Source organism: Pseudomarimonas salicorniae (assembly GCF_023156535.1).
Taxonomy (GTDB): domain Bacteria; phylum Pseudomonadota; class Gammaproteobacteria; order Xanthomonadales; family Xanthomonadaceae; genus Pseudomarimonas; species Pseudomarimonas salicorniae.
Window position 1 is genome coordinate 228,116 of sequence record NZ_JALNMH010000006.1, and the last position, 45,105, is coordinate 273,220.

42 protein-coding genes (1 of these 42 running past the window's edge) are annotated in these 45,105 nt (G+C 68.8%); 34 read left to right on the top strand and 8 right to left on the bottom strand.

Annotated elements, in window-relative coordinates; translation table 11 throughout:
- Together M0G41_RS08850 and M0G41_RS08855 are read left to right on the top strand one after the other, a co-directional pair.
- Positions 1–333, top strand: partial view of a hypothetical protein gene (locus M0G41_RS08850; protein WP_248208105.1) — the 3' end only. It extends 351 nt beyond the left edge of the window; only the last 333 of its 684 coding nucleotides appear in the window; the start codon falls outside the window, past its left edge; it ends in the stop codon at positions 331–333.
- Positions 330–2,729: a glycosyltransferase family 4 protein gene (locus tag M0G41_RS08855; protein ID WP_248208106.1), complete on the top strand. Its 2,400-nt coding sequence runs from the start codon at positions 330–332 to the stop codon at positions 2,727–2,729. The genes M0G41_RS08850 and M0G41_RS08855 overlap by 4 nt, the downstream gene beginning before the upstream one ends.
- Here the strand turns inward: M0G41_RS08855 and M0G41_RS08860 are convergent.
- Positions 2,726–3,673 (bottom strand): GAF domain-containing protein, encoded by a 948-nt coding sequence (locus tag M0G41_RS08860; RefSeq protein WP_248208109.1) that lies wholly within the window; start codon positions 3,671–3,673, stop codon positions 2,726–2,728. The two genes, M0G41_RS08855 and M0G41_RS08860, sit on opposite strands and share 4 nt — an antisense overlap.
- 860 nt (positions 3,674–4,533) lie before the next feature.
- Between M0G41_RS08860 and M0G41_RS08865 the strand changes: the two genes are divergently transcribed.
- Genes M0G41_RS08865 through M0G41_RS08940 form a run of 16 tightly spaced genes read left to right on the top strand, consistent with a single transcriptional unit; the run spans position 4,534 to position 21,919 of the window.
- Positions 4,534–5,334, top strand: a complete 801-nt coding sequence (locus tag M0G41_RS08865) for a type II secretion system protein (protein ID WP_248208112.1) — start codon at positions 4,534–4,536, stop codon at positions 5,332–5,334.
- Between the two features lie 23 nt (positions 5,335–5,357).
- Complete coding sequence (locus tag M0G41_RS08870) at positions 5,358–6,209, top strand: type II secretion system protein (protein WP_248208116.1); 852 nt, start codon at positions 5,358–5,360, stop codon at positions 6,207–6,209.
- On the top strand, positions 6,206–6,733 hold the full coding sequence (locus M0G41_RS08875) for a hypothetical protein (protein ID WP_248208119.1): 528 nt from the start codon (positions 6,206–6,208) through the stop codon (positions 6,731–6,733). Before M0G41_RS08870 ends, M0G41_RS08875 begins: the two co-directional genes overlap by 4 nt.
- Positions 6,734–8,038 carry a hypothetical protein gene (locus M0G41_RS08880; RefSeq protein WP_248208128.1) on the top strand — a complete coding sequence of 435 codons (1,305 nt, stop codon included), beginning with the start codon at positions 6,734–6,736 and terminating at the stop codon, positions 8,036–8,038.
- Entirely contained in the window at positions 8,035–8,535 is a 501-nt protein-coding gene (locus M0G41_RS08885) for a hypothetical protein (protein ID WP_248208131.1), read from the top strand. Before M0G41_RS08880 ends, M0G41_RS08885 begins: the two co-directional genes overlap by 4 nt.
- Entirely contained in the window at positions 8,532–9,116 is a 585-nt protein-coding gene (locus M0G41_RS08890) for a hypothetical protein (protein ID WP_248208133.1), read from the top strand. The genes M0G41_RS08885 and M0G41_RS08890 overlap by 4 nt, the downstream gene beginning before the upstream one ends.
- Before the next feature lie 14 nt (positions 9,117–9,130).
- A complete protein-coding gene (locus tag M0G41_RS08895) occupies positions 9,131–9,859 on the top strand; it encodes a type II secretion system protein (protein ID WP_248208134.1) in 729 nt (242 codons plus the stop codon).
- Between the two features lie 38 nt (positions 9,860–9,897).
- The gene (mshL, locus tag M0G41_RS08900) at positions 9,898–11,625 is read left to right on the top strand and encodes a pilus (MSHA type) biogenesis protein MshL (RefSeq protein ID WP_248208137.1); all 1,728 of its coding nucleotides are present in this window, start codon (positions 9,898–9,900) and stop codon (positions 11,623–11,625) included.
- Positions 11,622–12,605 carry a hypothetical protein gene (locus tag M0G41_RS08905; RefSeq protein ID WP_248208139.1) on the top strand — a complete coding sequence of 328 codons (984 nt, stop codon included), beginning with the start codon at positions 11,622–11,624 and terminating at the stop codon, positions 12,603–12,605. Before mshL ends, M0G41_RS08905 begins: the two co-directional genes overlap by 4 nt.
- Positions 12,605–14,089 carry an ExeA family protein gene (locus tag M0G41_RS08910; protein WP_248208141.1) on the top strand — a complete coding sequence of 495 codons (1,485 nt, stop codon included), beginning with the start codon at positions 12,605–12,607 and terminating at the stop codon, positions 14,087–14,089. Before M0G41_RS08905 ends, M0G41_RS08910 begins: the two co-directional genes overlap by 1 nt.
- 1 nt (position 14,090) lies before the next feature.
- Complete coding sequence (locus tag M0G41_RS08915) at positions 14,091–15,800, top strand: GspE/PulE family protein (RefSeq protein WP_248208144.1); 1,710 nt, start codon at positions 14,091–14,093, stop codon at positions 15,798–15,800.
- A complete protein-coding gene (locus M0G41_RS08920; protein WP_248208147.1) occupies positions 15,797–17,053 on the top strand; it encodes a type II secretion system F family protein in 1,257 nt (418 codons plus the stop codon). The genes M0G41_RS08915 and M0G41_RS08920 overlap by 4 nt, the downstream gene beginning before the upstream one ends.
- Positions 17,054–17,066: 13 nt before the next feature.
- A complete protein-coding gene (locus M0G41_RS08925; RefSeq protein WP_248208151.1) occupies positions 17,067–18,905 on the top strand; it encodes a hypothetical protein in 1,839 nt (612 codons plus the stop codon).
- Positions 18,902–20,047 (top strand): type II secretion system protein, encoded by a 1,146-nt coding sequence (locus M0G41_RS08930; RefSeq protein WP_248208152.1) that lies wholly within the window; start codon positions 18,902–18,904, stop codon positions 20,045–20,047. The genes M0G41_RS08925 and M0G41_RS08930 overlap by 4 nt, the downstream gene beginning before the upstream one ends.
- The gene (locus M0G41_RS08935) at positions 20,044–21,207 is read left to right on the top strand and encodes a prepilin-type N-terminal cleavage/methylation domain-containing protein (RefSeq protein ID WP_248208154.1); all 1,164 of its coding nucleotides are present in this window, start codon (positions 20,044–20,046) and stop codon (positions 21,205–21,207) included. Before M0G41_RS08930 ends, M0G41_RS08935 begins: the two co-directional genes overlap by 4 nt.
- The gene (locus tag M0G41_RS08940) at positions 21,173–21,919 is read left to right on the top strand and encodes a prepilin-type N-terminal cleavage/methylation domain-containing protein (RefSeq protein WP_248208156.1); all 747 of its coding nucleotides are present in this window, start codon (positions 21,173–21,175) and stop codon (positions 21,917–21,919) included. The genes M0G41_RS08935 and M0G41_RS08940 overlap by 35 nt, the downstream gene beginning before the upstream one ends.
- 90 nt (positions 21,920–22,009) lie before the next feature.
- Here the strand turns inward: M0G41_RS08940 and parE are convergent, their stop codons facing one another.
- The gene (parE, locus tag M0G41_RS08945; RefSeq protein ID WP_248208158.1) at positions 22,010–23,899 is read right to left on the bottom strand and encodes a DNA topoisomerase IV subunit B; all 1,890 of its coding nucleotides are present in this window, start codon (positions 23,897–23,899) and stop codon (positions 22,010–22,012) included.
- 181 nt (positions 23,900–24,080) lie between these two features.
- Between parE and pyrG the strand changes: the two genes are divergently transcribed.
- The 9 genes from pyrG to M0G41_RS08990 all read left to right on the top strand — a co-directional run bounded on the left by pyrG (position 24,081) and on the right by M0G41_RS08990 (position 32,050).
- Positions 24,081–25,736 (top strand): CTP synthase, encoded by a 1,656-nt coding sequence (pyrG, locus tag M0G41_RS08950; protein WP_248208161.1) that lies wholly within the window; start codon positions 24,081–24,083, stop codon positions 25,734–25,736.
- Entirely contained in the window at positions 25,733–26,569 is an 837-nt protein-coding gene (gene kdsA / locus M0G41_RS08955) for a 3-deoxy-8-phosphooctulonate synthase (RefSeq protein WP_248208164.1), read from the top strand. The genes pyrG and kdsA overlap by 4 nt, the downstream gene beginning before the upstream one ends.
- 36 nt (positions 26,570–26,605) lie before the next feature.
- The gene (locus M0G41_RS08960; RefSeq protein ID WP_248208167.1) at positions 26,606–27,127 is read left to right on the top strand and encodes a DUF2314 domain-containing protein; all 522 of its coding nucleotides are present in this window, start codon (positions 26,606–26,608) and stop codon (positions 27,125–27,127) included.
- Positions 27,124–28,407, top strand: a complete 1,284-nt coding sequence (gene eno / locus M0G41_RS08965) for a phosphopyruvate hydratase (RefSeq protein WP_248208169.1) — start codon at positions 27,124–27,126, stop codon at positions 28,405–28,407. Before M0G41_RS08960 ends, eno begins: the two co-directional genes overlap by 4 nt.
- Before the next feature lie 13 nt (positions 28,408–28,420).
- On the top strand, positions 28,421–28,717 hold the full coding sequence (gene ftsB, locus M0G41_RS08970) for a cell division protein FtsB (protein WP_248208172.1): 297 nt from the start codon (positions 28,421–28,423) through the stop codon (positions 28,715–28,717).
- Positions 28,714–29,409, top strand: a complete 696-nt coding sequence (gene ispD, locus M0G41_RS08975; protein WP_248208186.1) for a 2-C-methyl-D-erythritol 4-phosphate cytidylyltransferase — start codon at positions 28,714–28,716, stop codon at positions 29,407–29,409. The genes ftsB and ispD overlap by 4 nt, the downstream gene beginning before the upstream one ends.
- 213 nt (positions 29,410–29,622) lie before the next feature.
- Positions 29,623–30,117, top strand: coding sequence for a 2-C-methyl-D-erythritol 2,4-cyclodiphosphate synthase (ispF, locus tag M0G41_RS08980; protein ID WP_248208196.1), 495 nt, complete (start codon positions 29,623–29,625; stop codon positions 30,115–30,117).
- Entirely contained in the window at positions 30,114–31,139 is a 1,026-nt protein-coding gene (truD, locus tag M0G41_RS08985; RefSeq protein ID WP_248208198.1) for a tRNA pseudouridine(13) synthase TruD, read from the top strand. The genes ispF and truD overlap by 4 nt, the downstream gene beginning before the upstream one ends.
- Before the next feature lie 704 nt (positions 31,140–31,843).
- Positions 31,844–32,050, top strand: a complete 207-nt coding sequence (locus M0G41_RS08990; protein WP_248208200.1) for a hypothetical protein — start codon at positions 31,844–31,846, stop codon at positions 32,048–32,050.
- A 9-nt stretch (positions 32,051–32,059) separates the two neighbouring features.
- Here M0G41_RS08990 and M0G41_RS08995 read toward each other — a convergent pair whose 3' ends face one another.
- The 6 genes from M0G41_RS08995 to epmB form a co-directional block, all read right to left on the bottom strand.
- The gene (locus tag M0G41_RS08995) at positions 32,060–32,620 is read right to left on the bottom strand and encodes a Smr/MutS family protein (protein ID WP_248208203.1); all 561 of its coding nucleotides are present in this window, start codon (positions 32,618–32,620) and stop codon (positions 32,060–32,062) included.
- Between the two features lie 23 nt (positions 32,621–32,643).
- Entirely contained in the window at positions 32,644–33,387 is a 744-nt protein-coding gene (gene phbB, locus M0G41_RS09000; RefSeq protein ID WP_248208204.1) for an acetoacetyl-CoA reductase, read from the bottom strand.
- Between the two features lie 51 nt (positions 33,388–33,438).
- Positions 33,439–34,332 carry a tRNA glutamyl-Q(34) synthetase GluQRS gene (gluQRS, locus tag M0G41_RS09005; RefSeq protein ID WP_248208207.1) on the bottom strand — a complete coding sequence of 298 codons (894 nt, stop codon included), beginning with the start codon at positions 34,330–34,332 and terminating at the stop codon, positions 33,439–33,441.
- Entirely contained in the window at positions 34,329–35,078 is a 750-nt protein-coding gene (gene cysZ, locus M0G41_RS09010) for a sulfate transporter CysZ (protein WP_282452818.1), read from the bottom strand. The genes gluQRS and cysZ overlap by 4 nt, the downstream gene beginning before the upstream one ends.
- Before the next feature lie 7 nt (positions 35,079–35,085).
- Entirely contained in the window at positions 35,086–37,161 is a 2,076-nt protein-coding gene (locus tag M0G41_RS09015; protein ID WP_248208211.1) for an EAL domain-containing response regulator, read from the bottom strand.
- Between the two features lie 89 nt (positions 37,162–37,250).
- The gene (gene epmB / locus M0G41_RS09020) at positions 37,251–38,252 is read right to left on the bottom strand and encodes an EF-P beta-lysylation protein EpmB (protein WP_248208214.1); all 1,002 of its coding nucleotides are present in this window, start codon (positions 38,250–38,252) and stop codon (positions 37,251–37,253) included.
- A gap of 115 nt (positions 38,253–38,367) precedes the next feature.
- Here epmB and efp point away from each other — a divergent pair, with 115 nt between their 5' ends.
- From efp to M0G41_RS09055, 7 genes are all read left to right on the top strand, one after another.
- Entirely contained in the window at positions 38,368–38,934 is a 567-nt protein-coding gene (gene efp / locus M0G41_RS09025; protein WP_248208217.1) for an elongation factor P, read from the top strand.
- A gap of 76 nt (positions 38,935–39,010) precedes the next feature.
- Positions 39,011–40,357 (top strand): TRZ/ATZ family hydrolase, encoded by a 1,347-nt coding sequence (locus M0G41_RS09030; RefSeq protein WP_248208226.1) that lies wholly within the window; start codon positions 39,011–39,013, stop codon positions 40,355–40,357.
- Entirely contained in the window at positions 40,354–41,055 is a 702-nt protein-coding gene (gene ubiG, locus M0G41_RS09035; RefSeq protein WP_248208229.1) for a bifunctional 2-polyprenyl-6-hydroxyphenol methylase/3-demethylubiquinol 3-O-methyltransferase UbiG, read from the top strand. The genes M0G41_RS09030 and ubiG overlap by 4 nt, the downstream gene beginning before the upstream one ends.
- Positions 41,052–41,741: a phosphoglycolate phosphatase gene (gph, locus tag M0G41_RS09040; protein WP_248208235.1), complete on the top strand. Its 690-nt coding sequence runs from the start codon at positions 41,052–41,054 to the stop codon at positions 41,739–41,741. Before ubiG ends, gph begins: the two co-directional genes overlap by 4 nt.
- Positions 41,738–42,508 carry a hypothetical protein gene (locus M0G41_RS09045; protein ID WP_248208237.1) on the top strand — a complete coding sequence of 257 codons (771 nt, stop codon included), beginning with the start codon at positions 41,738–41,740 and terminating at the stop codon, positions 42,506–42,508. Before gph ends, M0G41_RS09045 begins: the two co-directional genes overlap by 4 nt.
- A gap of 151 nt (positions 42,509–42,659) precedes the next feature.
- Positions 42,660–43,589, top strand: coding sequence for a GTP cyclohydrolase FolE2 (gene folE2, locus M0G41_RS09050; protein ID WP_248208277.1), 930 nt, complete (start codon positions 42,660–42,662; stop codon positions 43,587–43,589).
- A 549-nt stretch (positions 43,590–44,138) separates the two neighbouring features.
- Positions 44,139–44,582, top strand: a complete 444-nt coding sequence (locus M0G41_RS09055) for a PRC-barrel domain-containing protein (RefSeq protein ID WP_248208238.1) — start codon at positions 44,139–44,141, stop codon at positions 44,580–44,582.
- Positions 44,583–45,105 lie beyond the last annotated feature (523 nt).

Consider the following 45,105-nt stretch of genomic DNA (forward strand, 5'->3'; position numbering starts at 1 on the left):
GGCCTTGGCCGCGAGTTGCTGCGCTGCCTGGCGAGACCCACAACGTGCTCGCTACGACGCCTGCGCAATCGCGCAGCTGTGCGCGGCAGTTGCTTGTTCGACGAAGGGTGGTACCTCTGGGCGAATCCGGACGTACGTACTGCCGGACTCGATCCTGTGACCCACTATCTGTGCCATGGCGCCCGCGAGGGCAGGGAGCCGGGGCCGCTGTTCAGTGCAGCCGGCTACCTGTCGCGGCACCCCGATGTCGCCGCCAGCGGCCAGAACCCACTGTTGCACTATCTGCTCAGCGGTCGTGCGGAAGGTCGCGCAGTGCTGCTTCTGCTGCCATGACGGTCGATGCCTGGCTCAAGCGTCTGGAATCATCCGGCACTTGGGATCCAGACTGGTACCGACGCAGCAACCCTGACTGCGACCGCTCCGGACTGCCACCGGGCGAGCACTTCCTGCGCGTCGGCATGGTGTTGCAGCGCTCTCCCGCTGCCGATCTCGCTCCGCCCCAGATCCGCGCCGCGGCGACGTCGCTCGGCCTGCTCGATCCACCTCCCGCGCCCTGCCACCCCACTTTGCAACCGGCCCCGCAGGAAACCGGGCGCGCTTCGGGCTCCTTGCCCCGGACCGGGGTCTTTGAACGGGAGGGCCAACTCCCGTGGTTGGAAGCCAGGCAGACGCTGCTGGTCTGTTCCCATGCGGCGGGCAATGCCTTGTTCGGTGGCGAGCGCAGTTTTCTCGATGTGCTCGATGGTCTGCTGGCCAACCGCTACAACCTTGTCGTGACGGTTCCCGCGATCGGCAGCGCCGACTACCTTCAGGCTCTGGTCGAGCGGTGTTCGCGGCTTGCCTGCTTCCCCTATCCGTGGTGGCGTCAGGATCGCCCGCTCGACGAGGTCGCCGTTCGACGCTTCGAGGATCTGATCGAGCGCTGCGGGGCGGTGGCCGTCCATGCGAACACGATCGTGTTGCGGGAGCCGCTGGTCGCGGCGCGCAGGCGCGGCGTGGCGGCCGTCATCCACGCACGTGAGATCGTCAGCGGGGATGAGGTTCTGGCGCAGACCATCGGCGCGGCCCCGGCCAGCATCGTGGCCGAGGTGCTTTCGCTTGCCGACCGCGTGGTGGCCAACTCCGCTGCGACCGCCGCCTGCTTCGGGAACGCGGAACATATCGAGGTCGTGCCAAACCCCGTGGACCTGGCTGATCTCGACCTGGCCGCCGCGCCGGTGGGGCCGGTCGTCCGCTTTGCCCTCATCAGCAGCAACCTCGAGAAGAAGGGGGTCTACCAGCTGGTTGAACTCGCCCGTCTGCTTGAGCATCTGGACGATGCGCGGTTCGTCCTGGTGGGGCCGCCGAGCGAGGCAACACGCGACATCCTGCACGGCCGCCTTGATCGCTCGCTTCCGGCGAACCTCGAGTTCCGCGACTATGCACGCAGCCCTCGCGAGGCCCTCGGGGGCGTAGATGTCGTACTCAACCTGTCGAGCTGCCAGGAGTCCTTCGGGCGCACGTTGCTGGAAGCGATGGCCGCCAGCAAGCCGGTGATTGCCTACGACCACGGCGCTCTCGGGGAACTCGTCGAACACGGGCGAACCGGATTCCTGGAGCCACCCGGGGACGTGACCCGGGTGGCGTGGCGCGTGGAGCAGCTTTGCAAGGACCGCAGCCTGCTCGCTTCGATGGGGAGCGCCGGCCGCGACCGGGCGCAGCGCAGCTACTCGCTCCATGCGTTCGCCCGTCGGCTCGGAGCGGTCTACCGCGGACTCGTGGTGTACGGACCGGGGCAGGTGTCCACCGGCACACTCGCTGCCGGCGAGCGCCTCAAGCTCGTGCTGCCGCATTCCAACAACAGCCAGTTTCCGGATCCCTTCTTTGTCGGTGGAAGGCCACGCTTTGCCCGGTGTTCGAGCGTGAAGTTCGTCGGCGAGGACCTGCTCGTGGCGACCAGCCTGATCGGCCAGCGGATGTACCTTGCTCGGTTCGATATCGCCACGGGCCGCACGCGGATCGAAGGCTGCATCGTGACCCGCGACAGCCAGGGCGCGGTCTCCACGGATCTGATGGATTTCGACGGCGTGGACAGACTGGTCACCAGCAACTGCGAGCATCGTTCGATCTCGCTCTACCGCGTGACCGATCGCGGTATCGAATTCGAGAAGTCGATTCGGCTGGAGGACGCGCAGGCGGGCTACTGCCACGGCGTCAAGTTCGTGCCGGGCCGGACGGATCTGGTCGCGGTGGCCTGCAGTACCGGTGGCCATTGCGTGTTCCTGCTGTCCATCGAGACCGGGCAGACGGTCTTCCGGCACACGGAGGGCGAGTGGAAGCCCAAGGACGTCTGCTTCGCGGCGCCCGGCCGGATGCTGGTGGCATCGATGGCCGAGCATATCGATACCCGACCTGGCTGCGTGAACCGTTCGAGGCTGAGCCTGCTCGCATTCGAACCCGGGTCGGATGCCGGACAGGTGCTGGACAGCGTGGAGGTCGAGGACTGCCAGATGGACGGCTGCCTGCACCTGGCGGGCAGGGTCCTGGTAGCCAACCAGGCCAGAGACCAGATCTTGATCTTCGAGCTCGAAGGGGAGCGGCTGAAGGCGGCCGGAGAACTCGGCGGGTTCGAGTTCCCGCATGCCGTGGACGTCGACGCTTCGGGTCGGCTTCTTGCGGTCGCCAGCTATGGCGACAACTCCGTCACCCTGCTGAGGCTACCCGCTCAGGAAGCGCAGGCGCGCGCCTAGATCGACGGGGCGCGGTCTGCGAGCTGGTCCTTGAGCCGGCTGAGGGCCTGGTCTGCGCGCAGGAACACGCTGGGCGCGGATTCGCCGGCGGGGTCGGAGTCGGCCGAGGCGCAAAGCACGCGCAGGCCGCTGTCCTGCTCGAAGGCGGCGACTGCCTGTCGCATCGCTTCGATGCGTGGCAGGCAGTCGTCACCGTGCAGGACGGCAATGACCTCGGCGCCCCCCGACACCCGGCTGACACTGTCGCCGCGCGCGTGGCCCAATTCGGCATCGATCATCTGCTCAAGGCGGGCCAGAGCCCGCTCAAGGGTTCGTTCGCCGCGGGTATGCACGGCGCCTGCATAGTCCTGGACCTCGAAGATCACCACGCTGCAGGCGGTGTGTGCCTGCGGGCTGTCGACCGGGACGACTTCCGCGGCGGCCACCGTGGCGAGCAGCGCATTGCGTTCCAGCTCGCGTTCGCGATGGCGACCGTCCAGCAGGTTCATGGTGAGCCGGGCCAGCGCAGCCAGAGAGGCACGCTGCGCCTCATCGAGCTCTCGCGGCTGCTGGTCGAGCACGCAGACCGTGCCGATGGCCTCGCCGCCGGGGGTGACCAGGGGCATACCGGCGTAGAAGCGCACGCCCGTTTCGCCGGTGACCAGGGGATTCTCGCGAAAGCGCGGGTCGTCTGCCGTATCTTGGACCTCCATCAGCAGCCGGGGTTGGCGGATGGCGTGGTCGCAGAAGGCCACTTCCCTCGCGGTCTCCCGCAGCTCGGTCCCCAGCCTGGCCTTGAACCACTGCCGATCCCGATCGATCAGCGAGACCATCGCCACGGGCACGTTGCAGATCATCGAAGCCAGCTGGACGATGTCGTCATAGGCCGGTTCGGGCAGGCTGTCGACGATGCGATAGGTGTCCAGGGCTCGCTGGCGCGAGAACTCGTCGTTCGGTGGGCTCATCGTGGAAGGGTGTCCGGTAGGACCAGCAGTGTGGAACCGGAGCCGTGAAGGGACAATCGGTGAAGTCCCTCGCTCTTCTGCTTCGGGCCCGCCATGGCGCCGTGCGTGCTCGGGTGGCGTGCGCCAGTCCGACCGCCGCCGGCATCGCCGACGGCATGGTGCTCGGGGAGCCAGACGCCTGGTATCGGGTTGATCGGCAGCGGAGCGGTGGGCGTTGGCGCACATCGTCGACGCGTGGCGGCACTTTATGCCAGGAATGGACAGCTCCGCTTGCGGTGCGTGCTCGATGGCCCGATCGCGTTTCGCGCAAAGGGTCGGCTTTGCAGGCGCCGCCGCGCCGGGTTTCCTCGAGTGTGGAAAATCTACACGCCCGCCGACCCGATGCTGTCCGGGCGCCACACGAAAGTGCCGTCGGCGTCGGTCCCGGCATTCCCGCATGCACGGACTTGCATTCCGCGGCGTTTTGCTCTCCCACGCATTGCGCGGCGGATTGCGCCGGTTGAGCAGATGTCCGGAGGGGTCGACCACGGGTGAGCTGCCGTGGGGCTACAGGCAGCCACCCTGCTTAACCTGTCACTGCGTTGGACCGAGGTAGATTCCGGGGGTGGGGGTTTTTCCCTAATTGACCCACTTAGCCCGGGTTCATGACCCTGACCAAAGACAGGAACGGGGACTGTCCTGCGCCACCCGCGATGCGGCGGGCCGCATCGACACCGGACCACCCACACGCGTCGTCGCCTCCGGGCACCCAGCTGTGCGGTGGCACTCCCCAAACGCGTCGGGATGGCGCCCTGTTGGGCAGCAAGCAGCTTGCGCTGCATGACGCTAGGTCGAATTCAAAGCAGAGAGGCGCTTCAAAGATGAAACAGGCATCGGGCAGGGCCACACAGGCTGGCTTTACGCTGATCGAGATGGCGGTAGTGCTGGTCATCATCGGACTGATCCTTGGCGCAGTCATGATCGGCAAGGACGTCCAGCGCAACGCCGAGTACACCAAGGTCAAGCAGAAGTTCTTCGACCAGTGGGTGGTGGCCTACAACACCTACACCCAGCGCACCGGCGTGGTCGTGGGCGACAGCCAGACCCAGCCGCGGTTGATGGTCAACGGCGAGAACTACACGGCCGGCACCGGACAGCCGATCTCAGGCGGCAACATGACCGCCGTCACCGCGCCGGACGCCATCTGCCGCGGCAACGCCGGGCAGAACATGAACCGGGATCGCGAGGATGCGGCCAACTTCGACCTGCGTGACCTGATGCAGCGCGCCGGCGTGCGCATGCCGCCCGGTCGTGCCGAGGGCTCCGAGGACCGCTACGTCTACCTCGACAGCAACGGCAACCCGCAGGAACTCCAGGTCTGCTTCCAGTGGAACAACCCCGGCACGCCTTCCGGCTCGGGCAACGTGATGGTGCTGACCGGCTTGACCCCGGACCTGGCCCGCGCGCTGGACCAGATGATCGACGGCAAGCCGGACGCCCGCGAGGGCCTGTTCCGTCAGCAGGGCATCGGCAATGACACCAATGGTGTGCCGGGCGCGCAGTGGACGTCGAACAACACCCACGAGTTCACGTCGACCACCCAGGCATCGCAGACCGCAGGCGCCAATCTCGACGAGGACCAGGTCGCCATCGTGGTCGCGCACTACAAGATGAACCAGTAATGGACCAGGAGCGAGGAGTCGACATGAGCGTATTGGGCAAGCGGCAGGCGCAGGGCTTCACCCTGGTCGAGATGGCCGTGGTGCTGGTGATCATCGCCCTGATCCTGGGCGCGCTCTCGGTGGGCAAGGACATCGTCCGCAACGCCGAGTACCAGAAGATCTCCACCAAGTTCATCGGCAGCTGGAAAAAGGCCTACGACGAGTACTACCAGCGCACGGGCGTGGTGCTCGGCGACAGCCAGACCTCGCCGACCTACATGGTCAACGGCGAGGAGGCGCTGATCGCCGGCTCGACCATGAGCGATGGCGGCAACCTTGACGGCGCCCTGCCGGGCGTCCCGTCCAGCTTCACCAACACCGGCCTGCGCATCTGCCACGGCCAGGGTTACCAGGCCAACACCGTGGGTGCCGGCGATCCGTCGCTGGCGGCGGTCGACCTGCACGACCTGATGGACCGCATCGGTCTGCGCATGCCGCCGGGTCGTGGCGAGGGTCGCGAGGACCGTTTCCTCTACAGCGACAGCAATGGCAATCCGGTCGAGCTGCAGATCTGCTTCCAGTGGAACCCGGACTCCACCGTGAGCGGAGCCGGCAACGTGATGGTGATCCGTGGCCTGACCCCGGACCTGGCCCGCTTCATCGACCAGCAGGTCGACGGCAAGCCGGATGCGCTGGAAGGTCGCTTCCGCCAGCAGAATTCCGGTCTCAATGACTCCGCCGGCGCCGAGCCCTCGTCGCAGCGTCCCGGTGTCCAGTGGGCCTCGAACAACACGCATGAGTTCGGCGACGCCACCGACGACGCCTTCACCCGTGGCGACAACCGTGACGAGGACCGCGTGTCGCTGGTCACCGCACACTGGGTCATGGATCAATGAGTTCGGCTGCGGACGCACGGGTCCGCCTCGCGTCCGCGGACCGTCTTGGCCGGCGTCGCAAGCTCGCCGCCGGCGCCTTCGGGCTGGCCCTTGTGGGCCTTCTCGGGGCCGCTGCCTGGTACGTCTCCGCTGCGCGCGCCGAGCAGGCCAGTCGCGATGAGCTCGCCCGGGCCGAGATCCAGCTGGCCGAGGCGCGTGACCGACTGGCCTTGCGCGGGAAGCAGCGTGCGCTCGGCGACGCGCTGGGCGCACTGGCGCGGGAGGCGGAGTCGCGGGGCCTTGCTCCGCAGTTCTGGTCGGAGCGGCGGATCACCCTCAACGAGATGCGCTATGACCGGCCCACGGCGAACGATGTCGTGGTGTCCACCGCAAATGGCCGTGGTCGGGTCTTCGATACCGAGGCGTTCGAGCTCTCGGTGTTCGATCCGAATGAGTCGCTGTTCCAGCTTCCTGCAGGCGAGGGACAGCCGCTGCGCGTGACCCTTCGCGGCAACGCAATGTTCAGCACACGGGAAGTCGACTGAATGCATGCAGCACACGTCACCCATCTCGCCGGCCGCTGGTGGGCGATCGAGGGCGGGACACTCCGTTCGATGCCCGAGTACCCCGATATCGAGGGGCCGGTGGCGCTGCTCAGCGACCTCGACGGCGCGCACAACGCGGTGCTTGCGCTGCAGGGGAACGCCTCTGCGGCGGTGCCGCTGATAGAACAACGCCTGCGTCGTGACGGCGTGACCGATGGCGAGAGCCACGTGGAGATGGTCCGGCTCTCGGTGCTGGGGAACAGCTTCCAGGCCTTGTTCAGCGCCGTGCCGATGGCCGACTGGCAGCGGCTGGTGGGCTGGAGCGAGCAGGGCGGGGACCACCGTCTGCTGTTCCCCCTGCTCAAGGTCGTCGAGTCCCGCCTTGCGCCCGGCGAGGCGGCGGTGGTGCGCTATGAGCGTCGCGTGTTCTTCCTCTCGGTCGGCAACAAGGCCTGCGCCTATGTCGACGCGTTGGCGTTCGACGACGATGCCGATAGCGTCGCTGGAAGCCTCGGAGCGCTTGCCGACCGGGTCCGCGCCACGCTGGCTGCCGGCGAGCGGCCGCAGGTCCTGCACTGGTATGCGCTGGACACTCCGGAGGGGGTGGATGAGCAGTCGCTGGCTTCCTCGTTCGGCGAGGCGGTTGGCCTGGAGCCGCGCATGGCGGCGATGACGACGTTGCGCGGCAGTGATGGCGAGAGCTTTCGCTCGGCGCTGCCCGAGCTGTTCAAGGGCCTCCGCCCGTCGTGTTCGGCTAGCCCGAAGCTGTCGCTGGCCGCCTACGCCGGTGAGCGGATGCTTCCGTGGCTCGCCGCTGCGGCAGCCGTGGCTGCGCTGGTCATCGGCTATCTGGCCTTCGATCTGGATACCGCCAACGCTGCCCGTGACGAGGCGGCAGCCGAACATCGCGCGGAGGTCGAACAGATCGATGCGACGCTGCGTGCCGAGCCGGCGCCGAGCATCGGAAGTGAGCTCACCAATACCCGCGCCTTCGTCGAGCGGCTGGCCCGCGCGGAGCGCAATGGCGATCTGGTCGACGAGCTGGGCCGGGTTCGCCAGCTCTCGTCCGAGCTGGTGCGCATCCTTCGCGTGCGACTGGATCCGGCCACCGGCAAGATGGTGATCGAGGGCGTCATGCTGCCGGGCGAGGGGGCAGAGATGCGTCTCTCGCGCTTTGTCGACCGGCTGCGCGGGGCGGGGCTGTCTCCGGTCACCGTGCCGCCGCCGCAGGGCAACCAGATTGCCGGATTCTTCTCCTACGCGATCAGCCGCACCGCGCAGGTCCGGCCGGAGGCGGGCGCATGAAATACCTCGGTCTGATCGCGGCGGGTCTTCTTCTGATCGTGCTGTTGGCCACCTGGAAGCTGGCGGACACCCCGCGCAGCCTGCCGCCCGTCAGCGCCGACCGCGCCGGCCTGCAGTCCCAGCTGCGCGAAGCCGACGTCGAGGTGCAGCGGACGAGGGCACTCAAGTACCAGCTCGACGCACTGGCGCTGGGGGTCTATTCGGGTACCGAGAGCGAGACGGCGCTGGCCTTCGTCAGGCCGCGGCCGGCGATCGATCCCGACGCCCCGGTAGAGCCCCGGTTCCCCGAGCGTGAGGTCTCGATGATCTACATCGCCCACGGTTTCGAGCGCGCGATGATCGACGGCGTTTACGCCGGCGAGGGGGATCGCCTGCCTCACGGCGGCTGGGTGAAGTCGATCTCGCCGGACCGCGTCGTGATCGTCGAGCGCGAGGGCACCCGGACCATTGCGCTTGACCCGCGGGTCATCCCGGGTGCGCAGGAGGGCAGGCCATGAGCGGCTCCAAGCGCCTGACCCTGATCCTCGCACCGCTCGTGCTTGCGGCCGCAGCGTATTGGCTGTGGGTCGGGCCTTCGGCAGAAGTGCCCGACAGCGCCCCCCGGCCGGCAGCCCCGCCGCCTGCCGCTGCGCCCTTGGTCGAGCAGCCGTCAGCCGCCGAGCCGGTGGCCGTACCTGCACCCTGGATGCTGTCCCGGGACGTGCTGCAGGGCGAGCCCAGGGAGGATCCTGCGGCCGCCGCCCGCGCGGCCAAGGCCACGGCCTACCAGCAGGTGCAGGACGAGCTGGCGACGCTCACCGCAAACGGTCGCCAGCCGAGCATCGCCGAGGTCGACAAGGTGCTGCAGCGGATCACCGAGGTCGAGGGCCGCAGCCAGGTGGCCGGCGTCGATATCGCGGCGGTCCGCCGGCACATGGCGATCGCGGCCGAGATGCAGACCCTCGCTGTCGAACTGCAGACGCTCAGCGCGCAGGGCGCCGGGAGCGACACCGCGCGGGTTCAGGCCTTGATCAAGCGGATGGAAGCGCTGCGCGAGGACCTGGTCGCCAGCCCGGTGGTGGTAGCCCCGCAACCATGAGCGGCGCGCGGCCATTGCCCGCATCGGCCGCCCAGGCCCGCCTGCAGCGCGGCTATTCGTTCGTCGAGCTGGCGATCTCCGTGGTGGTGATCGGGATCATCGCCGGCGCCGCCTACACCGCCTACAACCGGCAGGGCGCCGGCCGCGAGAGCGTGGCCGCGCTGGCGCGCGGCGAGGTGCTCAACCAGTCGATTCGCGCATTCGCCCTGCACAACCACCGGTTGCCCTGTCCGGACACCGACGGCGACGGCCGCGAGGGCGATGCCGCCGGCAGCTGTCCGGCCAATGTCGAGCTTGGCTGGGTGCCCTACGAATCGCTGGGCCTCGAGAGACCGACGGTCTCGGCGCGAGAGGTGTATGCCGTGTTCCGCCGCGCCGCGGATGGGGCAGACCTCGTCGCCCCGGCTGCCAGCCCGAACCGCAACGACCTGATCCGCAGCCTGACCGCGGCCTCGGCGCTTGCGCCCAGCAATTCGAACGTGTTCCTCACCGGCGAGGGCAACCGCACCGGCGCCGAGGACTGCTCCGCCAATGTCGTGATGCATGCGGCGTTTGCGGTGGTGGTGCCCAACAGCGATGCCGACGGCGACGGCAGTTTCTTCGATGGTGTCCACGCCGGGCTTCCCGGCAGCGGCCGCTGCCTTGCCTCGCCGAACGGCGCCGCACGCAATGGCTATGACGACGCCGTTGCGATGACCGGCTTCTCCACCTTGATCGGTCTCGCTCTCGACGACGTTCTCTGACTCCTCTTTCCCTCTTGCTACGCACAAGGCTCAGACACATGGTCAACGACGCTCGCTCCCCTTCGCTCCCGCGCCCGCGCCTTGCCCGTCATGCGTTGGCCGTTGCCGTGGCAGCCATGGCGCTTGGCGGCTGCACCGGGGTACCGCGCAAGAGCACCCAGTCGCTGGCGCCGGTCGACGAGCACACGCTTGACCGCATGGCCGAGCACACCGTGGCCGAGTCGGCCAAGCTGGCCGAGGTGCAGCAGCGGCTGTTCGAGGAGCTGCAGCGGGTGCAGCAGGCGCAGCCGGCCCCGCCCGTCGTGCCGCAGTACGACCCGCTGGAGGACCAGCTGGTCAGCATCCGCATGTACGAGGCGGACGTCGGCCAGCTGCTCTGGGCGATGTCCGAGCAGCTCGGCATGAACCTGATGCTCGACCCGCGCGTGGTGCAGACCGGACGCAGGTCGAGCATCAACCTCAGCAACGTCACCGCGCGCGAGGTCTTCGATCACATCCTGCGCGCCTTCGACCTTCATGGTGAGGTGCAGGGCAAGACGCTGATCGTCAATCTGATGGAGGAAAAGGTCTATGACCTCGACTTCCTCAACACCGCGCTGTCGGTGGATATCTCCTCGGGCGGCAACGTGTTCGGCGCCAATCAGTCGACAGGTGGCGGCGGCGGCGGAGGCTCCAGCGGCGGTGGCTCGAACGCGCTGCGCAGCGATTTCGCGCTGTCGGGCGGGCTGGGCGAGCAGACCAGCGTGCACGCCGAGCTGGAGGAGGCGCTGGCCAGTCTGATCGGCGAGGGCGGCGGTGGCCGCCGTGCCCAGGATGGTGCCGAGGACGCCGATCCGGTGCCTGCCGGCATGTACAACCTCAACTCGGTGACCGGCACCCTGTTCGTCCGCGCCCGGCCTTCGCAGGTGCGCGCGGTGGAAAGCCTGATCAGCCGCTACAAGGCGGTACTCGGTCGCCAGGTGCAGATCGAGGCGCAGCTGATCGACGTCGAACTCAAGGATGGCTTCCAGTGGGGTGTCGACTGGAACGTGCTGCGCAACCACGTCGCCGGGGTCATCGGCCGTGCCCCCATCGCCGTCGATCCGGCGACCGCCCTACTGCCGCCGGGGCCGGGCGCCGAGCTGCCGGTGCGCACCCTGACCCTGCCGGCGCAGACCATCGGCTCGGCGGCCGGAAATGCCCTGGGCCTTGGCTACCAGCGGAACTCGTTCTCCGTGGCCATCGATGCCCTGCGCAACTTCGGCAACGTCAAGGTGCTGTCCAATCCGAGCATCCGCGCCCGCAATGGCTCGCCGGCGCTGCTTTCGGTCGGCACCAACATCCGCTACCTGTCCAGTTCCTCGGTGACGGTCACCAATCCCGGCGGCGGTGCGACCACCACCTCTTCCGATGCCCAGACCGACTCGTTGTTCTCCGGCATCGTGGTCGGCGTGGTGCCCTTCATCCGCGCCGACCGGCAGGTCGAGATCCTGATCCATCCGATGCAGACGGATGTCGATCCGAACAGCCTGCAGCTGGTCGATGCCGGCGGTGGCACCCGGGTGACCCTGCCGGTCATCAACTTCAAGGGCATGACCACTACGCTCGGCCTGCGAGATGGCGACACGGTACTCATCGGCGGCCTGATCGATCAGAAGCTGGGCCGCAGCAACAGCGGCGTGCCGGGGCTCTCCGACGTGCCCGGCGTGGGCAAGTTCTTTGATCGCACCGCCGACTCCCACGCCAGCCGCGAGCTGGTCATGGTGCTGAAGGTGCGCGTGCTGTGAGCCTGATGTACTCGGCCCTGAGCGCGATGGAAGGCGAGGGCACCCAGCCCGCGCCGGCCAGCGCCGATCGGCCGGGTACCCGGTTCAATGGGCGCGGGCAGCGCCTGGTGATGGCCGCCGTCCTGCTGCTGCTGCTCATCGCGGGCCTCGGAGTGGCGTGGATGCTGTTGCGCGGCGAGGCGACCCCGATGGCAGCCAACGGATCCGTCCAGGCGGCGCCTGCCCAGCCTGTCGCCGCTGTGCAGGCCCAACCGGCAAGTGCGCCCGCGGCGGCCCTCGTGGTCCCATCGCAGCGCCCCGGGATCGAGCCTCCGGTAGCGGTTGCAGAAGACGTACCCGCGCCCCCGGCCGCGCTCGTCGACGCGGGGCAGTCCCCGTCCGAGCCCGGATCGGTGGTGGACACGGGAGCCTTGTCGGTAGGGCGGGCGCCTGTCGTGGCCGAGACGGGCGCCGAGCCGGATCAGCAGGCCGTCGCCGGCGTAGCCGAGGCCGCGGACGAGGCGGCACCCGCGCCCGCCACGGCCGAGGGCGAATTGCATTTCGTGGTTCATCCGCGGGGCGAGACGGCGCAGCCGGCACCGTCGCCGGCCCGCCTGGCTGCCAGCGCGCCGGATCCGGCCGCGGTGCAGCGCTGGGTCAGCGAGCTTGAGTCGGCGATCGCCGTGGATGACCGCGAGGCCGGGCGCGCTGCGCTCGAGGCCCTTGAAGGCCTGCTTGCCAGCGAGAGCCTTACGCTGCAGCGCTACCAGGCCTGGTGGGCGATGTCCGGGGGGCAGGACACGCTTGCCTACCAGCGCTACCAACGCATTGCTGAGCGCCTGCCGGGCGACCAGAACGCGAATCTCAACCTGGCCCTGCTCGACTGGCGCGCCGGACGCCTCGACTCGGCGCGCGAGCGGATCGGCCTGCTGCGCCTTCGGCATGCGGACTCCGCCCTGGTCGAGCGCCATTGGCGGGCAATGAACGAGCAGGAGCGCTGATGTCCGGCCCGCTGCCTGCCCACTTGCTGCACCTCGGACTGCTGCGCAGCCCGTTCCCGAGTACGCCGGATGCCTGGCACTACTTCGATGGCAACGGCCTGCGCGAACGGCTGGCCGAGGTCCTGCATTGCGTCATCGCGCGCAAGGGATTCGTGCTGATCACCGGCGAGGTGGGGCTGGGCAAGAGCACCCTGCTGCGCCGGCTGGTCACCCGGCTGGGCGAGGAGCAATGTCGGGTCGCCCTGGTCATGAACACCCACCTGCGCGGAAACGAGCTGCTGCGTGCGGTGTTGCGCGATCTGGGGCTGACACCGGGGAACTCATTCGACGATGACCTCGCCGCCTTCAACAGCTATCTGATCGAGCGCCATCATGCTGGCGAGACGGTCGCCCTGGTCATCGACGACGCGCAGAACCTGTGCCCGGAGTCGCTCGAGCTGATCCGCCTGCTGAGCAATCTCGAGACCTCCCAGTACAAGCTGGTTCAGATCGTCCTCTGCGGACAGCCCGAACTGCTCGACACGCTTGGCCAGCCGAGGATCCGCCAGCTCGCGAGCCGGATCAGCAAGCACGTGGAGCTGCTGCCCCTGTCAGAGGATGAAGCTGCGCGTTATGTGCGCTTCCGCCTTGACTGCGCGGGGGCGGACGGGATCCGGCTGTCGGCCGGGGCGCTGCGTTGCCTGTACCGGGACAGCAGGGGCAATCCGCGGCGCATGCACCTGCTGTTGGACACCTGCCTCTACGGACTGGTGGCTGGAGGCGGGCGCGAGATCGGTGCTGACCTGGTGCGACGGGCGAGCGCCGAGGCGGGCCTGCTCCAGCGCGGCAGCCGTGGCGGGCCCACACGACCGACACGGCTTGCCGCCAGCGTCTTCATGGCGGCCTGCGCGCTGGCACTGCTGGCCTTCAGCCTGCTGCGCCAGGGACCGGCCAGCGCCAGCGTCGAGGCGTCCGTTGCAGCCCCGGGGCGGCTGCCTGCCCCTCTTCCGGAAGTCGCTGGCCCGACGTCGGAGGTCGATTCGTTCGCACTGTGCCTGCAGCGGCTGACCGGCCTTGATCCCGTCGATGCGGCGGCGTCGGTGGCCGAGCCCGGCGTCCTGGCCGGGCGCCTCTACGCTCTGGGCTCGCCGGTCGAGCTGGTTCAGCTTCCACCGGACCTTGAGCTGCGCCGCCCGGCCGTGGGCTGCCTTGCCGACCCGCAATCCGGTGTCGCGGGGTGGCTGGCATGGCGACCGGAGCTGGTCGCTGCGGATTTTGCCCTGGGCCGTCAGGGCGAGCCGGTTCGCGCCCTCCAGGCACGCCTTGCCGAAGCCGGCTTCTACCGGTCTGCGCTGGATGGCGAGGTCGGGCCGCGCACGGTGGCGGCACTGGCCAGCTTCCAGCGCGAGCGCGGCCTGCCCGCGACCGGCTACCCCGATGCCCTGACCCGATATCTGCTTGAACACGATGCGGCGCCCGTGGGTGCTGCAAGCGAGGACTCCTGACATGGCCACCCCCGTCTCCCGACTCCCTCGCCAGGGCGCCGACGCTGCCAGTGAGCGGCCGCGCCTGGGCCGCATGCTGAAGGATCTGGGCCTGCTCACCGCTACCCAGCTGGAATACGCGCTGCAGAAACAGGAGGTGGAGCAGGACCGGATCGGCAACATCCTGGTCGGAAACGGCCTGGTCCTCGAGCACGACGTGGCCAAGGTGATTGCCGAGCAGCGTGGCATTCCCTTCGTGCCCGCCTCCGACCTGCCCCAGCCCGACGCGGGCGTGCTCGCCCTGTTCAACCGCGAGCTGTGCCTGGCCAATCGCTTCCTGCCCTGGCGGAAGGGGGAGCGCGGGCTGGAGGTGCTGCTCGGCGATTCCGACCCCGAAGAGATCGGGCGCCTGGTCATGCAGCGCTGCGACCTGCCCGCGGTGTTTCACCAGACCGAGAATTCCAGGCTGATCCAGCAGATCCGCCAGTGTTACTACTTCGCCCAGAATCCGGTCGAGAAACTGGTCAGGCGGGAGATCCAGCTGCTGGCCTCGGACGTCGACAACGTTGCCACCCCGGCACGGCTGCTCGACCACCTCCTGCACTTCGCCATCCGCGAGCGCGCGACCGACATCCACATCGCGCCCTCCGCCAAGAGCTGGCACGTGCTGTTCCGTATCGACGGCATCCTGCGCCCGATGCTGGCCTTCCCGCCCGCTCTTGCCCGCCTGCTGACCTTCGTCAAGATCAACTCGCAGATGGATATCTCCGAGCAGCGCAAGCCGCAGGACGGCAGCTTCCACACGGTGATCCTGGACAAGCCCTACACGGTGCGCATCTCCACCCTGGTGAGCGAGGCCGGGGAGCGAATGGTGCTGCGCCTGCTGCCCGAGCGCGGCGACATGTCCGGCCTCCTGCAGCTTGGGTACCGGAAACAGGATGTCAGCCTGCTGCAGCGGATCTTCGAGCGACCCTCGGGACTGGTGCTGATCACCGGGCCGACCGGTTCGGGCAAGAGCACCACCCTGCACGCGGCACTGCGCATGCAGTCCCTGATCGAGCGCAATGTGCTGACCGTCGAGGATCCGGTCGAGTACCGCGTGCCCGGCGCCTGCCAGACCGAGGTCAACCGCCGCGCCGGCTACGACTTCGGGTCGGCGCTGCGCAACTTCCTGCGTCACGATCCGGACGTCATGCTCATCGGCGAGATCCGCGATGGTGAGACCGCTCGGGCCGCGGTCGAGTCGGCGGCCACTGGCCACTTGGTGCTTTCCACGCTGCATGTGGCGAATGTGTTCGGGGTGATCCCGCGGTTGCGTCCGTTCGGCCTGGGCGCGCAGGAAATCGCCGACAACCTGGTGGCGATCATCAGCCAGCGACTGGTGCGAAGGGTCTGCCCGCACTGTGCCCAGCCGCAGCTGTTCGACCAGTCCACCAAGGAGTGGCTGGGTGAGCATCACAAGGGGCCCGGGCGGATGGGGGCCGGCTGCGATGCCTGCCGGGGCACCGGCTATCTCGGCCGGGTGCCGGTGTACGAGATTCTCCAGGTCAGCCAGGCGATCGTCACCGCCATCGTCGACGAGCAGGGCCGCGAGACCCTGCTGCGCACGGCGCGGGAGAGCGGCTTCCAGCCGATGCAGGAGATGGCGAGGCAGCTGGTGGCAGACGGCCAGACCACGCACGAGGAAATCGTCCGCGTGCTGGGTGAGGCGGCGGCGGAGCACGACGCGTGAAGGCCTTCTACTACCGGCTGCAGAGTCCCGCGGGCAGGGTCCGCAGCGGCGTGCTGCAGCTGGCCGTCGAGCGCGAGTTCTCGGCCCGCGTCTGGCTGGAGAAGAACCATGACGGTGTCGTACTGAGCCTGGTGCACATCCCGCGCTGGCTGGCGATGCTGCTGAACGCGCTGGGTGGGCTCTTCGCGCGGCGGATCGACGCGGTCGAGCTCGGCGGCCTGTTGCGCGACCTTGGCGTGATGCTCGGCGCCGGCGTGCCGATGCTCAGCGCGCTCGATTCGCTGATCGAGGAAAATCGCGACACCGGCCAGCATCGGGTGGCCCGGGTCGCGCAATCGCTGTCGGACGAGCTCGGCGCCGGCGCCAGCATCAGCGAGGCATTCGGCAAGCAGCCGAATGTGTTTCCGGAGACCGTCCTGAATCTGGTGAACATCGGCCAGGAGACCGGCGCCATCGATCGCATGCTGATTGAGGCCGCCGAGCATGTCGAGCGGGTCAACAAGATGGGCCGCGATGCGCGGCGGGCCCTGATCTACCCGGCCTTCGTGGTGGCTGCCCTGCTGCTGGTCTCCTGCGTGTGGATCTTCTACGTGATCCCCAACCTGGCCGACCTCTATCGGCAGATGAACATCGAGCTGCCGGCGATCACCGCGGCCCTGCTGGATTTCTCCGAGGTTGCCTCGGAACACGTCGAGCTCAGCCTGTTCATCCTGTTTCTGCTGATCGTGGTGCCGATCGTGCTGGTCCGGCTGAGCTGGCGGTTCCGCTCGCGGCTGCACGGGCTCGGGCACCGGCTCCCGGTGTCGCGGGTGATCATGCGCGCCTCGGGCATGGCCTTCATCACCGAGCATCTGGCCCTGCTGGTCGCCGCCGGCCTCGACATGTCGCGCAGCCTCGATGTGCTGACCCGCTCGGTCAACGACGAGTACTACCGCTCGCGGATCATCGATGCGCACCGCTATGTCCAGCGCGGCGAGCGTCTGGCTGCGGCGATGAAGCAGGTGGGCGGCTTCCCGGCGATGGCCGTGCGGATGATCGCGGTCGGCGAGGAGACCGGCACCACCACCGCTCAGCTGCGCTTCCTCGCACAGGAATACCGGCAGCGCTTCGACCACATCATCGAATCGCTCGCCGAGGTGCTGAAGCCGGCGATCATCATCACGCTGGGCCTGATGTTCGTGCTGTTCGTGGTTGCCATGTACCTGCCGATCTACGACCTGATCCGCCAGGCGATGGCGCCACCCGCCTACTGAGCCGAGGGAGCCCATGAGAACGCGAGCGCAGCGGCAAACGCCACGTGGACGGCAGCAGGGAATTGCCCTGTGGGACACCCTGCTGCTGGTCACACTGCTGGCCGGCTTCCTGCTGGTGTCCTTCATCCTGATCGAGGCGCGCACTCCGCGGCAGCTGGCCGCCGACCGCAGCGCCATGGTGTCCTGGGCGCACAGCAAGATCTTCGGCTTCGCCGCGGCCAACGCCCGGCTGCCCTGTCCCGACGTCAACAACGATGGCCTCGAGGACTGCGACGCGGCCAACGTGAGCGGGTTGCTGCCGCTGCGCACCCTCGGCCTTGATGCCGACGCGCCGATGCGCGGGCCGACCCGGATCAACTTCGTGGTCTACCGCCCTGGCGGAAACGACCTGGCGGTGGCCGGGTCGGCGTACGAGCCGGCACACTGGGACGGGGCCCTCGAGTCCTACGGCAACGTCAATGATCTCGACTTCTGCGCCAAGCTCGAGGGACTGATTGCGAGCGCAGCCAGCGCAGATGCCTTCAGCGTCAGCATGGCACCGGAGCTGACCCAGCCGCAGGTACGCACCGCCTCGACGCTGCGCGCCCTGTCCGACCACCTGAGCTGTCGGACCACGCTCAGCAGCGTGCATGCGATCGCCCTGTCGGTCGACGCGGTGACCGAGGTGCAGGAAGTCTTCGACGACATCAAGAGCTCGGCCGAGCAGGCGATCATCTTCAACGCCATCACGGGCGTGTTGACCGTGGTCAGCGTAGCCGTGTCGGCGATTACCCTGGCATCGTCCATCACTACGCTGACAGCAGCTTCGACGGCGCTCGCCAGCGCGGTGCTTTCCTGCGCTGTGCTCGTAGGCTGCGCGCTGATCCCCGTGTACAGCGCCGCCGTCGCCGCGGCCAGCGTGGCGATTGGACTCTCCGCCGCCGCGGTCGCCGCCAACGCCCTGTCCCTGGTCCCGCTGGCGGTGGCGATCGGACTTGCCGCCGACGTCGCCTCGCGTGCTTCGGTAAGCGGGGGTGGTCCGCCGCCCGACAACAGCCAGCAGCTAGCGACCCTGCTGGCCACCGCGCAGGACCTGGAGGCGGCTGCCCTGCAGTATCGGCAGGAAGCCACTGCCGCGCGGACCACCGCCGATGCCTCGCAGGCTTCGGCCACTGCCGCGCGCACCGCCGCGCATGGCCAGGCCGATGCCTGGGATCCGTCGAACACCCACGATGCCACGTTGAACCAGGCGCTCGACGCAGCCCAGGCGGCGGTGGACGCCGAGATCGCCCGCGATGCCGCGCAGGGCCAGTACGACCTGCTGGTGCAGCGGGTGAACGACCTGAACATCGAGCTCAACAACGCGATCGCCGCGCAGGCCGCCAATCCGGGCCAGACCTGGCGCGCCACCGTGGTCGCGGACCTCACCGCCCAGCGCGATGCCGCGATCGTCGAGCGTGATGCGGCCCTGGTGACCCGCAACGCGGCCAATGCGGCGGCGACGACTGCGCAGAACGACTACATCGCCGCCCGCGACCTCGCCGCATCGCGATATGCAAATGCGCCCTTCAACGGCAACCCCTCGCAGATGATCGCCCTGATCGATGACTACCGGACCAAGTTCCTCAAGGCCCAGCGTGACGAGGCCGCAGCGGTCCAGGCCGATGCGCTGGCCGATGAGGCCGAGGCCAAGGCGATCGAGGCGAGGGCGTCCTACGTCGGCCTCAACTGTCAGGTCAATCCGCCGCCGGCGCCTACCACCGAGTGCCCAGAGCTGCCGCCAGGGGCGCCCACGCCGGGCGCCGGCCTGACGGTCTGGGCCGGCGCCAGCGCGGTGCTTGAGCAGGCCGATGGACGAGGAGCGGTGCGATGAGCGGGTTCCAGCCTCGGCGCCCGACCCAGACCGGCTTCTCGCTGATCGAGCTGGCCGCAGTGATGGTGATCCTCGCCGCGGTCGGCGGGCTCCTGTGGTTCCTGCTGCCGCGCCTGTCCCTGGTGGCTACGCCCGAAGCACGCCCGGTGAGCGAGCTGCGCGAGGCCGAACAGGCCCTGATCGGCTTCGCCATTGCCCGGTCGCGGCTGCCCTGTCCGGACACCGACAATGACGGCGTCGAGGACTGCACCGCGAGCGCCAGTGCGGGGCTGCTGCCGCAGCGTACGCTTGGCCAGGTCTTCCCCGCGCCGATCCGCTATGCGGTCAGCCGCGGCACGCTCAATGATCTGACCACGCTCAGCAATCGGTATGTGCCGCCGATCCCCCTCGGACCCACCTTGCCTGCGCCGGCGCCGCCGCCCGCGGCGGTACCCGTTCAGCTCAACGGCTTCGACCTCTGCGTGAGGCTGCGCGATGCGCAGGGTGCCGCGGTGGGCAACATCTCGCTTGCCGGTGGCGTCCAGGCGGCGTTCGCCCTGGCGCATCCCGGCAGCCTCGACATGGACGGCGACGGCAGCCCGTTCGATGGCGCCAGCCTGACCCAGAGCTTTGCCCTGCCGGGCACCGCGCCGAGCAACAGCTACGACGATGTCTCGCGTGCGGTGGGAATCGGCCAGCTGGCAAGCCGGCTGGGCTGCCTCAAGCTGCTCTCGCTGGCGAATGGCGCGGCGCGCAGCGCGGGCGCGGCGCGCGATCTCTACGACTACGTCGTGCTCTACCGGGACTTCCGGGTCTTCAATCGCGACCAGGCGGAATCGGCGCTCGACCAGGCCGAGTTCGAGGTGGCGATGGCGGCGGCCGGGCTGGCGCTGGCGATCGCCTCGGAGGCGATCTCGATCGCGGGCTCGGCGGAGTCGTTCGGCGCCGCGGCCTTCGCCATCGCCATCGCCGCGGCCAACATCGGCGTGGCCACCGCGCAGGTCGTGATCGCCGCCCAGTCGCTGGCCGATGCGCAGCAGGGCATCGTCACCGCCCAGGCCCAGCTGGACGCCGCCAACCTCTCGGTCACCAGCTACCTCAACCAGTTCAATGCCGCCGATGCCCGCGCTCGGGCGATCGACGCAAGGGGACTCGTGCAATGAACCGGCAACGCGGCTACAGCCTGCTCGAACTCGCCATCTCCCTGGTGGTGCTCTCCCTGGTCGTGGGCCTGATCTTCCGCTTCAGCGGGCTGGCGGTCGATTTCAGCAACAGCGAGCTGGAGCGTGACCTGCTGCGCTCGGCGGACTCGGCGCTGGTCGGGTTCGTCCTCGCCAACCACCGTCTGCCCTGTCCCGACAGCAATGCCGATGGCAGCGAGGACTGCGCCGGGGGCACCGCGGTCGGCGGTCTGCCCTTCCGCACCCTTGGCCTGCCGGACGCGCGGGCCCGGGCCATGCGCTACGGAATCTATCGCGCGCCCAATGCCGGCAGCGCCGCGGCCGATGCCGATCTCGGCGTGGTGCTGGACCGGATGCCCCTGCTCGAGGTGTCCGGCGTGCCGCTGGGCGCCCGGCTGGATTTCGCCGGGAACCGCAACGGCATCGACTTCTGCGCTGCGCTGCGCACCGCCAGCCTGGCCGGCTTCAGCAACAGCCGCGTGCACGCCACCGGCGGCAGCGTCGATCGCAATGTCGCCTATGCCGTCGCCTTGCCCGGGCGCACCGACGCGGGCAACAGCGGAACCCTGCTCGACGGTGTCCACACCGGCGGCTCCCCGGCCTTCGAAACCGCGGCCCGCGCCGGCAGTCGCCTGTATGACGACCGCGTGGTGGCGGCAAGCTTCGACCGGCTGTGGGGCGAGCTGAGTTGCGGCGAGGTCGTGGCGGCGGTCAACCACGCCCACGCCAACGCGGCCAGCGCTGCGGAAGTGATCATGCAGGCCATCGCCGACTACAAGCTGCAGCTCGACCTCGCCAAGCGCATGGCCGAATCGTCGCTGGCCGGCGCGGTGGCGGGCGAGGCCGCGGCCATCGGCGGCGTGGCCCTGGCCGCCGCCGAGGCAGCGCTGGCGGTGGCCCAGACCATCCTCACCACCGGCGCCGCTGCCGCGGTCACCGGGCTGGCGGCGGCGGCTGTCGCGCTGTCCGCGGTCGGGCTCGGCCTGTCGACGGTGTCGCTGGCCATGGCCGTGATCTCGCTGGACAGCGCGACCCAGGACGTCGCCGACTTCCTCAGCCAGGGCTATGTGGTGCGCTCGCAGGCGCTCGCCGCCCGGCTGCGCGCCAATGCCGAGGCCGCCGACGCCGCCGGCCTGTACTGATCGATTCCTGTTCCTCGACGAGATGACCCGCATGCCCGCTCCCGACCTGCACACCCTCCCGCCCAGGCAGCGTGGTTTCAGCCTGCTCGAGCTGTCGGTGGTGCTGGTGGTCATTGCCGTGATCATCGGCGCCGTCAGCGTTGGCGGCGACATCCAGCGCAACGCCAACTACCAGCGTGTGGCAAGCCAGCACGTGCAGGCCTGGGCAGTGGTTTTCGACACCTACGCCAGCGCCAACAACCTGGTGCTTGGAGACAGCGCGACCGCACCGACCGGCAAGGTCAACGGCGCCGACAATACGCCGCTGTGCGGAGCCAACCTGCGCAGCGCGGTGCAGGCGGCGGGCATTCGCCTGCCGCCGGGACGTGCCGAGGGCAGCGAGGACCTCGCGGTGTACCTCGACGCCAGCGGCACGCCGCAGGAAGTCCAGGTGTGCTTCTCCAGCGTCGACTGGCACGAACCCGGTGCCACCTCGGGCACCTACGTAGTGCGGAAGCGCAATGTGATGACCCTCAGCCGCCTGTCGCCGGCACTGGCGCGCCTGCTCGACGCCTATTTCGACAACCATCCCGATGCCAGCTTCGGCCGCTTCCGCGAGCAGTCGAGGGCCGCCCAGACGACGCCCACCTCATCGACCTGGAGCCAGAACGAGTCGGCCATCGACGAGGCCCAGTCGGCGTCGCTGAGCGCCTACCTGCTGATGAACCGCTAACGGTCCTTCCCCGTGGCGGTGCCCGGCGGTTTCGCCGGCCTGAACGCATGGGCCCCGGCGCCCCAGGGGGGCGCCCATCGTTTGACCTGATCAGGCCTCGAGGGTGGCGAGGTCGCCCTTGTTCTCCAGCCAGGCCTTGCGATCGGATGCGCGCTTCTTGCTGAGCAGCATGTCCATCAGCGCCGAGGTCTCGTTGCCGTCCTCGACCGTGAGCTGGCACAGGCGGCGGGTGTCCGGATGGATCGCCGACTCGCGCAGCTGGATCGGATTCATCTCGCCCAGGCCCTTGAAGCGGGTGACGCTGACCTGGCCCTTGATCTTCTCGCGCTCGATGCGCTCGAGCAGGATGCGCTTCTCTTCCTCGTCCAGCGCATAGAACACCTGCTTGCCCACATCGACGCGGAACAGCGGCGGCATGGCGACGAACACATGACCGGCCTGGACCAGGGCAGGGAAATGCTTGAGGAACAGCGCCGAGAGCAGGGTGGCGATGTGCAGGCCATCCGAGTCGGCGTCGGCGAGCACGATGATCTTGCCGTAGCGCAGGCCGCTGATGTCCTCCGAGCCGGGATCGCAGCCGATGGCGACGGCCAGGTCATGGACCTCCTGCGAGGCCAGCACCGAGCCGGACTCCACCTCCCAGGTGTTCAGGATCTTGCCGCGCAGGGGCAGGATGGCCTGGAAGTCCTTGTCGCGGGCCTGCTTGGCACTGCCGCCGGCCGAGTCGCCCTCGACCAGGAACAGCTCGGTGCGGCCGAGGTCCTGCGAAATGCAGTCGGCCAGCTTGCCGGGCAGGGCGGGTCCCTGGGTGATCTTCTTGCGCACCACCTGCTTTTCGGTCTTGAGCCGCGCCTGGGCGCGTTCGATCGCCATCTGCGCGATGGCCATGCCGATCTCGTGGTGCTGGTTGAGGTACAGCGAGAAGGCGTCGTGCACCGCGTTCTCGACAAAGGCCGCAGCCTGGCGCGAGGACAGCCGCTCCTTGGTCTGGCCGCTGAACTGCGGGTCGGTCATCTTCATGCTGAGCACGTAACTGACCCGGTCCCAGACGTCCTCCGGCGCCAGCTTCACGCCGCGCGGGAGGAGGTTGCGGAAGTCGCAGAACTCGCGCAGGGCATCGGTGATGCCGGTGCGCAGACCGTTGACGTGGGTGCCGCCCTGGGCGGTCGGGATCAGGTTGACGTAGCTTTCCTGGATCAGCTCGCCGTCTGCGACCCATGCCACCGCCCAGTCAGCCGCCTCGGTGTCCTTGGACAGGCTGGCCATGAACAGGTCCGCAGGCACGATCTCCCGGTCGGCCAGCATGCCGGAGAGGTAGTCCTTGAGGCCGTTCTCGTAGTACCAGGTCTGCTGCTCGCCCGTGGCCTCCTCGATCAGCTTCACGGTGAGGCCGGGGCAGAGCACGGCCTTGGCGCGCAGCAGGTGGCGCAGGGCGCGCAGGTTGATCTTCGGGGTGTCGAAGTACTTCGGATCCGGCCAGAAGCGTACCCGGGTGCCGGTGTTGCGCTTGCCCACGGTACCGACCACGGCCAGGGTCGAGGCCGGGAAGCCGTCGCGGTACTCCTGCCGGTACTCGTTGCCGTCGCGCTTGATGTAGACCTCGACCTTGTTCGACAGCGCATTGACCACGCTGACGCCGACGCCGTGCAGACCGCCCGAGAAGGTGTAGTTCTTGCCGCTGAACTTGCCGCCGGCATGCAGGCGGGTGAGGATCAGCTCGACGCCGGGAATGCCTTCCTCGGGGTGGATGTCGACCGGCATGCCGCGGCCGTCGTCGCTGACCTCGCAGCTGCCGTCGGCATAGACGGTGATCTCGATGGTCTTGGCATGCCCGGCCAGCGCCTCGTCGACCGAGTTGTCGATGACTTCCTGGGCGAGGTGGTTCGGTCGCGTGGTGTCGGTGTACATGCCGGGCCGGCGCTTGACCGGGTCAAGGCCGGACAGGACTTCGATATCGGCGGCGTTGTAGCGACTGCTCATGCGGGACGGGGCCTGCGGGGAAACCAGCCGCGCATGGTTGCCCGTCCGCCGGCCGAACGCAACCGCCGGGGCCGCGCTGCGCGGAGCCCCGCCGGGGCCGGATGCCGGCCCGGCTGAACGCCCGGGCTGCCGTCCCCCGGCCCACTCCGGTAGAATGCCGCTTTCACGCAGCCTACCTGCCATGACTCCCCTGATTTTCGTTACCGGTGGCGTGGTGTCCTCGCTTGGCAAGGGCATCGCTGCCGCGTCGCTGGCCGCCATCCTCGAAGCGCGCGGTCTGCGCGTGGCGATGATGAAGCTCGATCCCTACATCAACGTCGACCCGGGCACCATGAGCCCGTTCCAGCACGGCGAGGTCTACGTCACCGACGATGGCGCCGAAACCGACCTTGATCTCGGCCACTACGAGCGCTTCGTCCGGGTCCACCTGACCCGCAACCACTCGATCACAACCGGCCGCATCTACGAGAACGTGATCCGCCGCGAGCGCCGCGGGGACTACCTCGGCGCCACCGTGCAGGTGATCCCGCACATCACCGACGAGATCAAGCGCTGCGTCAACGAGGCCACCGAGGGCTTCGACGTCGGCCTGGTCGAGATCGGCGGCACGGTGGGCGACATCGAGTCGCTGCCCTTCCTCGAGGCGATCCGTCAGATCCGCACCGAGCGCGGCCCGCACAAGGCGATCTTCATGCACCTGACCCTGGTGCCCTGGATCGCCGCCGCCGGCGAGCTGAAGACCAAGCCGACCCAGCATTCGGTGAAGGAGCTGCGCTCGATCGGTATCCAGCCGGACATCCTGGTCTGCCGCAGCGAGCAGCCGCTGCCGGAGTCCGAGCGGCGCAAGATCGCGCTGTTCACCAATGTGCCGGAGAAGGCGGTCATCTCGGCGGTGGACCTCGACAACATCTACAAGATCCCGCTCTGGCTGCATGAGCAGGGCCTGGACCAGATCGTGGTCGAGGACCTGAAACTCGACGTGCAGCGCGAGGCCGACCTGTCCGAGTGGCGCGCCGTGGTCGACGCCATGGTGCACCCGGTCGACGAGGTCACCGTGGCCGTGGTCGGCAAGTACGTCGATCACGCCGATGCCTACAAATCGCTGGCCGAGGCGCTCAAGCACGGCGGACTGCGCCAGCGCACCCGGGTCAAGCTGAAGTGGCTGGAGTCCGAGCAGGTCGAACGCGAAGGCGTCGACGTGCTCAAGGGGGTCGACGCCGTGCTGGTGCCGGGCGGCTTCGGCGACCGCGGCTTCGAGGGCAAGGTGATGACCTCGCGCTACGCCCGCGAGCAGGGTGTGCCGTACTTCGGCATCTGCTACGGCATGCAGGCGGCGGTGGTCGACTTTGCCCGCCATGTCGCAGGGCTCGAGGGCGCCAACAGCACCGAGAACGACAAGGCCAGCCCGCATCCGGTGATCGGCCTGATCACCGAATGGCGCACCTCCGGCGGCGACGTCGAGCGGCGCGGTGAGGGTGACGACAAGGGCGGCACCATGCGTCTTGGCCTGCAGGAATGCCGGCTCAAGCCGGGGACCAAGGCACGCGCGCTGTATGGCAAGGACGTGGTCGCCGAGCGGCACCGTCATCGCTACGAGTTCAACAACCGCTATCGCAGCCAGCTCGAAGAGGCCGGCCTGGTGATCAGCGCCAAGTCGATGGACGACCTGCTGGTCGAGATGATCGAGCTCTCCGACCACCCGTGGTTCGTCGCCTGCCAGGCGCATCCAGAGTTTCTCTCCACCCCGCGTGACGGTCACCCGCTGTTCATCGGCTTCATCCGCGCCGCGCGCGAGCACAAGGCCGGGGGCAAGCTGCTCAAGGAGGCCAGCGCTTGAAACTCTGCGGATTCGAGGTCGGTCTCGACCAGCCGTTCTTCCTGATTGCAGGCCCCTGCGTGATCGAGTCGCAGCAGCTGCAGCTCGACACCGCCGGCGCCCTGATGGAGATCACCAGCGAGCTGGGCATCCCCTTCATCTTCAAGTCGAGCTTCGACAAGGCCAACCGCACCTCGGCCGGCAGCTTCCGCGGCCCGGGCATGGAGGAGGGCCTGAAGGTGCTGTCCGAGGTCAAGTCGCAGCTCGGCGTGCCGGTGCTCACCGACGTCCACGAGTACACGCCGATGGACGAGGTGGCCTCGGTGGTCGATGTGCTGCAGACCCCGGCCTTCCTCTGCCGGCAGACCGACTTCATCCAGAACGTCGCCCGCGCCGGCAAGCCGGTGAACATCAAGAAGGGCCAGTTCCTCAGCCCCTGGGAGATGAAGCACGTCGCCGCCAAGGCCAAGGCCACCGGCAACGAGCAGATCATGGTCTGCGAGCGCGGCGCGAGCTTCGGCTACAACAACCTGGTCTCCGACATGCGCTCGCTGGCGGTGATGCGGGACACGGGCTGTCCGGTGGTGTTCGACGCCACGCACTCGGTGCAGCTGCCCGGCGGCGCCGACGGCAAGTCCGGCGGGCAGCGCGAGTTCGTCCCGGTGCTGTCGCGCGCGGCGGTGGCCGCCGGCGTGGCGGGGCTGTTCATGGAGACCCATCCGGACCCCGACAAGGCGCTCTCCGACGGTCCCAACGCCTGGCCGCTGCCGAAGATGCGTGCCCTGCTGGAGACCCTGATGGAGCTGGACCGCGCGGTGAAGCGCGCCGGCTTCCTCGAGTCCACGGGCGGATGAGGGCGCGGTGCTGCGGCCGCCGGGGAAGAGGCTGAGTTGAGCGGCCTGATCTGGCTGCTGCTGGCGGTGGGCGTCCTGCTGGTGCTCTGGCGGGTCCTGCTGGCACGCAGTCGCGCCGCGCGCGCAACTCCCATGCAACCCGATGACCCCTGGCTGCTCGCGGCGATCAGCCGGGCGCGGGCCTCCTATCCGGATATGCTCGCCCTGCTGGCCACCGGCCAGGAGCTGGTGGTGAAGTTCCCGCTGGCCAACTCGGAAGGCGAGCTCGAGCACGTCTGGGGCGGCGTGGAGCGTGCGGACGAGCAGGGCGTCGAGGTGTCCATCGTGACCCCCTTGCTCGTCGGCGAAACCCCGCAGGGTCCGCGACGCATAGCCCGCGACGAGATCGAGGACTGGCAGGCCTTCCTGCCCGACGGCGGCATCCGCGGTGGCTTCACCACCCAGGCCCAGCTGGCGGTGTGCCGGCGCGAGGGCTTTTCGATTCCGACGCGGCTGCAGGAGCAGACCGCGCGCTTCCTTGACTCCATCGATTTTTCATCACCCGAGACTTCACCATGACCTCGATCAGCGCCATCCACGCCCGCGAGATCCTCGATTCCCGCGGTAACCCCACCCTCGAAGCCGAAGTCACCCTGTCCAGCGGGCACGTGGGCCGTGCGGCGGTGCCGTCGGGCGCCTCGACCGGGACCAAGGAGGCAGTGGAACTGCGTGATGGGGACAAGACCCGCTATCTCGGCAAGGGTGTCAAGAAGGCCGTGGCCAACGTCAACGGCGTGATCGCCGAGGCGCTGAAGGGATTCGACGCCGCCGACCAGAAGGGCCTCGACAGCAAGCTCATCGACCTCGACGGCAGTGACAACAAGGGCCAGCTCGGCGCCAACGCGCTGCTCGGCGTGTCGCTGGCCAACGCCCACGCGGTCGCTGCCGCAAAGGGCCTGCCGCTGTGGAAGCACCTTGCCGGTGATCGCGAGGTAGCGCTGCCGGTGCCGATGATGAACATCATCAACGGCGGTGCGCATGCCGACAACAATGTCGACCTGCAGGAGTTCATGATCCTGCCGCTCGGCCTGCCGAGCTTCTCCGAGGCACTGCGCGCCGGCACCGAGGTGTTCCACGCGCTGAAGTCGGTGCTCAAGGGGCGTGGCCTGTCGACCGCCGTCGGCGATGAGGGCGGCTTCGCCCCGGACCTGAAGTCGAACGAGGAAGCGCTGGAGACCATCCTCGAGGCGATCAACAAGGCCGGCTACAAGGTTGGCGAGGACATCGCGCTGGGCCTCGATGTTGCCAGCTCGGAGTTCTACGAGAGCGGCAAGTACAACCTGGTGGGCGAGGGCAAGCGCCTGTCCTCCGAGCAGTTTGTCGAGTTCATGGCCGACTGGTGCCGCCGCTATCCGATCGTCACGATCGAGGATGGCATGGCCGAGGACGACTGGGCTGGCTGGAAGGCCCTGACCGCGGCGCTCGGCAGCAAGGTCCAGCTGGTCGGTGACGACCTGTTCGTGACCAATCCGAAGATTTTCCGCGACGGTATCGACCAGCAGGTGGCCAATGCCATCCTGATCAAGGTCAACCAGATCGGCACCCTCAGCGAGACGCTGGAGGCCATCGCCATGGCCCATGCCGCGAACTACGCCGCGGTCGTGTCGCACCGCTCGGGCGAGACCGAGGACACCACCATCGCCGACATCTCGGTTGCGACGACGGCCACCCAGATCAAGACCGGCTCGCTGTGTCGCAGCGATCGCGTGGCCAAGTACAACCAGCTGCTGCGCATCGAGGAAGCGCTCGGCAAGTCGGCGCGCTACGCGGGCCGGGCGGCCCTGCTCGGCCGCGCCTGAGGGGCGGCGTGACTTGCGTCGCCTGATCGCCCTGGTGCTGATCCTGATGCTGGCCGGCCTGCAGGCCAAGCTGTGGCTGGGGGAGGGCGGTCGTGCCGAGGTCGAGGCGCTGCGCGAGTCGGTCAAGCTCCAGCGCGCCGAGAACAAGCGGCTTGAGCAGCGCAATGCGGCACTCGGCGCCGAGGTGGAGGATCTCAAGTCCGGCACCGCGGCGGTCGAGGAGCGGGCCCGGACCGAACTCGGCATGATCAAGCCCGGGGAGACGTTCTACCGGGTCATCGACCCGCCGCCGGCGGCGCAGGCGCCATGAGCTGGGTCGTCGTGCCCGCGGCAGGCCGCGGCAGCCGCTTCGGCGGCGCCGTGCCCAAGCAGTACCTCAGCCTGTTCGGGCGCAGCGTGTTGCATCACACGCTCGACCGCCTGGCTCGGCATCCGGAGATCAGCGGCCTGGTGGTCGCGCTCTCCGCCCAGGATGCCCACTGGCCGGGCTGGCGCGAGATGCGCGGCAAGCCGGTCCTGCGCTGCGAGGGCGGCCGCGAGCGTGCCGATTCGGTGCTGGCCGGCCTGCGCGCCCTGCCCGATGCCGTGCGCGAGCGCGACTGGGTACTGGTCCACGATGCGGCGCGCCCCTGCCTGCGGCAGGATGACCTCAGCCGCCTGCTCGAGCACGGCCGCGTCCACGGCGTCGGCGCCATCCTCGCCGCTCCGGTGCGAGACACCCTGAAGCGGGCGACCGCTGATGGCGAGATCGCCGGCAGCGAGCCGCGCGAGCGCCTGTGGCGCGCCCTGACCCCGCAGATGTTCCGTCGCGCCACCCTGACCCGGGCGCTGGAGTCGGCCCTCGCCGCTGGCGCGGCGATCACCGACGAGGCGATGGCGGTCGAACGCATCGGCCTCAAGCCGCTGCTGGTCGAGGGCGCCGAGGACAATCTCAAGATCACCACCGAGGCCGACCTGCCGATGGCCGAGTTCCTCTTGGGGCGGTTGGGGAGTGAGGCTTGAGGGGCAGGGTTCGGTCGCTGCGCCGCCTGCGCCTCCGCTTCGCTGGTTCGAGGTTCGCAGAACCCTGCACCGTCCGGATGTAGGAGCCAGCTTGCTGGCGATCGTCGTTCCGACGGCGCGGATCGCCAGCAAGCTGGCTCCTACAATGGGCGCGGGACACGCACTTGCGAATCCCGAATTCCGAATCCCGAAACGAACAAGGTTCCGTCACCCATGCAAACCACACTTCCCCTGCGCATCGGCATCGGCTACGACGTCCACGCTTTCGGCGAGGGCGATCACGTGATGCTGGGAGGGGTGCGCGTCGCGCACTCCAAGGGGCTGCAGGCGCACTCGGACGGTGACGTGCTGCTGCATGCGATCTGCGATGCGCTGCTCGGCGCGCTGGCGCTGGGCGACATCGGCAAGCATTTCCCGCCCAGCGATCCGCAGTGGAAGGACGTCGACAGCCGCATGCTGCTGCGCGCGGTCCAAGCCCTGCTGCAGGAGCGTGGCTGGCGGGTCGGCAATGTCGACAGCGTGGTGGTCTGCGAGCGGCCCAAGCTGGCGCCGCACATCGACGCCATGCGTGCTGCCATCGCCGAAGACCTGCGGGTCGACACCGGCGATGTGGCGGTGAAGGCAACCACCAGCGAGCGGCTGGGCTTCACCGGGCGCGAGGAGGGCATCGCGGCCCAGGCCGTGGTCACCCTGATCGCCCGCCAGTGAGCCCGCCGCTGCCCAGCGCCTTCGGCGGGCCGGTGCTGACCGCGCGAATCCGCAGCTGCCCGGAGGACTTCATCGTCGAGGAGCAGCTCGGCTTCACTGCCGACGGGGAGGGCGAGCACGCCTTTCTCGAGGTCGAGAAGCGCGGCGCCAACACCGCCTGGGTCGCGGGTGAGCTGGCCCGCTGGGCCGGCATTCCGTTGTCCGCGGTCGGCTATGCCGGGCTGAAGGACCGCCACGCCGTCACCCGGCAGACCTTCACCCTGCACCTGCCCGGGCGCGAGACGCCAGCAAACCTGCCCGAGCATCCGGAGTACCGGGTGCTCGGTGCCAGCCGGCACCGGCGCAAGCTGCCGCGCGGAGCGCTGGAGGGCAACCACTTCGTGCTGACCCTGCGCGATGTGGAGGGTGATCTCGAGCGGATCGAGGCGCGGCTCGCGCAGATCCGTGAGCGCGGCGTGCCCAACTGGTTCGGCGAGCAGCGCTTCGGTCGCGACGGCGGCAATCTCGAACGCGCACGCGCCCTGTTCGCCGGCCGCCGGATGCGTCGAGATCAGGCCTCGATCCTGATCTCGGCGGTGCGCTCCGCAGCCTTCAACCGTGTTCTCGCGGCGCGGGTGGCGGACGACTGCTGGGACCGCCCGGTCACCGGTGAGGTGTTCATGCTGGCCGGCGGGCGCAGCATCTTCGGCCCGGAGCCACTCGACCAGACCCTGGTCCGGCGCTGCGCCGAAGGCGACCTCCACCCCACCGCCGCGCTCTGGGGCAGCGGCGAGCCGCGCAGCAGCGAACGCTCCCGCGACTACGACCTGATCGCCCGGGAGATTGGCGAGGACCTCATCGCGGGTCTGGAGCGCGCCGGTTTGCGCCAGGAGCGACGCGCCTGCCGCCTGCTTGCCGCGGATCTCGCCTGGCGCTGGCCGGATCAAGCCGTGCTGGAGCTGAGCTTCCGCCTGCCCGCCGGAGCCTACGCCACCGCCCTGCTGGCCGAGCTGGGCGAGTGCTCCGCTGGGCTGGCGGACTGACAGGCCGCAGGGTGCGATCGGTCGCCGATGCGTGGTTTGGGCGCAAGGCAGACGTACCGCAAAACCCCAATGTAGGAGCCAGCTTGCTGGCGATAGGCGCCCCCGACGGGATGATCGCCAGCAAGCTGGCTCCTACACGCAGCGGTGCTGCAAGGTCCGTTTTGCGCCGTAAAGCTGACCTTGCCGCAGTCGAATTGTGGGAGTGCCCTTGGGCGCGACCGCGGAGTTCCGCTCTGGCCGTGGTCTGAGGTGAATCCGTAGCGCCGCGGTCGCGCCCAAGGGCACTCCCACAGTCGGGCACCCTTGGGGGTCGACGAAGGCCTATAGGGTGTGCCTTGGCGCGCCGATAAGGGCGTTCGGACGGTACGCCCGGTGCGGCCAGCCGCACCCTATGAATGTCTTCTTTATGAATGTCTGCTTCGCGCCCGTTGTTTAACTCGGTGAAGCTTTACCTTCGTGCCTTCGGCAGCGCGGGTGCCAAGCGCCGTATCTGATGCGTGAGCGATGAAAAGCACTTCGAGATGTCCGCGGCGACGAGCCGAGTCGATCGAGCGCCGGGCCGTGGATCGCCGCGGGCCGCCGGGGCGGAGCGATGGCTGGGCGCGATGGGCGGCGAGGACGGTTCCTGTCGGCTTCACCCTCGGGGAGTAAGCTGGAAGTGCTCCGCGAGGGGCAAGCCACCAGGACCACTCCAGGAGGCCCACATGAAAGTCAGGACTCTGCGAATTGCGGCGCTGGCCGCCGCGGGTCTGCTGGCAGGATGCGCCAGCAGCGGCACTGCCCGGATGGACGCGGGCGCGAACGCCTACAAGGTGGACGCCCAATATGTCGCCCGGGTCGAAGCCATCGCGCGCCAGCGCGGTGTCGACGTCGAATGGGTGAATCCGCCGCGGACGATCGATCGCCGCTAGACCGTCGGCTCAGGCCGGGTCGGACAGCAGCACCAGCAGCGCCCCGGTGCCGCCCTGTTGGGCCGGCGCCGAGCTGAACGCCAACACGTCGTTGCGTTGGCGGAGGTGTCCTTCGACCCAGGGTCGGAGAACGGCGCGGCCGCCCGCGCTGCGCAGGCCCTTGCCATGGACGATGCGTACGCAGCGCAGGCCGCGTTCCCGCGCTTCTCGCAGGAAGGCGCGCAGAAGTTCACCGGCCAGTTCGACCCCGGCCTGATGCAGGTCGATCTCGTCCTGCACGGTGTAAAGGCCGCGGCGCAGGCGCTTGAAGGCCCGCAGCGGCAGCTCCGGGCGGCGGTACAGGCTGGCATCGCCGGCGGCGAGGTCATCGGCCTGAGGCGTGTGGGAAGTCGCGATGGCGGCCTGCTCGTCGGCCTCGAACTGTCGTGGCCGGGGCCGAGGCCGGGGCGCACGCGGCGGGACCGGCGCGTCCTTGATGCGTCGAACCGGTCCTACCGCCTTGTCGAGCAGGGCTGGATCATTGTCGTCCAGCGCCTGCCAGTCTTCGTCGTCGGGTCGGGATCCTGCCATGGATCCGAGCATACTCGCCCCGATCACCAGCCCATGTAATGACCGCCATTGATCGACAGGTTGGCGCCGGTGATCCAGGCCGCCTCCTCCGGAATGAAGAAGCCGACGGCGTAGGCGATCTCGTCCGGGCTGCCGAGGCGACCGACCGGGATCTGGGCGGCGATCTTGGCGCGGACTTCCTCGGGTACGGCCATCACCATGTCGGTGGCCACATAGCCCGGGGAAATGGTGTTCACGGTGATTCCGAACTTGGCGTTCTCCTGGGCCAGCGAGATGGTGAAGCCGTGCATGCCGGCCTTGGAGGCGGCGTAGTTGGCCTGGCCGTACTGGCCCTTCTGGCCGTTGATCGAGCTGATCTGGAGGATGCGCCCCCACTTGCGATCACGCATGCCCTCGATCACCGCCCGGGTCACGTTGTAGCAGGAGTTGAGGTTGGTGTTGATGACCTCCATCCACTGGTCGGGCGACATCTTGTGGAAGGTGCCGTCGCGGGTGATGCCGGCGTTGTTGACCAGGATGTCCACCTGGCCCAGCTCGGCCTCCACCGCCTTGATCATCGACGCCGCGGATTCCGGGCTGGCGACGTCGCCCGGGACGATCGCCACCTCGACCCCCTGAGACTTCAGCTGCGCCTGCCAGGCCTTGGCCTTTTCGGCATTGCGGTAGTTGGTCGCCACCCTGTGGCCCATGGCAGCCAGTTTCTTGCAGATGGCCGTGCCGATGCCGCCGGTGCCGCCGGTGACCAGCGCGATACGCGAATTGCTCATGGATCCCCTCCGTAGATGATGCGCGCAACCACCTCCGCGCGAACGGCCAGTTTACACAGCGTCGATGACGTTCCGTGTGGCTTCGGGCAGTGCGGCGGGCTGAATACGTGTGCAGTCCCAGTGCTGCTGCGCCGCAACATGCAGTTCCGACACGCTGCGGCAGCCCGACAGGCGATCGGCTGGCTGGGCGAGGTGGGCCCAGGCCGCGCGCAGGACGGAGCAGGGATCTTCCCGCTCGATATCAGCTGCCCCGTCAGACTTGCTGAGCTTGCGGCCCTGCGGGTCGAGCACCAGGGGCAGGTGCAGGGTGGTGGGGTGGGGCAGGCCGAGCGCCCTTTGCAGCAGACGCTGCCGCGGCGTTGACCAGAGCAGGTCGGCGCCACGTACGACATCGGTGATGCCCTGCCAGGCGTCGTCGACCACCACGGCCAGCTGGTAGGCATAGAGGCCGTCGGCGCGGAGCAGGACGAAGTCGCCACAGTCGCGGCCCACCGCCTCGCAGCAGCGGCCGTAAAGGCGGTCATCGAAGCAGACCTCGGCATCGGCCACGCGCAGGCGGATGGCAAAGCGGTTCGGGTCGACGGGCACCAGGCAGCGCCGGTGGATGCCAGCGGACGCCGCCAGCTGGCGGCGGGAACAGCTGCAGTGGAAGGCCAGTCCAGCGTCCAGCAAGGCCTCGACCGCGGCGCGATAGGCGCCGTGTCGCGTGCTTTGCCGCACCACCGGCTCATCGGCAAGCAGGCCGTAGCGGGCGAGTGTGCGCAGCTGCGCCTCGGCGGCGCCCGGCACCTCGCGCGGCGGATCGAGGTCCTCGATGCGGACCAGCCAGGCGCCCGAGTGGCGCCGCGCCTCGAGCCAGCTGGCCCAGGCGGCTACCAGGGAGCCGAAGTGCAGGGGGCCGCTCGGCGTCGGCGCAAAGCGGCCCCGGTAGGCCGCGTCGCTCATTCCGGGTCGGGCGTGCGCGGCAGGCGCTCGTGGACGAACAGGGTCATGCCGCAGACCGCTGCCGGCAACAGCACCAGATTCAGCAGGGGGACCAGCAGCACGCCCATGGAGGCGAAGCCGAAGCCCATGACGCCGAGCCGGTTCAGGCGCAGGAAACCGAGTTGCTCGGACAGGCTCATCCGGCGCAGGCCGAGGGCGTGGGCGGCGTGTTCCATCGCCAGCAACCAGGCGGTGAGCAGCAGGCCGAGCGGCGCGGCGACCAGGTTGACCACCGGCACCAGGCCCAGCAGCAGGACGCCGGCGGTGCACAGCAGGATGTAGCCGAGGCGGCGCAGCTCAAGTCCCGTATCGCGGGCGAGGTCCGGCAGGAAGCCGGCGCCGGGCGGGGGTGCGGGACCGCCCAGGCGCTCGTTGACCTTGGCCGCGAGCAGGCCAAGGAACGGGCCCAGCAGCAGGTTGGCCAGCACAGTGAAGGCGAACAGCGTGCCGACCAGCAGGGCCAGGATCAGCACCGGGAACAGCAGCCAGCGCAGCCAGCTGGCCTGATCCGGCAGCCAGGCATCGAGGGCCGACTCAAGGCCCCAGAGCGCGACGCCGGCAGCCAGCGCGAACAGCACGATATTGCCCAGCGCCGGCAGCAGGACGAAGCGCCGCAGACCCGGTTGGCCGAGCATACGGAATCCCTCGATCAGGCAGGCGGGCCCGGAACGCTGCGGGCGGCCCGGCACGGGATCGGAAACCGGCATGCCGGGCTCAGCCGAACTCGTAGTTCATCTCCGGCCCCGGCGGCGCCAGGAAGTTGCCGGAAACGTAGTTGACCGAGCTGGTGAAGAGGACGGTCATGCTGGCAGCGTCCTGGACGAACTCGGCAATGGTCCGCTTGCCGAGGTCCCGTGCGCGGTCGGCAATCTCGCGGATCTTTTTCTGGTGCTCGGTGTTCTTGGCCAGATCGACCATGAACGAGCGGTCGATGCGCAGGAAGTCGGCATCGATGTGGTTCAGCACCTGGAATGAGTTCACGCCCGAGCCGAACTGCTCCAGGGTCAGCCCGACATGGAAGCGCTTCAGCGCTTGGGCGAACTCCTGCGCCGGGCGCAGGTTGGTGAACACCTTGGATTCGGGGATTTCCAGCACCAGCCTCGAGCCGTCGATGCCGAGCTTGGCGATCTGCCGGCCGATCAGGCCCGGCAGCTGCTCGTCCATGAGGCTGCTGGCGGTGATGTTGACGAACAGCGTGGTGTCGCGGCGCAGCTTGTGGCGCTCGGAGATCAGGGCGAGTGCGCGTCCGATCACCCAGCGGTCGATGCGACCGGTCAGCCCGTGTTCCTCGGCTTCCGGGAGGAAGGACAGCGGCGGGACCAGCTCGCCGCTCGGCAGCTTCATCCGGATCAGCACCTCGTAGGCCTCGCCGGGATCGCCATGCAGGGAGATGACCGGCTGGAAGTGGAGCACGAAGCTGTTGTTCTCGAGGGCCTGCTCGATCTCGCGCACCCGCTCCTGGATGCGCTGCTCCTCGGCGCGGTCGCCCGCTGCCGGGTCGAACAGCTCGACGCGGTTGCCGCCCATCGACATGGCGGCGTTCACGCACTGCGAGGCCTTGCCGAGGATCTGCTGGGTGGTGGCGATGCGCTCGCCGATCTGCACCGCGCCCAGGCTGACCCAGATGCTCATCGACTTCTCGCCGATCTCGAGGATCTTGCCGTCGAAGGCGGCGCGTACCTTGTCGGCGGTCTCGGCAGTCTTCTTGTGGTTGCTCTTCTCCAGCCGCGCGGCGAAGGTGTGTTCACCGAAGCGGGCGAGGACCTGTTCGTCGCCAAGTACCTTCTGCAGGCGCTGGGCGCAGGCCTCGAGCAGGGAGTCGGTGTTGCCAAGGCCGATCTCGGCCAGCACCGAGGCGTAGTTGTCGATCTCGATCAGCAGCAGGGCCAGCTCCTTCTCGCCCTCGGCGGCCCGCGCCGCCGTGTGGTCGACCTCGGCGAGGAAGTGCTGGCGGTTGTACAGGCCGGTCACCTGGTCGCGCTGGCGCAGCTCATCCAGCTCGCGTACGACCTCGGCGTCGATCGAGCGCTGGCGGAAGATCACCTGCAGGCAGGGCTCGCCCTCGTAGCTGGCCTGGGCGAACTCCATCACCGCCTCGAAGGCCGAGCCGTCGCCGCGCTGGGCGGTGAGCTGCATGGTCTTCGGCGGTGGCTCGCCCTTGGTCAGGCGCTTGAGCAGCTGGCGGAACTCCTCGGCGTGGGCCGGGGCGACGAGGTCGAGCAGGGACAGGCCCTCGACCTCCTCGAACTCCTCGAAACCGAACATCTCCAGATAGGCCTGGTTGGCCCGGATGTGCATGCCCTCGTGGATGTAGGCGATCGGGTCGCGCGAGGACTCGATCAGCGCATCGCAGCGGCGCTCGGTCTCGCGCAGGGAAGCCTGCAGCCGGCGCACGCTGCGCCGGCTCTCGACCGCGGCGAACGCATTGGCGATGGAGAACTGCAGGATCTCGGGATGCGCCCGCGGCGCGACCCGCGGCACGCCGCTGTCGAAGGCGCGCTGGATATTGGCATCGGTCAGCTCATTGAGCACGGCGATGATCGGCACGTCCTTGCCGCTGGCCTCGACCAGCTCAACGACGCGTTCCATCGGAATCAGCCGCGCCTCCGCGCCGACCACCACGAGGTCGAAGCTCTGCTGCCCGATCACCGTCTCGAAATGATCTTCCGATTCGGCCTTGGTGGGGCGCACCGCCATGCCGCCGTTGCGCAGGATGCTGGCGATGCGTTCGGCATCCTCGACCCGGTCCTCGACCAGCAGAAGGCGTACAACGGATTCGCGGGGGGTCATGAGCAGGACGGCAGCCTAAGACGTGAGGAGTCTCACATGATTGTCCGCGGCCGCCAAGCCGCCCGCCGTCATGAAGAAGACGTGATGCGTCACATCGGGCTCTTGTAGGGCTCCCCGGCCACCTCACGCACCAGTCGGGGCAGGAGGTAGCCGGGCAGTCTCCGCCGCAGCTGCTCGATAAGGCTCCGGGCCTCGTCGTCGCCCACCTCGAAATGCGCCGCCCCGGCCACCCGGTCCAGCTGGTGCAGGTAATAGGGCAGGACGCCGGCCTCGAACAGCCGCTCGGACAGCCCGGCCTGGGCCTCGACGCTGTCGTTCACCCCGCGCAGGAGCACCGCCTGGTTGAGCAGCTGCACGCCGCTTCGGCGCAGCGCCGCGCAGGCCTCGGCCACCCGGGTGTCGATCTCTTGGGCGTGGTTGGCGTGCAGGACCATGGCCACCGGCCAGGGCAGGGTGGCCAGCCAGTCGAGCAGTTCGCAGTCGACCCGCTCGGGCAGTACCACCGGCAGGCGGGTGTGCAGGCGCAGGCGGCGAAGCTGCGGCAGGTCGGACAGGGCAGCGGTGAGCTGGGCCAGTTTGGCGGTCGACAGGGCCAGGGGGTCACCCCCGCTCAGCAGGACCTCGTCAATGCTCGGATCGGCGCGTAGGGCCGCGAGGGCCGGTGCCCAGCCGTCCCGGGCGGCCAGCTCCTCCGAATAGGGAAAGTGGCGCCGGAAGCAGTAGCGGCAGTGAATGGCGCAGCTGCCGGTGGCGATCAGCAGGGCGCGCCCCTGGTACTTGTGCAGCACGCCCGGGGCCTCGCGGCTGGCCAGATCGCCCACGGCATCGAGATCGAAGCCGGGCTGCGGCCGGTACTCGGCGTCCAGAGGCAGGACCTGGCGCAGCAGCGGGTCTTCTGGGTCGCCCGGGCGCATCCGCGCCACGAACCCGCGCGGCACGCGCAGGGGAAACGCATGGCCGGCCGCCGGCAGCCGCCCGGCCAGGGACTCAAGGCCGAGCAGGGCGAGCAGCTCGTGAGGGTCGGTGACCAGGTCGCGGTAGGCCCGGCGCCAGTCGCTCGGCTGGGCGTCGAAGGAGGTTGCAGGTATCATTGCGGGTTTGATTGTGGGTCTTGTGGGGCGCGCGCCTGACTAGATCGCATCGATTCCACGACAGCACAGTGTAGCCGCCCGGCGCGCGCCGGCGCCGCACCCCTAGGAGTTCCGCATGGCCAGCTACGGCATGAACGACGTCAAGAACGGGATGAAGATCCTGGTCGACGGTCAACCCTGCGTCATCGTCGACACCGACTACATCAAGCCGGGCAAGGGCCAGGCCTTCACCCGCGTGAAGTATCGCAACATCCGCACCGGCCGCGTGGTCGAGCTGACCATGAAGTCGACCGACTCGGTCGAAGCCGCGGACGTGGTCGATACCGACATGCAGTACCTCTACAACGACGGCGAGTTCTGGCACTTCATGCAGCCGGAAAGCTTCGAGCAGCACACCGCCGACAAGAACGTCATGGGCGACGCGGCGCAGTGGCTGAAGGGCGAGGAGATGTGCGTCGTCACCCTGTTCAACGGCAGCCCGCTTTCGATCGCCCCGCCGAACTTCGTCGAGCTGCAGATCGTCGAGACCGATCCCGGCGTGCGCGGTGACACCTCGGGCGGCGGCGGCAAGCCGGCCAAGCTCGAGACCGGTGCCGTGGTGCGCGTGCCGCTGTTCGTCGCCCAGGAGGAAGTCATCCGGGTCGACACCCGCACCGGGGAATACGTATCCCGCGTGAAGTGATGGCGAGCCCCACGCGCCCCCCACATCCGGCCTGTCATGATCGGCAGCCAGAATGGGCGCTGTCGAGGAAGTCCGCATGAGCGCGCAGGAACAGTGTGACTGGCTGGTCAGCGCCGGCTGGGTCGTGCCGGTGGAACCCCATGGCGTGGTGCTGGAAGACCACGCCGTGGCGGTGAGCGGTGGCCGGATCGTCGCCATCGGCCCGCGTGAAGACCTTGAAGCGCGGTTCGATGCCAACGAGCGGCTGGAGCGGCCCGGGGCGATCCTGCTCCCGGGTCTGGTCAATGCCCATACCCACAATCCGATGACCCTGATGCGCGGGGTCGCCGACGACCTTCCCCTGCACGAATGGTTGACCGGCCACATCTGGCCGATCGAGGGCGCGGTGATGGGCCCGGCCTTTGTCGCGGACGGCGTCGAGCTGGCCATCGCCGAGATGCTCCGTGGCGGCACCACCTGCTGCAACGAAAGCTACTTCTTTCCAGACGTGCAGGCCGCGACCTATGCCCGGTTGGGTTTCCGCGCGGTGGTCGGCCTGCCCTTCATCGATTTCCCGACGCCCTGGGCGAAGAGCGCCGACGAATACTTCGACAAGGCACTCGAAGTGCACGACAACTACCGCGGCCACGCTCTGGTGCGGATGTCGTTCGCACCGCATGCGCCTTACACGGTCAGCGATGCCGCCTTCGAGCGCATCCGCATGCTGGCCGACCAGCTCGACGTGCCGGTGCACTGCCACATCCACGAGACCGCGCACGAGGTCAGCGAGGGGCAGAAGCAGCATGGCATGCACCCGCTGGCCCGGCTCGACCGGCTCGGCCTGGTCAACCGACAGCTGATTGCCGTGCACATGACCCAGCTGACCGACGCCGAGATCGCGCTCTGCGCGCAGCGCGGGGTCAGCGTTGTGCATTGCCCTGAATCCAACCTCAAGCTGGCCTCGGGCTTCTGCCCGGTCGAGAAGCTGCGCAGGGCAGGGGTGAACCTGGCCCTGGGCACCGACGGCTGCGCCAGCAACAACGACCTCGACATGGTCGGCGAAATGCGCACCGCGGCCCTGCTGGCCAAGGGCGTGGCCGGCGATGCCGCCGCGCTCGGAGCGCCCAGCGCCCTGCGCATGGCGACCCTGGGCGGTGCACGCGCGCTGGGCCTCGAGCAGGAGATCGGATCGCTGGAGGTCGGCAAGCAGGCGGATTTCTTCACCCTGCGTCAGGACCAGGTCGAGGGCGCGCCCTGCTACGAGGCCATTTCCCAGCTGGTCTACGCCGGGGCCCGCAGCCAGGTGCAGGACGTCTGGCTCGCCGGCCGCAGGCGGCTGGCCGACGGCCAACTGCTCGATATCGACAGCCAGGCGCTGCGCCACAAGGCGCGCGAGTGGCAGCAGCGCATCGCGGCGATTCCGCGTGTCGAGGAGTCGAAGTGAGCGCGCAGAACGCCGACCCCGGCGAGATCGCCAAGTTCGACCGACTGGCCGCCCGCTGGTGGGACCCGCAGGGCGAATCGCGACCGCTGCATGAGCTGAACCCGGCGCGCCTGCGCTACGTCGCCGAGCGCTGCGCGCTGCGCGGCCGGCGCGTGCTGGACGTCGGCTGCGGCGGTGGCCTGCTGTCCGAGGCGCTGGCCCGCGAAGGCGCCGAGGTGGTCGGAATCGACCTCGCTCCGGAGCTGATCGAGGTGGCCCGTCTGCACCTGCTTGAGAGCGGCGTGCAGGTCGACTACCGGCAGATCACCGCCGAGGCGCTGGCCGAGCAGGAACCGGCAAGCTTCGATGCCATCACCTGCATGGAGATGCTCGAGCATGTGCCCGATCCCGGTGCGGTAATCGCTGCGATGGCCCGCCTGCTAAAACCCGGCGGCCAACTGTTCCTGTCCACGCTCAATCGCACCCCGCAGTCGTTCGCGGCGGCCATCGTCGGCGCCGAGTACCTGCTGCGCCTGTTGCCGCGCGGCACGCACAGCTACCGCAGCTTCATCCGCCCGGCCGAGCTCTCCGCCGCGCTGCGCGACGAGGGACTGGTGCTGAAGGACGTCAGCGGATTGCACTATCTGCCCTTCCTGGGCCGCGCCTGGGTCGGCCCCGGCACAGCGGTGAACTATCTCGCCTGGGCGGGCAAGCCGTGAGTCTGCGCTGCTGGACCGACCGCTCCGCGGTGCTGTTCGACTTCGACGGCACCCTTGCCGATACCGCCGCCGACCTCTGCGCCGCGGCCAATGCGCTGCGCGTAGAAGAGGGCCTCGCGCCGCTGCCGCTGGCGCAGTTCCGGCCCTGGGTCTCGCGCGGCGGCAAGGCCATGCTGGACATCGCCTTTGCCCATCGCGACGAGGCCTTCCGCGGCGCCCTGCTGCCGGCCTTCCTCGCCCGCTATGAGGCCGACTGCGCGCGCCACACGCGACTCTTCGACGGCATGGAAGCGCTTCTGCGCGCGCTGGAAGCGCAGGGCACGCCCTGGGGCATCGTCACCAACAAGCCGATCCACCTGGCGCGCCCGGTGGTCGAGGCGCTGGGGCTCTCGCAGCGCTGCGCCGTGCTGCTCGGCGGCGACAGCCTGCCGCGCAAGAAGCCCGATCCGCTGCAGCTGGTGACCGCCTGTGACGGCCTGGGCATCGAGCCAAGCCAGGCCATCTATGTCGGCGACGACCTGCGCGATGTCGAGGCGGCCCACGCCTGCGACATGCCCTGCATCGTCGCTGGCTGGGGCTACATCCCGACCGGTCAGGACGCGGCGGACTGGGGCGGCGAGCTGCTGCTGGACGATCCGCGCCAGCTGCAGGCAGCACTCGGGCTGGAGCGATTCGCTGCGGCATGAGCGAGGCGGCACGCAGCTTCATCGACAAGCAGCTGGGGCGCGAGGCGGCCTACCGGCTGCTGCCCACCTTCGCGCCGGGCCTGAAACAGTCCTGGCTGCCGGCCTGGGTCGGACTGCTCGGCGAGCTGGACGAAACCATCTTCGAGCGCTCCGACCCGCGGGTCGCCCAGACCAAACTGCTGTGGTGGGGCAAGGACCTCGCCGCCGGGGCCTCTGCCCAGCATCCGCTCAGTCGACAGTTGCTGGCTGCACCCCATGCGGCGCGAATCGGTGCCGAGGCCTGGCTGGCTCTTGCCCAGGAGGCGCTGCGCCTGTCCCTGCTGGATGCCGCGCCGCGCGACTGGGCCGAGGCCGATGCGCTCTGGCGGTCGCTTGCCGAGCGCGTTGCCGCTCTGGAATCGGCGCTCTGCGGCGTCGAGACTTCGCCGCAGGCCGTCGCCCTGCAGTGGCAGCGACAGCGGCTCTGGCACGCCATGCTGCTTGGACGCCACGACCAATCGCTGGCGCCGCTGGGTTGGCAGGCCGATGCTCGGCGCGAAACGCCGTCGGCGCGGCTTTGGCAGGACTGGAGCGCCAGCAATGCCGCTGCGCTGGACGCCGAGCGGGCTGCGCGTCTGCCGCTGCACCGCACGCTGCTGCGCGGGGTCTGGGCCTGGCGGCTGCCCCGGCTGCTGGCTGGCCGCCCGCTGCACGATGGCCTCGCGCCAGGCGGCGCGGCCTTGCTCTGGCGTAGCTGGCGTGCCGCGGTGAAGGCAGCACGCAGCTGAACGCACCGCGTTTTCACATGTGCGAAGCTAGCCTGCGACCGCCGGTCGATGCTGGCTTCCTACCCCGTCCCGCTTCCCCGCGGCGCAAGTCGTCGCGATGATCAAGGAGTGCCCCGTGGCCCCTCGTCAATTGGATAACACCGTGCGCCTGATGCCCGACATTGCCTCCGAGGCCCGCCCCGCCGTGGCTGGCGAGCTGGACTGGGTGGGGATGGGCGAGATCGAAGTGCCGGTCAGCCTGCCGGGCACGGATGGCGCCGTCAGCGGCCCCGCCCGGGTGACCGCCTTCGTCAACCTGACCCGGCCGGAAGTGCGCGGCATCCACATGTCACGGCTCTATCTTCACGTCGACAAGCTCCTGTCCAGCGAGCCGGTCAGCCCCTGCACCGTCCGCCGCGTGCTCAAGGAGTTTCTCGATTCCCACGCCGACCTGTCCGACCGCGCCATGCTCAAGCTGCGATTCGAGCACATGGTCCGTCGTCCCGCGCTGGAAAGCGACAACAGCGGCTGGCGCTCCTACCCGATCGAGATCACCGGGATCATGGAGCGCAATCAGTTCTCGCTGGAACTGGGCGTGGAGGTCGTCTACTCCAGCACCTGCCCGTGCTCGGCGGCGCTCGCCCGCCAGCTGATCCAGGAGCGCTTCCGCCAGGACTTCGACGGCGCCGACAGCCTCGACCCGGCCAAGGTGCTGGCCTGGCTGGGCAGTGAGCAGGGCATCTGCGCCACGCCGCACAGCCAGCGCTCGACCGCCGAGGTTCGGGCCAAGCTCGTGCCGAGCTTCCAGAGCTTCCCCATCGTCGAGATGATCGATCGCCTCGAAGGCGCGCTGAAGACGCCGGTGCAGACCGCGGTCAAGCGCGTCGACGAGCAGGCCTTTGCCCGCCTCAACGGCCAGAACCTGATGTTCTGTGAGGACGCCGCCCGCCGCCTGCAGGCAGCCCTCAACGAGGACGACCGCATCGCCGACTTCTGGCTGCGCGCCACCCACTACGAGAGCCTGCACCCGCACAATGCGGTGGCGGTCGCCTCGAAGGGCGTGCCCGGCGGCTACGGCCCGGACGGTGCGATCGGGCGCTGATTCCCCCACGGCACCGCGCGAAACGGCCGTGCCTGCGGCCATTCTTCGTCAGGGCGCCGGTTGCCGGCTGAAGCGAACGCCCTGACCGCAGCGGCCGGTTCGGGCGCATCCTTGCCCTTCGCCGCGCGTTGCCGAAGCCGAAAGGGTGCGCCTTGGGCGCATCGATACGGGGCTTCGAACGGTACACCCGCTGCGCCCAAGGCGCCCCTTTCGGATGTCCGGGCTGCGTCGCCCCTTCGCGTTGTTTGCCTTCCCGTGCTGTTCCGGGGCGTCAGACGGTTCCAATCCGCCGCCATCCTTCATCCAGGCATCAGCCCCTTGCAAGGCCTCCGTTGTGCCTGGAGCCGTGCGCCTTCGAGGGAGCGCTCAGTGCCTGTACCGGGGGCGGCGCGCGAGGCGTGCCTCCCTGTGTCTTGAGTGAAGGCGCCCTCGCCCGTCAAGCGCGCTGTCGCACAGACCCGTTGGGGCTTCTCCACCATCCTTCGATTCGTGGTCGCCCGCCCGCCGCCGCGCGACATTCCCAACTGCGGGCATGAATCGGAGAACACCATGAACTACACGCAAAGAGATCCACTGGGCATGTACAAGGCCCGGGGCAATCCGCCGCTCGGGCCCAGCACGCGTCACGGCCCCGGCCCTGAGCTGATGGGTGCCGACACCCTGATCGGCAACAGCGTCTTCAACGGCAGCGATGAAGACATCGGGTCGATCAAGGAGATCATGCTCGACATGCGCAGCGGTCGGATCGGCTACGCGGTGCTGTCCTTTGGCGGCTTCCTCAGCATGGGCACCAAGCTGTTCGCCGTGCCCTGGGATGCGCTGAGCCTCGATGTCGAGAAGAAGCGATTCCTGCTCGACGTTGACAAGGAGCGGCTCAAGGCGGCTCCGGGCTTCGATGCGGACAACTGGCCGAACATGGCCAACGCGGATTGGGCCGATAGCATCCACAGCTACTACGGCGTCGCTCCGCAGTCGCCGGATCGCCCGGTCTGAACAATTCAGGGCGTTGGCGAACGGTCAACGCCTTGACCCTGTATCCCGCCCACTCCCGGCAGCAGCCCTGCCGAGGACGGACCTGTTCCCCGAGCGCCGCAGTGCATCATGCGCGCCTCACCGAAATTTCTGTTCGTTGTCATCATCGCCATGCTGACGTTGGGCGCCTGCCAGTAGCGTTCCACCGAGATCGGCAAGGTCGTCACCCATGCTGCGGATCACGGCGGAACGTGGACACCTGCTTCAACTCGTGTTGGACAGCTGTTCCGGCTGCTCTGGTCACCCGCGGATCACCGGTGCCGACGTCGATAGCCGAGAATCGGTGCGCGTAGGGACTGTCTCCGGCCAGGGGTGCGCGCTCGCATAGGCGAAACGTGGGCGCAAAGCAGACGTACCGCAAAACCCGAATGTAGACACTCTGTTCCCTGTCAAGCGATTTCTTGGCTCGGGAACAGCCTGCTCCCGTCGTACTTTTCTGGGCTTTTGACGAGGGTCCAGGCAGCGGTGAGCAGCTTTCTCATGA

Excerpts from the sequence above, each read along its gene's own strand:
- M0G41_RS08855 (WP_248208106.1), top strand. The coding sequence starts at position 330 with ATGACGGTCGATGCCTGGCTCAAGCGTCTGGAATCATCCGGCACTTGG.
- M0G41_RS08860 (WP_248208109.1), bottom strand. The coding sequence starts at position 3,673 with ATGAGCCCACCGAACGACGAGTTCTCGCGCCAGCGAGCCCTGGACACC.
- M0G41_RS08865 (WP_248208112.1), top strand. The coding sequence starts at position 4,534 with ATGAAACAGGCATCGGGCAGGGCCACACAGGCTGGCTTTACGCTGATC.
- M0G41_RS08870 (WP_248208116.1), top strand. The coding sequence starts at position 5,358 with ATGAGCGTATTGGGCAAGCGGCAGGCGCAGGGCTTCACCCTGGTCGAG.
- M0G41_RS08875 (WP_248208119.1), top strand. The coding sequence starts at position 6,206 with ATGAGTTCGGCTGCGGACGCACGGGTCCGCCTCGCGTCCGCGGACCGT.
- M0G41_RS08880 (WP_248208128.1), top strand. The coding sequence starts at position 6,734 with ATGCATGCAGCACACGTCACCCATCTCGCCGGCCGCTGGTGGGCGATC.
- M0G41_RS08885 (WP_248208131.1), top strand. The coding sequence starts at position 8,035 with ATGAAATACCTCGGTCTGATCGCGGCGGGTCTTCTTCTGATCGTGCTG.
- M0G41_RS08890 (WP_248208133.1), top strand. The coding sequence starts at position 8,532 with ATGAGCGGCTCCAAGCGCCTGACCCTGATCCTCGCACCGCTCGTGCTT.
- mshL (WP_248208137.1), top strand. The coding sequence starts at position 9,898 with ATGGTCAACGACGCTCGCTCCCCTTCGCTCCCGCGCCCGCGCCTTGCC.
- M0G41_RS08910 (WP_248208141.1), top strand. The coding sequence starts at position 12,605 with ATGTCCGGCCCGCTGCCTGCCCACTTGCTGCACCTCGGACTGCTGCGC.
- M0G41_RS08915 (WP_248208144.1), top strand. The coding sequence starts at position 14,091 with ATGGCCACCCCCGTCTCCCGACTCCCTCGCCAGGGCGCCGACGCTGCC.
- M0G41_RS08925 (WP_248208151.1), top strand. The coding sequence starts at position 17,067 with ATGAGAACGCGAGCGCAGCGGCAAACGCCACGTGGACGGCAGCAGGGA.
- M0G41_RS08930 (WP_248208152.1), top strand. The coding sequence starts at position 18,902 with ATGAGCGGGTTCCAGCCTCGGCGCCCGACCCAGACCGGCTTCTCGCTG.
- M0G41_RS08935 (WP_248208154.1), top strand. The coding sequence starts at position 20,044 with ATGAACCGGCAACGCGGCTACAGCCTGCTCGAACTCGCCATCTCCCTG.
- M0G41_RS08940 (WP_248208156.1), top strand. The coding sequence starts at position 21,173 with ATGCCGAGGCCGCCGACGCCGCCGGCCTGTACTGATCGATTCCTGTTC.
- parE (WP_248208158.1), bottom strand. The coding sequence starts at position 23,899 with ATGAGCAGTCGCTACAACGCCGCCGATATCGAAGTCCTGTCCGGCCTT.
- pyrG (WP_248208161.1), top strand. The coding sequence starts at position 24,081 with ATGACTCCCCTGATTTTCGTTACCGGTGGCGTGGTGTCCTCGCTTGGC.
- eno (WP_248208169.1), top strand. The coding sequence starts at position 27,124 with ATGACCTCGATCAGCGCCATCCACGCCCGCGAGATCCTCGATTCCCGC.
- ispD (WP_248208186.1), top strand. The coding sequence starts at position 28,714 with ATGAGCTGGGTCGTCGTGCCCGCGGCAGGCCGCGGCAGCCGCTTCGGC.
- ispF (WP_248208196.1), top strand. The coding sequence starts at position 29,623 with ATGCAAACCACACTTCCCCTGCGCATCGGCATCGGCTACGACGTCCAC.
- M0G41_RS08990 (WP_248208200.1), top strand. The coding sequence starts at position 31,844 with ATGAAAGTCAGGACTCTGCGAATTGCGGCGCTGGCCGCCGCGGGTCTG.
- M0G41_RS08995 (WP_248208203.1), bottom strand. The coding sequence starts at position 32,620 with ATGGCAGGATCCCGACCCGACGACGAAGACTGGCAGGCGCTGGACGAC.
- phbB (WP_248208204.1), bottom strand. The coding sequence starts at position 33,387 with ATGAGCAATTCGCGTATCGCGCTGGTCACCGGCGGCACCGGCGGCATC.
- gluQRS (WP_248208207.1), bottom strand. The coding sequence starts at position 34,332 with ATGAGCGACGCGGCCTACCGGGGCCGCTTTGCGCCGACGCCGAGCGGC.
- cysZ (WP_282452818.1), bottom strand. The coding sequence starts at position 35,078 with ATGCCGGTTTCCGATCCCGTGCCGGGCCGCCCGCAGCGTTCCGGGCCC.
- M0G41_RS09015 (WP_248208211.1), bottom strand. The coding sequence starts at position 37,161 with ATGACCCCCCGCGAATCCGTTGTACGCCTTCTGCTGGTCGAGGACCGG.
- epmB (WP_248208214.1), bottom strand. The coding sequence starts at position 38,252 with ATGATACCTGCAACCTCCTTCGACGCCCAGCCGAGCGACTGGCGCCGG.
- efp (WP_248208217.1), top strand. The coding sequence starts at position 38,368 with ATGGCCAGCTACGGCATGAACGACGTCAAGAACGGGATGAAGATCCTG.
- M0G41_RS09030 (WP_248208226.1), top strand. The coding sequence starts at position 39,011 with ATGAGCGCGCAGGAACAGTGTGACTGGCTGGTCAGCGCCGGCTGGGTC.
- M0G41_RS09045 (WP_248208237.1), top strand. The coding sequence starts at position 41,738 with ATGAGCGAGGCGGCACGCAGCTTCATCGACAAGCAGCTGGGGCGCGAG.
- folE2 (WP_248208277.1), top strand. The coding sequence starts at position 42,660 with ATGCCCGACATTGCCTCCGAGGCCCGCCCCGCCGTGGCTGGCGAGCTG.
- M0G41_RS09055 (WP_248208238.1), top strand. The coding sequence starts at position 44,139 with ATGAACTACACGCAAAGAGATCCACTGGGCATGTACAAGGCCCGGGGC.